This window comes from Streptomyces sp. NPDC059092 (assembly GCF_042756365.1).
GTDB lineage: Bacteria > Actinomycetota > Actinomycetes > Streptomycetales > Streptomycetaceae > Streptomyces.
Window position 1 is genome coordinate 286,852 of the sequence record NZ_JBHZEJ010000001.1, and the last position, 55,723, is coordinate 342,574.

At 70.5% G+C, this 55,723-nt stretch carries 54 protein-coding genes and 1 tRNA gene; 19 read left to right on the top strand and 36 right to left on the bottom strand.

What is annotated here, in order from left to right; translation table 11 throughout:
- Positions 1-63: 63 nt before the first annotated feature.
- The 8 genes from ACFXPL_RS01210 to clpS form a co-directional block, all read right to left on the bottom strand.
- Positions 64-822, bottom strand: a complete 759-nt coding sequence (locus ACFXPL_RS01210) for an MBL fold metallo-hydrolase (protein WP_384910457.1) — start codon at positions 820-822, stop codon at positions 64-66.
- 334 nt (positions 823-1,156) lie between these two features.
- Positions 1,157-2,107 carry a PLP-dependent cysteine synthase family protein gene (locus ACFXPL_RS01215; RefSeq protein WP_384910460.1) on the bottom strand — a complete coding sequence of 317 codons (951 nt, stop codon included), beginning with the start codon at positions 2,105-2,107 and terminating at the stop codon, positions 1,157-1,159.
- Positions 2,107-2,412, bottom strand: a complete 306-nt coding sequence (locus ACFXPL_RS01220; protein ID WP_384910463.1) for a MoaD/ThiS family protein — start codon at positions 2,410-2,412, stop codon at positions 2,107-2,109. The genes ACFXPL_RS01215 and ACFXPL_RS01220 overlap by 1 nt, the downstream gene beginning before the upstream one ends.
- Before the next feature lie 133 nt (positions 2,413-2,545).
- Complete coding sequence (locus tag ACFXPL_RS01225; protein WP_384910465.1) at positions 2,546-2,662, bottom strand: putative leader peptide; 117 nt, start codon at positions 2,660-2,662, stop codon at positions 2,546-2,548.
- Positions 2,663-2,774: 112 nt separating this feature from the next.
- Positions 2,775-3,188: a Mov34/MPN/PAD-1 family protein gene (locus ACFXPL_RS01230; RefSeq protein WP_384910468.1), complete on the bottom strand. Its 414-nt coding sequence runs from the start codon at positions 3,186-3,188 to the stop codon at positions 2,775-2,777.
- Positions 3,189-3,267: 79 nt separating this feature from the next.
- On the bottom strand, positions 3,268-4,746 hold the full coding sequence (locus tag ACFXPL_RS01235; protein ID WP_384910471.1) for an amino acid permease: 1,479 nt from the start codon (positions 4,744-4,746) through the stop codon (positions 3,268-3,270).
- A 439-nt stretch (positions 4,747-5,185) separates the two neighbouring features.
- Positions 5,186-5,791, bottom strand: a complete 606-nt coding sequence (locus tag ACFXPL_RS01240; RefSeq protein ID WP_384910474.1) for a DUF2017 domain-containing protein — start codon at positions 5,789-5,791, stop codon at positions 5,186-5,188.
- Positions 5,791-6,096 (bottom strand): ATP-dependent Clp protease adapter ClpS, encoded by a 306-nt coding sequence (clpS, locus tag ACFXPL_RS01245; protein ID WP_329826863.1) that lies wholly within the window; start codon positions 6,094-6,096, stop codon positions 5,791-5,793. The genes ACFXPL_RS01240 and clpS overlap by 1 nt, the downstream gene beginning before the upstream one ends.
- A gap of 145 nt (positions 6,097-6,241) precedes the next feature.
- Between clpS and ACFXPL_RS01250 the strand changes: the two genes are divergently transcribed.
- The gene (locus ACFXPL_RS01250; RefSeq protein ID WP_384910477.1) at positions 6,242-7,570 is read left to right on the top strand and encodes a nicotinate phosphoribosyltransferase; all 1,329 of its coding nucleotides are present in this window, start codon (positions 6,242-6,244) and stop codon (positions 7,568-7,570) included.
- A 184-nt stretch (positions 7,571-7,754) separates the two neighbouring features.
- Positions 7,755-8,348: an isochorismatase family protein gene (locus ACFXPL_RS01255; RefSeq protein ID WP_384910480.1), complete on the top strand. Its 594-nt coding sequence runs from the start codon at positions 7,755-7,757 to the stop codon at positions 8,346-8,348.
- 105 nt (positions 8,349-8,453) lie between these two features.
- Here ACFXPL_RS01255 and ACFXPL_RS01260 read toward each other — a convergent pair whose 3' ends face one another.
- Both ACFXPL_RS01260 and ACFXPL_RS01265 read right to left on the bottom strand, forming a co-directional pair.
- Complete coding sequence (locus tag ACFXPL_RS01260) at positions 8,454-8,780, bottom strand: hypothetical protein (protein ID WP_384910482.1); 327 nt, start codon at positions 8,778-8,780, stop codon at positions 8,454-8,456.
- Positions 8,781-8,904: 124 nt separating this feature from the next.
- Positions 8,905-11,328: an immune inhibitor A domain-containing protein gene (locus ACFXPL_RS01265; protein ID WP_384910485.1), complete on the bottom strand. Its 2,424-nt coding sequence runs from the start codon at positions 11,326-11,328 to the stop codon at positions 8,905-8,907.
- A gap of 453 nt (positions 11,329-11,781) precedes the next feature.
- Here ACFXPL_RS01265 and ACFXPL_RS01270 point away from each other — a divergent pair, with 453 nt between their 5' ends.
- Positions 11,782-12,078 carry a hypothetical protein gene (locus tag ACFXPL_RS01270; protein WP_384910488.1) on the top strand — a complete coding sequence of 99 codons (297 nt, stop codon included), beginning with the start codon at positions 11,782-11,784 and terminating at the stop codon, positions 12,076-12,078.
- A gap of 34 nt (positions 12,079-12,112) precedes the next feature.
- Here ACFXPL_RS01270 and ACFXPL_RS01275 read toward each other — a convergent pair whose 3' ends face one another.
- Entirely contained in the window at positions 12,113-12,925 is an 813-nt protein-coding gene (locus ACFXPL_RS01275; protein WP_384910491.1) for an RDD family protein, read from the bottom strand.
- 131 nt (positions 12,926-13,056) lie between these two features.
- Positions 13,057-14,508: an RDD family protein gene (locus ACFXPL_RS01280; RefSeq protein WP_384910494.1), complete on the bottom strand. Its 1,452-nt coding sequence runs from the start codon at positions 14,506-14,508 to the stop codon at positions 13,057-13,059.
- 518 nt (positions 14,509-15,026) lie between these two features.
- Here ACFXPL_RS01280 and ACFXPL_RS01285 point away from each other — a divergent pair.
- A complete protein-coding gene (locus tag ACFXPL_RS01285; protein ID WP_384910497.1) occupies positions 15,027-15,503 on the top strand; it encodes an SsgA family sporulation/cell division regulator in 477 nt (158 codons plus the stop codon).
- Between the two features lie 16 nt (positions 15,504-15,519).
- Here the strand turns inward: ACFXPL_RS01285 and ACFXPL_RS01290 are convergent, their stop codons facing one another.
- Together ACFXPL_RS01290 and ACFXPL_RS01295 are read right to left on the bottom strand one after the other, a co-directional pair.
- The gene (locus tag ACFXPL_RS01290; protein ID WP_384910499.1) at positions 15,520-16,296 is read right to left on the bottom strand and encodes a hypothetical protein; all 777 of its coding nucleotides are present in this window, start codon (positions 16,294-16,296) and stop codon (positions 15,520-15,522) included.
- A gap of 59 nt (positions 16,297-16,355) precedes the next feature.
- Complete coding sequence (locus tag ACFXPL_RS01295; protein ID WP_384910502.1) at positions 16,356-17,723, bottom strand: FAD-binding oxidoreductase; 1,368 nt, start codon at positions 17,721-17,723, stop codon at positions 16,356-16,358.
- Between the two features lie 97 nt (positions 17,724-17,820).
- Here ACFXPL_RS01295 and ACFXPL_RS01300 point away from each other — a divergent pair, with 97 nt between their 5' ends.
- Entirely contained in the window at positions 17,821-19,461 is a 1,641-nt protein-coding gene (locus ACFXPL_RS01300; protein ID WP_384910505.1) for a hypothetical protein, read from the top strand.
- 183 nt (positions 19,462-19,644) lie between these two features.
- On the opposite strand, the gene ACFXPL_RS01305 is transcribed toward ACFXPL_RS01300, so the two are convergent.
- From ACFXPL_RS01305 to ACFXPL_RS01320, 4 genes are all read right to left on the bottom strand, one after another.
- Positions 19,645-20,457, bottom strand: coding sequence for a protein kinase (locus ACFXPL_RS01305; protein WP_384910508.1), 813 nt, complete (start codon positions 20,455-20,457; stop codon positions 19,645-19,647).
- Between the two features lie 161 nt (positions 20,458-20,618).
- Positions 20,619-21,131 carry a hypothetical protein gene (locus tag ACFXPL_RS01310; RefSeq protein WP_384910511.1) on the bottom strand — a complete coding sequence of 171 codons (513 nt, stop codon included), beginning with the start codon at positions 21,129-21,131 and terminating at the stop codon, positions 20,619-20,621.
- A complete protein-coding gene (locus ACFXPL_RS01315; RefSeq protein ID WP_384910514.1) occupies positions 21,128-21,430 on the bottom strand; it encodes a hypothetical protein in 303 nt (100 codons plus the stop codon). The genes ACFXPL_RS01310 and ACFXPL_RS01315 overlap by 4 nt, the downstream gene beginning before the upstream one ends.
- Positions 21,427-21,696, bottom strand: coding sequence for a hypothetical protein (locus tag ACFXPL_RS01320; protein ID WP_384910517.1), 270 nt, complete (start codon positions 21,694-21,696; stop codon positions 21,427-21,429). The genes ACFXPL_RS01315 and ACFXPL_RS01320 overlap by 4 nt, the downstream gene beginning before the upstream one ends.
- Positions 21,697-21,778: 82 nt before the next feature.
- On the opposite strand from ACFXPL_RS01320, the gene ACFXPL_RS01325 reads away from it, so the two are divergent.
- Both ACFXPL_RS01325 and ACFXPL_RS01330 read left to right on the top strand, forming a co-directional pair.
- On the top strand, positions 21,779-22,630 hold the full coding sequence (locus ACFXPL_RS01325) for a Scr1 family TA system antitoxin-like transcriptional regulator (RefSeq protein WP_384910520.1): 852 nt from the start codon (positions 21,779-21,781) through the stop codon (positions 22,628-22,630).
- Positions 22,627-22,836 carry a DUF397 domain-containing protein gene (locus tag ACFXPL_RS01330; RefSeq protein ID WP_384910523.1) on the top strand — a complete coding sequence of 70 codons (210 nt, stop codon included), beginning with the start codon at positions 22,627-22,629 and terminating at the stop codon, positions 22,834-22,836. Before ACFXPL_RS01325 ends, ACFXPL_RS01330 begins: the two co-directional genes overlap by 4 nt.
- A gap of 187 nt (positions 22,837-23,023) precedes the next feature.
- Here the strand turns inward: ACFXPL_RS01330 and ACFXPL_RS01335 are convergent, their stop codons facing one another.
- The 3 genes from ACFXPL_RS01335 to tgmB form a co-directional block, all read right to left on the bottom strand.
- The gene (locus ACFXPL_RS01335) at positions 23,024-23,344 is read right to left on the bottom strand and encodes a DUF6087 family protein (RefSeq protein WP_384910526.1); all 321 of its coding nucleotides are present in this window, start codon (positions 23,342-23,344) and stop codon (positions 23,024-23,026) included.
- Positions 23,345-23,412: 68 nt separating this feature from the next.
- Positions 23,413-24,576 carry an ATP-grasp peptide maturase system methyltransferase gene (gene tgmC / locus ACFXPL_RS01340; protein WP_384910529.1) on the bottom strand — a complete coding sequence of 388 codons (1,164 nt, stop codon included), beginning with the start codon at positions 24,574-24,576 and terminating at the stop codon, positions 23,413-23,415.
- Positions 24,573-25,535, bottom strand: coding sequence for an ATP-grasp ribosomal peptide maturase (tgmB, locus tag ACFXPL_RS01345; RefSeq protein ID WP_384910532.1), 963 nt, complete (start codon positions 25,533-25,535; stop codon positions 24,573-24,575). Before tgmB ends, tgmC begins: the two co-directional genes overlap by 4 nt.
- Positions 25,536-25,673: 138 nt before the next feature.
- Between tgmB and ACFXPL_RS01350 the strand changes: the two genes are divergently transcribed.
- The 3 genes from ACFXPL_RS01350 (at position 25,674) to ACFXPL_RS01360 (ending at position 28,283) form a co-directional block, all read left to right on the top strand.
- Complete coding sequence (locus tag ACFXPL_RS01350) at positions 25,674-26,429, top strand: XRE family transcriptional regulator (RefSeq protein WP_384910535.1); 756 nt, start codon at positions 25,674-25,676, stop codon at positions 26,427-26,429.
- Positions 26,422-26,889: an NUDIX hydrolase gene (locus ACFXPL_RS01355; RefSeq protein WP_384910537.1), complete on the top strand. Its 468-nt coding sequence runs from the start codon at positions 26,422-26,424 to the stop codon at positions 26,887-26,889. Before ACFXPL_RS01350 ends, ACFXPL_RS01355 begins: the two co-directional genes overlap by 8 nt.
- 488 nt (positions 26,890-27,377) lie before the next feature.
- Complete coding sequence (locus tag ACFXPL_RS01360; protein ID WP_384910539.1) at positions 27,378-28,283, top strand: hypothetical protein; 906 nt, start codon at positions 27,378-27,380, stop codon at positions 28,281-28,283.
- Positions 28,284-28,361: 78 nt separating this feature from the next.
- Here the strand turns inward: ACFXPL_RS01360 and hppD are convergent, their stop codons facing one another.
- Entirely contained in the window at positions 28,362-29,543 is a 1,182-nt protein-coding gene (gene hppD / locus ACFXPL_RS01365) for a 4-hydroxyphenylpyruvate dioxygenase (RefSeq protein WP_384910542.1), read from the bottom strand.
- A gap of 130 nt (positions 29,544-29,673) precedes the next feature.
- Here hppD and ACFXPL_RS01370 point away from each other — a divergent pair, with 130 nt between their 5' ends.
- The 4 genes from ACFXPL_RS01370 (at position 29,674) to ACFXPL_RS01385 (ending at position 32,423) form a co-directional block, all read left to right on the top strand.
- Positions 29,674-30,144 (top strand): Lrp/AsnC family transcriptional regulator, encoded by a 471-nt coding sequence (locus ACFXPL_RS01370; RefSeq protein ID WP_384910545.1) that lies wholly within the window; start codon positions 29,674-29,676, stop codon positions 30,142-30,144.
- A gap of 78 nt (positions 30,145-30,222) precedes the next feature.
- Positions 30,223-30,822 carry an ArsR/SmtB family transcription factor gene (locus ACFXPL_RS01375; RefSeq protein WP_384910548.1) on the top strand — a complete coding sequence of 200 codons (600 nt, stop codon included), beginning with the start codon at positions 30,223-30,225 and terminating at the stop codon, positions 30,820-30,822.
- Positions 30,823-30,873: 51 nt separating this feature from the next.
- Positions 30,874-31,071: a hypothetical protein gene (locus tag ACFXPL_RS01380; RefSeq protein WP_384910552.1), complete on the top strand. Its 198-nt coding sequence runs from the start codon at positions 30,874-30,876 to the stop codon at positions 31,069-31,071.
- Positions 31,068-32,423, top strand: coding sequence for an MFS transporter (locus ACFXPL_RS01385; protein ID WP_384910555.1), 1,356 nt, complete (start codon positions 31,068-31,070; stop codon positions 32,421-32,423). The genes ACFXPL_RS01380 and ACFXPL_RS01385 overlap by 4 nt, the downstream gene beginning before the upstream one ends.
- Here ACFXPL_RS01385 and ACFXPL_RS01390 read toward each other — a convergent pair.
- From ACFXPL_RS01390 to ACFXPL_RS01415, 6 genes are all read right to left on the bottom strand, one after another.
- On the bottom strand, positions 32,377-33,189 hold the full coding sequence (locus ACFXPL_RS01390; protein WP_384910558.1) for a S16 family serine protease: 813 nt from the start codon (positions 33,187-33,189) through the stop codon (positions 32,377-32,379). The two genes, ACFXPL_RS01385 and ACFXPL_RS01390, sit on opposite strands and share 47 nt — an antisense overlap.
- Before the next feature lie 158 nt (positions 33,190-33,347).
- The gene (locus ACFXPL_RS01395) at positions 33,348-33,989 is read right to left on the bottom strand and encodes a helix-turn-helix domain-containing protein (RefSeq protein WP_384910561.1); all 642 of its coding nucleotides are present in this window, start codon (positions 33,987-33,989) and stop codon (positions 33,348-33,350) included.
- 512 nt (positions 33,990-34,501) lie between these two features.
- Positions 34,502-36,292 carry a DEAD/DEAH box helicase gene (locus tag ACFXPL_RS01400; RefSeq protein WP_384910563.1) on the bottom strand — a complete coding sequence of 597 codons (1,791 nt, stop codon included), beginning with the start codon at positions 36,290-36,292 and terminating at the stop codon, positions 34,502-34,504.
- A gap of 181 nt (positions 36,293-36,473) precedes the next feature.
- Positions 36,474-36,842 carry a type II toxin-antitoxin system death-on-curing family toxin gene (locus ACFXPL_RS01405; protein WP_384910566.1) on the bottom strand — a complete coding sequence of 123 codons (369 nt, stop codon included), beginning with the start codon at positions 36,840-36,842 and terminating at the stop codon, positions 36,474-36,476.
- Complete coding sequence (locus tag ACFXPL_RS01410; protein WP_384910569.1) at positions 36,842-37,039, bottom strand: Arc family DNA-binding protein; 198 nt, start codon at positions 37,037-37,039, stop codon at positions 36,842-36,844. Before ACFXPL_RS01410 ends, ACFXPL_RS01405 begins: the two co-directional genes overlap by 1 nt.
- Positions 37,040-37,139: 100 nt before the next feature.
- Positions 37,140-38,660 (bottom strand): MFS transporter, encoded by a 1,521-nt coding sequence (locus tag ACFXPL_RS01415; protein ID WP_384910572.1) that lies wholly within the window; start codon positions 38,658-38,660, stop codon positions 37,140-37,142.
- Between the two features lie 308 nt (positions 38,661-38,968).
- Here ACFXPL_RS01415 and ACFXPL_RS01420 point away from each other — a divergent pair.
- Positions 38,969-39,040: transfer RNA gene (locus ACFXPL_RS01420), tRNA-Cys, on the top strand.
- A 78-nt stretch (positions 39,041-39,118) separates the two neighbouring features.
- Here the strand turns inward: ACFXPL_RS01420 and ACFXPL_RS01425 are convergent.
- The gene (locus ACFXPL_RS01425; RefSeq protein WP_384910575.1) at positions 39,119-40,021 is read right to left on the bottom strand and encodes a hypothetical protein; all 903 of its coding nucleotides are present in this window, start codon (positions 40,019-40,021) and stop codon (positions 39,119-39,121) included.
- A gap of 157 nt (positions 40,022-40,178) precedes the next feature.
- Between ACFXPL_RS01425 and ACFXPL_RS01430 the strand changes: the two genes are divergently transcribed.
- The 4 genes from ACFXPL_RS01430 to ACFXPL_RS01445 all read left to right on the top strand — a co-directional run bounded on the left by ACFXPL_RS01430 (position 40,179) and on the right by ACFXPL_RS01445 (position 45,228).
- Positions 40,179-42,188 carry a cellulase family glycosylhydrolase gene (locus tag ACFXPL_RS01430; RefSeq protein WP_384910578.1) on the top strand — a complete coding sequence of 670 codons (2,010 nt, stop codon included), beginning with the start codon at positions 40,179-40,181 and terminating at the stop codon, positions 42,186-42,188.
- Between the two features lie 96 nt (positions 42,189-42,284).
- Positions 42,285-42,731 carry a hypothetical protein gene (locus ACFXPL_RS01435; protein WP_384910581.1) on the top strand — a complete coding sequence of 149 codons (447 nt, stop codon included), beginning with the start codon at positions 42,285-42,287 and terminating at the stop codon, positions 42,729-42,731.
- Positions 42,728-44,608: an alpha/beta hydrolase gene (locus tag ACFXPL_RS01440; protein ID WP_384910584.1), complete on the top strand. Its 1,881-nt coding sequence runs from the start codon at positions 42,728-42,730 to the stop codon at positions 44,606-44,608. The genes ACFXPL_RS01435 and ACFXPL_RS01440 overlap by 4 nt, the downstream gene beginning before the upstream one ends.
- Positions 44,605-45,228, top strand: coding sequence for a hypothetical protein (locus ACFXPL_RS01445; RefSeq protein ID WP_384910588.1), 624 nt, complete (start codon positions 44,605-44,607; stop codon positions 45,226-45,228). The genes ACFXPL_RS01440 and ACFXPL_RS01445 overlap by 4 nt, the downstream gene beginning before the upstream one ends.
- 31 nt (positions 45,229-45,259) lie before the next feature.
- On the opposite strand, the gene mycP is transcribed toward ACFXPL_RS01445, so the two are convergent.
- The 7 genes from mycP to ACFXPL_RS01480 all read right to left on the bottom strand — a co-directional run bounded on the left by mycP (position 45,260) and on the right by ACFXPL_RS01480 (position 55,590).
- Entirely contained in the window at positions 45,260-46,636 is a 1,377-nt protein-coding gene (gene mycP, locus ACFXPL_RS01450) for a type VII secretion-associated serine protease mycosin (protein WP_384910650.1), read from the bottom strand.
- A 29-nt stretch (positions 46,637-46,665) separates the two neighbouring features.
- A complete protein-coding gene (locus tag ACFXPL_RS01455) occupies positions 46,666-48,156 on the bottom strand; it encodes a hypothetical protein (protein ID WP_384910591.1) in 1,491 nt (496 codons plus the stop codon).
- Positions 48,157-48,230: 74 nt separating this feature from the next.
- On the bottom strand, positions 48,231-48,728 hold the full coding sequence (locus ACFXPL_RS01460) for a hypothetical protein (RefSeq protein WP_384910594.1): 498 nt from the start codon (positions 48,726-48,728) through the stop codon (positions 48,231-48,233).
- A 302-nt stretch (positions 48,729-49,030) separates the two neighbouring features.
- Entirely contained in the window at positions 49,031-51,340 is a 2,310-nt protein-coding gene (locus tag ACFXPL_RS01465; protein WP_384910597.1) for a xanthine dehydrogenase family protein molybdopterin-binding subunit, read from the bottom strand.
- Positions 51,337-52,704, bottom strand: a complete 1,368-nt coding sequence (locus ACFXPL_RS01470; RefSeq protein WP_384910600.1) for a 2Fe-2S iron-sulfur cluster-binding protein — start codon at positions 52,702-52,704, stop codon at positions 51,337-51,339. Before ACFXPL_RS01470 ends, ACFXPL_RS01465 begins: the two co-directional genes overlap by 4 nt.
- Positions 52,701-53,597 carry an FAD binding domain-containing protein gene (locus tag ACFXPL_RS01475; RefSeq protein WP_384910603.1) on the bottom strand — a complete coding sequence of 299 codons (897 nt, stop codon included), beginning with the start codon at positions 53,595-53,597 and terminating at the stop codon, positions 52,701-52,703. The genes ACFXPL_RS01470 and ACFXPL_RS01475 overlap by 4 nt, the downstream gene beginning before the upstream one ends.
- Positions 53,598-53,922: 325 nt before the next feature.
- A complete protein-coding gene (locus ACFXPL_RS01480; RefSeq protein ID WP_384910606.1) occupies positions 53,923-55,590 on the bottom strand; it encodes a beta-N-acetylhexosaminidase in 1,668 nt (555 codons plus the stop codon).
- Between the last annotated feature and the right edge of the window lie 133 nt (positions 55,591-55,723).

The window sequence follows — 55,723 nt, forward strand, 5'->3', positions numbered from 1 at the left end:
GCCGATGTCAGGACCGGCCGGGCCCACGGTCGCGTACGTACGGGTACGGCTCCGTACGCCGCGTCAGATCTCGTAGACCGCGCCGGGGACGGCCAGCTCGGCCGGGCCCGCGTACACGTCGCGCGCGTCGGCCAGGTTCCGGTCCCCGTCCGTCCACGGCGGTACGTGCGTGAGGACGAGTCTGCGGGCGCGGGCGCGGGCAGCGTGGGCGCCGGCCTCGCGGCCGTTGAGGTGCAGGCCCACGACGTCCTCCTTGCCGTAGGTGAAGGCCGCCTCGCAGAGGAAGAGGTCCGTCTCCTCCGCCAGCTCGACCAGCGGTTCGCAGACGCCGGTGTCACCGGAGTACGTGAGGGATCTGCCGCCGTGCTCGACGCGGATCGCGAAGGTGTCGACGGGGTGCGCGACCTTCTCCGTACGGACGGAGAACGGGCCGATGTCGAAGGAGCCCGAGCCCGGCTTGAGCGTGTGGAAGTCGAAGACCTCGCTCATGGACTTGTCCGTGGGGGTGTCCGCGTACGCGGTGGTGAGGCGCTGTTCGGTGCCCTCGGGCCCGTAGACGGGGATCGGGTCGCAGCGTCCGCCGTCGAAACGGTAGTAGCGTGCGACGAAGTAGGCGCACATGTCGATGCAGTGGTCGGCGTGGAGATGGCTGAGGAAGATGGCGTCGAGGTCGTAGAGACCAACATGGCGCTGCAACTCGCCCAGGGCGCCATTACCCATGTCGAGGAGCAGCCGGAAGCCGTCGGCCTCTACGAGGTAACTGGAGCAGGCCGATCCCGCGGCGGGGAACGAGCCCGAACAGCCGACGACGGTGAGCTTCATGGAGCGGGAACCTCCGTGGCGTGGACGGCGGGGCGACGGGGGTCGTGCGGTTCACCGAGCGTAAAGCGCGAAACGGCTGGTCGCTCCTCCACAGTGGTCCGTTGTGGGGGAACTCACCCAGGACGTCACTGGTTCGGATGGTCCGTGCTCGGATGGTCCGTACGGGTGGGCCCCGCTCCACGCCACGGGGCCCGTGCCGTCCCGTACTCCGTCCGTACTCCCGCCGGCCGGCCGCTCCGTACCGCTACGCCGTCACCGCGCCGGTCCACCGGCGCGCCACTCGGCCACTCCGCTGCTCCGTCACGCCGCTGCTCCGACACACACCGGCACGCCGCTACGCCCAGAGCTGGCCGTGCAGCGTCTCGATGGCCTCTTCCGTCGTCGCCGCGGTGTAGACGCCGGTCGACAGGTACTTCCAGCCGCCGTCCGCCACGACGAAGACGATGTCGGCGCTCTCCCCCGCCTTGACCGCCTTCCTGCCCACGCCGATCGCCGCGTGCAGCGCCGCGCCGGTCGAGACGCCGGCGAAGATGCCTTCCTGCTGGAGGAGTTCGCGGGTTCGGGTGACGGCGTCGGCCGAGCCGACGGAGAAGCGGGTGGTGAGGACCGACGCGTCGTACAGCTCCGGGACGAAGCCCTCGTCGAGGTTGCGCAGCCCGTAGACGAGGTCGTCGTAGCGGGGCTCCGCGGCGACGATCTGGACGCCCTTCACGTGTTCGCGCAGATAGCGGCCGACGCCCATGAGGGTGCCCGTGGTGCCGAGACCCGCCACGAAGTGGGTGACGGAGGGCAGGTCGGCCAGGATCTCCGGGCCGGTGGTGGCGTAGTGGGCGCCCGCGTTGTCGGGGTTGCCGTACTGGTAGAGCATCACCCAGGAAGGGTTCTCCGCGGCGAGTTCCTTCGCCACCCGTACGGCGGTGTTGGAGCCGCCCGCGGCGGGGGACGGGACGATCTCGGCCCCCCACATGGTGAGCAGGTCGCGCCGCTCCCGCGAGGTGTTCTCGGGCATGACGCAGACGATGCGGTAGCCCTTGAGCCTGGCCGCCATGGCGAGCGAGATGCCGGTGTTGCCGCTGGTGGGCTCCAGGATGGTGCAGCCGGGGGTGAGCCGGCCGTCCTTCTCCGCCTGCTCGACCATGTGGAGCGCGGGGCGGTCCTTGACGGAGCCGGTCGGGTTACGGTCCTCCAGTTTGGCCCAGATCCGTACGTCCTCCGAGGGGGACAGCCGGGGGAGCCGGACCAGGGGGGTGTTGCCGACCGCCGCGAGCGGGGAGTCGTACCGCATCAGACGGCGCGCGTCGCGTCGGGCGCGCCGCCGGCCACGGCCGGGAGGATGGTGACGCTGTCGCCGTCGGCGAGTTTGGTGGCGATGCCGTCCAGGAAGCGGACGTCCTCGTCGTTGAGGTAGACGTTGACGAAGCGGCGGAGCTGGTTGTCCTTGGCGGGGTCGATCAGCCGCTCCCGGATGCCGGTGTGCCGGGTGTCGAGGTCGGCGAACAGCTCGGAGAGCGTGTCGCCGGTGCCCTCGACCGCCTTGGCGCCGTCGGTGTAGGTGCGGAGGATGGTCGGGATGCGGACCTCGATGGCCATGACATGGGCTCCTGTCGGGAGACTGCGTGACGGGCGCGCGGCTCGGTCCCCCGCGCGAGGGGGGTGGTGCGGGTACGTGCGGCGTGCGGCGTGCGTGCGGGTACGGAGGACCGCGCTCCGGGCGGGGCGTCGCTCAGCCGGCGGCGCGGCCGGTACAGATGGCACTGGCGAGGCGGCACAGATCGACGTGCAGCCGCGCCACGAGCAGCGGGGTGCTCGGCGTCTTGTCGCTCACGTCGATGGAAACCATGCGCTCATCGTATCGATTCCCGTTCCGCGTCCCGGCATGCGTTCCCACTGGGTGGACGTTCGGCGTCCACCTGATGGACAGCCTGGTGGACGGAGGGCCCGGCGAGGGGCTGTCAGACGATCTCGACGGGCTCTTCCTCGACCGCCCCGTCCACGATGCGGTACGAGCGGAACTGGAAGGGGCCGGCGGCGTCGGTGTCGGCGGTGGAGACGAGTACGTAGTGGGCGCCGGGCTCGTTGGCGTAGCTGATGTCCGTACGGGACGGGTACGCCTCGGTCGCGGTGTGCGAGTGGTAGATGATCACCGGTTCCTCGTCCCGGTCGTCCATCTCGCGGTAGAGCTTGAGCAGGTCGGCGGAGTCGAACTCGTAGAAGGTGGGCGACCTGGCGGCGTTCAGCATGGGGATGAACCGCTCGCCCCGGCCGGTCCCCTCGGGCCCGGCGACGACGCCGCACGCCTCGTCGGGGTGGTCGGCTCGCGCGTGCGCCACGATCTGGTCGTGCAGGGCCTGGGTGATGGTGAGCATGAGGAAAATATAGAGGGACCGGTGCGAGCGCCCCCGGATCAGGGGCGTCGGCCGTGATCCGGGGGGCGCTCGTAGGGGGTCAGTCGGCGGCGGGCGCGTACTCCGGTTCGCCCGGGGTGGCGGAGGGCTTCGCCCGCTGCGGGGTGCGGGTCTTCACGTAGCGCCAGCCGATGGCGAGGAAGACCGCCCAGACCGCCCCCACGTAGAGGGAGATCCGCGCGTCGCTGTCGTAGGCGATCAGACAGGTGACCACGGCGAGGAAGCCGGCCGCGATCCAGCTGAAGAGGGTGCCGCCGGGTGCCGGGAAGGACGAGGCGGGCAGGCGGCCGGTCACGACGCCGCGGCGGTAGCGGATGTGGCTGATCAGGATCATCATCCAGGTCCAGATGCCGGCGGCGGTGGCGACCGAGGTCACGTAGCCGAACGCCTTCTCGGGGACGATGTAGTTGAGGATCACGCCGATGCCCATGAGGGCGACGGAGACGGCGATGCCGACGGCCGGGGTCTTGCGGGAGTTGAGCCGGCCGAAGGCGCTCGGCGCCTCGCTGTTGGCGGCGAGGCCGCGCAGCATCCGGCCGGTGGAGTACATGCCGGAGTTGCAGGAGGAGAGCGCGGCGGTCAGTACGACGAAGTTGACGATGCCCGCGGCGAGCGGGATGCCCATCTTCTCGAAGGCGTGGACGAAGGGGCTGGTGCCCGCCGAGAACTCGGTCCACTTGACGACGGAGAGGATCACGAGGAGCGCGCCGACGTAGAAGACGATGATGCGCCAGGGCAGGGTGTTGATGGCCTTGGGGAGGGTCTTCTCGGGGTTCTCGGACTCGCCGGCGGTGACGCCGACCAGTTCGACGGCGAGGTAGGCGAACATGACGCCCTGGAGGGTCATCAGGCTGGAGCCGATGCCGTTGGGGAAGACGCCGTGGTGTTCCCACAGGTTGGCCGCCGCGGCCGTCTCACCGGCGTCGGAGAAGCCGAGGGTGAGCACGCCCAGGCCGATGACGATCATGCCGATGATGGCGGTGACCTTGATCATCGAGAACCAGAACTCGACCTCGCCGAAGATCTTCACCGAGATCAGGTTCACCCCGAAGAGAACCACCAGGAAGACCAGCGCACTGACCCATTGAGGGATCTGCGGGAACCAGAAGTGGATGTAGATCGCGGCGGCGGTGAGTTCCGCCATGCCGGTGACGACCCACATCAGCCAGTACGTCCAGCCGGTGGCGAAGCCGAAGAAGGGGCCGAGGAATTCGCGGGCGTACTCCGCGAAGGAGCCCGAGACGGGCCGGTAGAGGAGCAGTTCGCCCAGCGCCCGCATGATGAAGAAGATCACGACGCCGGCGAGGGCGTACATGAGGATGATGCTGGGACCGGCCTTGGCGATGTTCGCCCCGGCGCCCATGAAGAGGCCGACGCCGATCGCGCCGCCGATGGCGATCATCTGGACCTGGCGACTGCCGAGTCCGCGCTCGTATCCCTCTTCGTCCGCGCCGCTTCCGGCGGGACCCCTGGGGGGACCGTCGCCGCCGTGCTCCTTGTCGACCTGCGCAGAGGTCATGGTCGTGCGCCCTTTCTCCATGCAGATCCGTGGACCGCTCACGGCCACGGACCAGTTCCTGATCCCCCCGGATATGGATGGAGTGCCACCGGCGTTCGGCCGGTCGGGACACCCCCGGGGGACAGGGGTGGCGTCCCCCGGGAGGTCCGGCAGATCTATCACGGGAGAACGGGCTTCCGGCGCCCGCGACTGTGTCCCAGCCCACAGGAAGAAGGGGACGAATCGCACCGCGAACCGCAAAGGAGGCCGCAGCGGTGATGTGATCGTTATGTCGATTTGAGCATCGTTTGAGCGTCTGACGGGTGCATGACGGGTGGCGTCCGGGCGACCGTGGCGTGCCGTCGGAACGCCGAGGGGAACAGCCGGCGGGAATCGGCGGGAATCGGCGGGAAGCACGACGGGAGCAGCCGACGGGGACACCACGGGAGCAGCGGGAACGTCAGGCCAGCAGGGTTTCCACGAGCGTCTCCTGGAGCGCGCCGAGCCAGAGGTACGCCATCACCATGGGCTTGCGCGGGTCGGAGTCGGGGAGCCGGTACAGCTCGCCGCCCTCGTCCTCGTCGGTGACCTCCAGGCGCGTACCGATCGTCAGCCGCAGGTCGTTGAGCGCGCCGAGCCAGTGCACGCAGTCGTCGGGCGTCAGCTTCAGTACGGCGCCGCCCTCGCCCGTGGCGGTGAGCGCGTCCAGCGTGCGGACGAGCGCCACGCCGTCCTCGCGCTTGCGGTCGCGCAGGTCGTTCTCGGTGAACCGCCGGAACTCCGAGGAGTACTCCTTCAGTTCCTCGTCCTCGTCACGGCCGTTCGCCGACGCCTCCGGGTCGCCGTACGCGTCCGGGAAGAGCCGGGCCAGCGCCGGGTCGGAGGGCGGCTCGCTGGGGCCCGGGGTGAAGAGCGCGGCGAGCGGGTCCTCGCCCTGTGCGGGTTCGTCGGCGGGGCCGATCAGCTCCAGCAACTGCACGGCCAGTGAACGCAGGATCGAGATCTCGACCTCGTCGAGCGCGACGGCGGCGCCGCCGCCCGGGATCGCCTCGAAGCGCCCGGCCATCAGGTGCGGTCCTGCGAGAGGGTCGCCCAGAGCCCGAATCCGTGCATGGCCTGCACATCGCGTTCCATCTCCTCGCGGCTCCCGCTGGAGACGACCGCGCGGCCCTTGTGGTGGACGTCGAGCATCAGTTTGTGCGCCTTGTCCTTCGAATAGCCGAAATAGGTCTGGAAGACGTACGCCACGTAACTCATGAGGTTGACCGGGTCATTGTGGACGATCGTCACCCACGGCACGTCCGGCTCAGGGACCGCGAAGGTCTCCTCGGCCGATTCTGGGCGTTCGATCTCAGTCGGAGCAACACTCACGGTTCGGGACGACCTTCTTCTCCGCAGGGGGGCGCCGGCATGCCGCGGCCTCACCCGTCCCATGCTGCCACCACGTGAGCGGTGTCGCACAAACGGCCACCGAGAAATCGTCAAAGTGACGAGTATTGCGGGGTAGCATCGTCGTATGAACACTGCGGACCTTGGGCTGCCGGTGGACATTCCGTCGACCGCGCTCTTCACCGATCAGTACGAGCTGACGATGCTCCAGGCAGCGCTGCGGGCCGGTACGGCCGACCGGCGCTCCGTCTTCGAGGTCTTCACCCGGCGGCTGCCCGAGGGCCGCAGGTACGGGGTCGTGGCGGGCACCGGACGCGTTCTGGACGCCGTGGAGAACTTCCGCTTCGACGCCGATCTGCTCGGCTTCCTGCGCGAGAACGAGGTCGTCGACGAGCCGACGCTCACCTGGCTCGCCTCGTACCGCTTCCGCGGCGACATCTGGGGGTACCCGGAGGGCGAGGTCTACTTCCCCGGCTCCCCGGTCCTGCGGGTCGAGGGCTCCTTCGCGGAGTGCGTGCTGCTGGAGACCGTGATCCTCTCGGTCCTCAACCACGACTCGGCGATCGCCGCCGCCGCCTCCCGGATGGCGACGGCCGCGGGCGGGCGCCGGCTGATCGAGATGGGCGCGCGCCGTACGCACGAGCTGGCCGCGGTGGCCGCCGCGCGCGCCGCGTACGTGGGCGGCTTCGACGCCACCTCCGACCTGGCCGCCGGGTTCCGGTACGCCATCCCGACGGTGGGCACGAGCGCGCACGCCTTCACCCTGCTGCACGACACCGAGCGCGACGCCTTCCGCGCCCAGATCGACTCGCTCGGCCGCGGTACGACGCTGCTGGTCGACACGTACGACGTGGCCGAGGCCGTACGGACCGCCGTGGAGATCGCGGGGCCCGAGCTGGGCTCCGTACGGATCGACTCGGGCGACCTGCTGCTGGTCGCGCACCGGGTACGGCAGCAGCTCGACGAGCTGGGCGCGGTCAACACCAAGATCGTGGTCACCTCGGACCTGGACGAGTACGCGATCGCCTCGCTGGCGGCGGCGCCGGTGGACGCGTACGGCGTCGGTACGCAGCTCGTCACGGGCAGCGGGCACCCCACCTGCTCCATGGTCTACAAGATCGTCGCGCGGGCCGCCTCGGCGGACCCGAAGGCCCCGCTGCGGCCGGTGGCGAAGAAGTCGCTGGGCGGGAAGACCTCGGTCGGCGGGCGCAAGTGGGCGGCGCGGCGGCCGGACGCGCAGGGGTACGCGGAGGCCGAGGTGCTCGGCACGGGTCCGGTTCCGCCCGAGCTGCTGGACCGGCAGCTCCTGGTGGAGCTGGTCAAGGGCGGCGAGATCGTGGCGCGCGAGTCGCTGGACGTGGCGCGCGAACGGCACGCGGCGGCGCGGGCGGGGCTGCCGATGTCGGCCATGCAGCTGTCCCGCGGGGAGCCGGTGATTCCGACCGAGTACGTGTGAGACGGGGTGGGGACGAGCAGGGGAAGAGGGTGGGTGTGATGGGTATGTCCCGTACTGGCGTACGACCCCTCCCGCACGGCGGCGGGAGTCCCTACGCTCACGTCCAGCCGCCCTCCCCCGGCCTCCGCACCGCTTCCCGTACCGCTCCGTCTCCTGTCCGCTCCCCCACTGAAGGACCCCCGCCATGCACCGCGCACTGATCGTCGTCGACGTACAGAACGACTTCTGCGAGGGCGGCAGCCTCGCCGTGGCCGGGGGCGCCGACGTCGCCGCCGCCATCACCGACCTGATAGGCCAGGCGACCGCCGGATACCGGCACGTGGTCGCCACCCGTGACTGCCACGTCGACCCGGGCGGCCACTTCGCGGTGGCCCCGGCCGAGCCGGACTACGTCACTTCCTGGCCGGTGCACTGCGTGGCCGGCACGGAGGGCGTGGGCTTCCACCCGAACTTCGCCCCGGCGGTCGCCTCGGGCGGGATCGGCGCGGTCTTCGACAAGGGCGCGTACGAGGCGGCGTACAGCGGCTTCGAGGGCGCCGACGAGAACGGCGTCGGGCTGGCGGACTGGCTGCGGGAGCGCGAGGTGACCGAGGTCGACGTGGTCGGTATCGCCACGGACCACTGCGTACGGGCGACGGCGCTGGACGCGGTCCGTGCGGGGTTCGTCACGCATGTGCTGCTGGACCTGACGGCGGGCGTGGCCCCGGCGACCACGGAGCGGGCCCTGGAGGAGCTGCGGGACGCGGGCGTGGTGCTGAGGGGCAAGCCGGTCGTCTGACCTCCGCGAGGGCGGGAGAGGGGCGCCGGGGGGCCTTGCGGGCCGCTGGGGGCCGTCCGTCGGGCGCCCTCCCGGACGTCGCGTGCCCGGTGCGGGCACCCCGCGTCAGTACCCCATCACCGCCGGTCTCAGCAGCGCCCGGATCGGCCGCCAGAGCTGGTCGGCCGTCCCCGGCGCGTCCGGTGTCGTACGCCAGAGCAGGCCGTCCGGGTGGTGCAGTACGGCCGTGATCTCGTCCGGTGTCGGCGGCTCCGCGTTGCCCCGCAGATAGACCGCCCGCAGCCCCAGGTTCCGCAGCCTGGTCAGGGCGCGGGCCCGGTTCGCGGCGTGCACCAGGACGCGTACGGTGCCGTCCTCGGCGGCCGGGCTGGGCAGGGTCAGTGCCACCACCACGGTGCCGTTCGGGAGCTTGCTGAAGCCTCCACTCGCCATGTCTTCATCTCCCCCGTGAGACGTCGTGTCAATAAGAGATCCGTAGGACGCACCTAAACACGAACGGCCGCCGCCCGCTAGAGGGCGACGGCCGATCATGCACTTGACCTGCGGTTACTTCCGGTTACTTGCCGGACTTGCCTACCTTGACCGTCATCGTCGAGCCGTCCAGCGGCTGGCTGATGATGCTGATCTTGGTGTTGGTGTCAGGAACCTTGACGCTTCCGCCCTTGTTCTCCTCGCTCCAGTAGGTGCCCTTGCGGTCGTCGAAGACCGGGGCGCCCAGGGACGGGGAGATCCGCGTCAGCTTGTCGGCGCGGTGGAGCGAGAGACCCGACGTCGGCCACCAGCTGAAGGTGGAGTCGTACGCCTGGATCCGGTTGCGCATCAGCGTGCCGTCCGACCACTTCAGCGGCTTGGCGTGGGCGTCGATCGGCAGGATCAGGCCCTCGCCCGGGTGCTGGCTGGTGTTGTTGTCCTTCTGCGAGGTGTCCCACAGCCAGATCAGCAGGCCGTTCTGGTACGCGAAGTGCTCGACCTTGCCGTCGTTCGGCGCCGTGAAGCCGAAGTTGTACGGGCCGACCTTCAGCGTCCTGTCGTACGAGACGTACTGGCGGTTCTCGGCGATGTAGTACTGCTCGTAGTCCTGGGTGAAGGACTCACCGATGCGCGAGAAGCCGTTCGCGGTCCAGCCCGCGTCGTCGCCCTCTGCGTTGTCGGTGAAGACCGGCGCGCCGTCGGCGGTGAGGGTGATGGCGTCGGCCGTGAAGCCCTTGCCGCTCACGCCGCCGTCCGTCTGGTAGCGGAAGCGCAGGTCGAACTTCTGGCCGGCGTAGGCGTCCAGCGGGAAGGCGAGCTTCTTCGCCGCGCCCGAGACACCGGTCAGCGCCGGCTTGTCGGCGGCGTCGCGCGGCAGGGACTTGCCGTCGGCGGTGCCGTCCAGCGGCGTCCAGTTGGCGCCGCCGTCCGTGGAGACCTCGGTGTAGAGGTAGTCGTAGTCGGCCTCGATGTCCCACCAGCCGGTCAGGTCGAGCGACGCGGCGGTCCTGCCGGTCAGATCCACCGAACGGGTGAGGGTGTTCTTGAGGTCGTCACCCATGTCGCTCCACCACTGCTTGGAGCCTTCCGCGGGCTTCACGACCGTGGTCGTCTTCTCCTTCTCGGGGAGTTCGACGACGAGCGCCTGCGGGTTCTTCGTGTTGTACGCGGAGACGCCCAGCTTGTGGGTCGAGTTGGTGGCCGCCTTGGCCTCGGCGTAGTCGAGCCAGCCGAGCTGGAGCTTGTCCCAGGCGGTCATGTCGCCGGGCAGGTCGCCGATCTCGTTCTTGCCGGTGCCCAGCCACGAGCCGGACGACATCAGCGTCCAGAAGGCGGTCGAGTTGTCGCCGCCCGCGGTGTCGTACAGGTCGGGCAGGCCCAGGTCGTGGCCGTACTCGTGGGCGAAGACCCCGAGGCCGCCGTTCTCCGGCTGCATGGTGTAGTCACCGACCCAGATGCCGGTGTCACCGACCGGCGCGCCGCCGGCCTTGTTGCCCGTGGGGCCCGTGGAACCGGCGTTGGTGCCGTACGCGTACCAGCGGTGCGCCCAGAGGGCGTCCGTGCCCTGGACGCCGCCGCCCGCGGACTCGTCCTCACCGGCGTGGACGATCTGGAAGTGGTCGACGTAGCCGTCGGGCTCGTTGAAGTCGCCGTCGTTGTCGAAGTCGTAGCGGTCCCACTGGTCGTACTGGGAGAGCTCGTCCTTGATCTGGGCGTCGGTCCTGCCCTGGGCCTTCTGGTCGGCGGTCCAGGCGGTGAGGCCGTCGCGTACCAGGTCCCAGACGTTGGCGCAGTTGGTCGAGCCGCAGTAGTTGGAGCCGTAACGGGCCTCGTTCCACGGGACCTTGACCCAGTCGGAGACCTCACCGTCGACCGAGTAGCGCCCGGAGGACGTCTTCTCGTAGTACGTCTTCAGGGAGTCCTTCGCCTTGCCCTTGGCGTCCTTGCCGGTGCCGAAGTACAGGTCCTGGAAGTGCTCCTGGCTGTAGTCGGCCTGCCAGGCGGTGGAGTTGTCCACCTTCCGGTCCGGCTCGGCTATCTCGTTGTGCAGCGGGCCACGGTCGCCGCCGTACTTGACGACGGGCGGCAGGGGGCCGTCGGCGCCGTCCGGGTCGTAGGTCGTCGTGCTGTCGACGTCGTCGCCGAACTCCACGAGGATGGTGAAGATCTTGTCGGTCTTCTCCCGGCCCAGCTCGACGTACTTCTTGTCGTCGAGCTTGACGACCTTGGAGCCGCCGCGCTTCTCCACCTTGGCGTCGCCGGATATGACCTGCTGGAGCGCGGCCTCGCGCTGCTTGGACTGCTGCTTGCTGAACGGGCCGTCCAGGTCGTGGTCGACCTGCCCCTTCTGGGGCGCCGGGTCGTGGCGCTCCACGCCTGATGGGGCGCTGGAAGCGGAGGCGGGGTGGTCCTGGGCCTGAGCCGTGGTGAAGGCCGAAGCCGTCGCAGCGGTGGCGGCCAGCGCCACGAGCACTGCGGACACTCTTCTCGCCCGTCGGTTTCTGATCACTTGGTGGTGTTCCTCCCCGGCGCACGCGATCCGCGGACCGGGAGTGGAGGATCCGCGCGCGTCTGCGCGTCATAAGTGACGACATTGGACCCGAGTTGGCGGAGAAAAGACAGACCTTGACTTGAACCCGTCAATTGCATTATGCGGCCTTCTCGTTCCACTATCCGGACGGAGGGAGTGAACCGGCCAACGGATGCATATATTCGGCCTGTTGGCGGCGGCTCGTGACTCGATGCGCCCCCCATGCACCGGCACCATGGGTCAGGTCACGCTTACAGGCCGTTCCACTCGGGCATCCACGGCCTTAGAGTCGCCAGTGAGTGCGACCGCCTTGCGACGACCTGGTCCCACTTGTCCCCTGTACGAGATACGCGAGACGCGCCCAACATCCCCAGAATCACCGAATCCCCGTAACCCCACAGATACCGACGCCCCCGAGGGACGGATTCCGCCATGCCGCGTCCTACTGCCGCACAGCTCGCCTACGGCTCCGCCACCATCGTCTGTTCCACCCTCGCCATGCTCCTGCTCTCCGGTACGAGTACGGGCATCGGCGTCGCGGTGATCGGCGTCGCCGCGCTCGGTCTGGGACTGCTGGTCGCCATGACCGTGCCGCTGCCCCGCAAGGACCGGGCCGCGCGGGCGGCCACCCCGCGCCGGGGGACCGGCACGGACACCGCGGCGCGCGCCACGACGGCGCCCGGGACGCGTACGCAGGACTCGGGCGTGGGCGCGCAGGCCCGCCGGTAACGGTCCGCCTCCGGCTCTCCGAGCGCGTCGCAGCTCACCTCGTCGCCGTCACCACGACGGTCCTGGCGGCCTTGTCGTGCAGGCCCTGCTTGTACGGCCGGCTGGCCAGGATCGTCACGATGATGATGAGCCACCAGAGGAAGAGGCAGCAGAGCAGCGCGGGCACCCAGAGCACCAGGGCGCGTGTCAGCGACGCGTTGGCCTCCGGTACGGATCCGTCGTTGAGCATCGCCACCCGCAGCTTCAGCCAGCGCTTGCCGAGGGTCTGCCCGTACTTCTTCGTCATCAGGGTGTCGTAGCCGACGTACGCGATGATCGAGATGAGCGACCAGACCCACTGGGTACCGGTGTTCACCTGGTTGGTGACCTCGTCCCAGTTGCCGGTGGTGTTCGCCGTGCGGCGCCAGCCGCCGACGAGCAGCGAGATGATCGCCAGCGGGATGAAGATGATCAGGGCGTCGATGACCCGGGCCGCGAGGCGGGTGGCGAACGGCGCGAGGGGCGGCATCCCGGCGAGCGGATCCCTGCCGCCGTGGGGGCCGCCTCCCCCGTAGGGGTCCTGCCCGTAGGGAGAGCCGCCGTACGCGCCGCCGCCGGGGGCGTTCGGGTCGTACGGCGGGGCCTTGGGCGGTCCGTGCTCGCCGCCGTAGGGAGACCCGTACGGGGAGTCCCCGGAAGGCGGCGGAGGCCCGTGGGGCGGCGGAGGCTCATGCGGCCCCTGCGGGTGCTGAGGCCCCTGGGGCTCCTGCGGTCCCTGGCCCTGTCCCGGCCCCTGGGGCTCTCGCGGCTTCTTGAGGAAGGGGTCGTCCTCGGGAGGCCCGCCGGGCGGTGGCTGATCATTGCTCATGGGGGCAGTGCACCCCGGCCCGGAGGGGCCCGCAACGGCTGGCCCGCCGTTCGGAGGAACGGCCCGCCGCTGCCTCACGCCCCGTCAGCGGGGGCGCGGGCGGGACCCCCGGCGGGCCCGGCGGCGGTCCCTCAGCGTGCCACGAAGGTGTGGGCGACCTTGTCGTGCCAGCACTGCCGCCACGGCCGGTCGATCAGGCACCACAGCACATTGGCGAGCCCCACGACGAGCACCCCGAGCACGCTGTAGACCAGCCAGCGGCGCAGCGCGGCACCGAAGGCAGGGGCCTCGTGGGTCTCGATGTCCCGTACGTCGAGCCCGCACAGCTTCTTGCCGAGCGTGCGCCCCCATTTCGCGGTGGGCAGCGCCTCGTAGAACACGCCGACGACCAGCAGGGCGACGAGGACGCCGCCGAGGTAGCCGGCCGTGGTGGTGTCGAGCAGCCAGACGGTGACGGTCTGTCCGGTCTGCCGGGCCGCTTCGACCTTGGCGTCGACATGGGCCAGGGCCCGGCTGATGAGCGGTACGGCGATGGCGCCCACGATCGCCCCGAGCACCAGGGTGTCGATCAGCCGGGCCAGGACGCGCTTGCCGAGGCCGGCGGGGCGCGAGGCGGCCTGGGCGCGCGCGATCTGGAGGAACGGGTCCTCGACGGGCGGCTTCCAGGGCACCACGGGCTGGTCGGCCCGGTCCGGCTGGGCGAGCGGGTGCACCTGCTGGGCCCAGGAGGCGGCGCCGCCGCCGCTGCCGGAGCTGATGGGCCCCCGGTCGGGCTCGGGTACAGGCGGCGGCGCGGGGGCGTAGGACTGCGGGGCCGGCTGGGCCGGTGGCTGCTGGTGGGCGGGCTGACGGGCGGGGAGCTGCGGCTTCGGCCCGGCGTCGGGTGCCCGGATCGCCGTCGCGCCCTGGTCCCCGGCGGGGGGCTCCGAGGTGGCGTCCTCGTCCTTCGCGCGCCGCGCGGCGCGCAGGGCGCGGATGGTCATGGTGGAGTCGGCCGGCGGCTTCTTGGCTTCGCGGGGCGCCGGGGCCCGGCCCGGTCCCGCGCCGCCGCGCCGCTGGGGGCGGATCGCGACCGTACCGTCGGTGAGGGGAACGTCACCTTCGGCGTCGCCGCTTCCCGTGCCGTCCCCGGTCCCGGGGCCGAGGGAGCGTACGCCGGGGAGGGCGCCTCCGGTCGGGTCGGCGGGCGGGGCGGGGGCGGGGACCCGGGGGTCCTGGCCGGTGGTGCCGGGCGCGCCTGTCGCACCCGTCGTGCCCCAGGCGATCCGGGCGTCGCGCTCCCCGCCGAAGCCGGTCTGGCGGGAGGCGTCGGCCTGCCACGCGGAGGCGGGTTCCTGCCGGGGCCGCTCGGGCGGGTCCTCGTCGAGGAAGACCGGTCCCGTCTCGTCGACGGCGGGCAGTGCGAGCGGCGTGGAAGCGGCCGGAAGCGCGGCGGGCGCGCCCTCGTCCCCCCGGGGCGCGGGCCGCGAGGTGCCGGGCACCCAGGCGGCGCCGTTCCAGTACCGGACGTATCCAGGAATGGAAGGGTCCGGGTAGAAGCCTTCCCGGGGTACGTTCCCGCCGTCACCAGGAGGAGTAGCCACTGACCCCAACTCCGTTCGTTCACACCATGATTGACCTGAAAGGGCCGCCCGGCGCCGGAACGGCGACCGGATTCGTACTCCCGCTTGTCCAGGAAGACAGTAACGAAGAACTCGGGGCCCGGAAGATGGCGCCCGGCAGAAAGAACCCCGTTCGGGCGGCGGCCCGGCCGTACTGCTGCGAAGCGTAAAGCTGCGGGGTGGGATCTGTTCGCGGACCTGCACCAATTCAGCACACCCGTTCGAACGGGAGCGTGCGGCGAAGGGGCCCAAGGGGGAAAGTGCGCGTCCCCCGTACGCGTCACCCGGACGGACCGCACGTACGAGCCGGATTCACTCCTTGGCGGTCCCCGCCCACCCACGACAGGCAGGCGTCGCCCCCTGGGTGACCGGTGCGGCGGCGGTCTCCGTCTCCTCACACAAAGTCATCACCGAAAGTCGCGTCATGAACCAAGAGGTGCCGCCTCTCTCCTGGTAAGGCCCCGCCGCCGGGCCCCTCGCCAGGAAAGGAAGTGCCCGTCATGCACTCTGTGGTCGAACGCGAGCTGGAACTGAATCTGGTGCTGTCGCCCGAGCGGAGCATCCCCGTGCCGGCCCGGCTGACGTACCGTACGGACGATCCGTACGCCGTGCACATCACCTTCCACGTCGGCTCGGACGCCCCGGTGAAGTGGACCTTCGCCCGGGAGTTGCTGGTGGAGGGGGTCTTCAGGCCGTGCGGGCACGGGGATGTCCGGATCTGGCCGACCAAGGTGGACGGGCGGCAGGTGCTGTGTGTCGCGCTGTCGTCGCCCGACGGGGACGCCCTGCTCGAAGGGTCGTCGGCGGCTCTGTCGGCGTGGGTGGAGCGGACGTTGCGGATCGTGCCGCCCGGAACGGAGGCCGGGAGGCTGGGTCTGGACGACGCGCTGAGCGCGCTGCTGGCCCCGGCGGCCACCGATGAACTGTGGCTGCGGGACCCCTGGCCGTCGGACGGGTCCGTGGACGGCGACGTGTGAGGCCGGAGGGCGCGTGTCACACGTTCAGTTCGCGGGTCTCCTCGATGAAGTCACGGACGACCGCCGCGTTCCGCACGGGCACGTCGCACCGCCCGGCGCTCGTGCGGACCCGCAGCCGGGACGGGCCGAAGACCGTCGTCGCCGCCAGCTCCGGCCAGCCGATCACGGCCGGCGCGGCGGCGGTGCCCGGCAGGCCGCCGCGCAGGGTGACGCCCTCGTCGGTGACGTCCAGGTCGCCGACGCGGACCGTGCCCTCCGTGTCCAGGGTGGCGCGCAGCCGTTCGAGCAGCCGGGGGCGTACGCCCGCCTCCAGCGCCTCGGCCAGCTTGTTCTGCCGTACGACATGCGCCAGGACGACCGGCTCCTCGCGGCCGGCGGGCCAGATCGCGGTGACAGCGGCCCGTTCGGTGATCCGCAGGCCGCCGGAGGCCAGGCCGATGTCACTGGCGCCCAGGTCGTGGCCGGTGGAGGCGATCTCCTGCCAGGCGTACGTGACCGGCTCGGCCCGAGGGCGCCCGAGCAGCACGCCGCCCTCGTACACGACGGCCATCCGCACGCCCTCGGCGGGCGGTATGCGGCGCAGGCCGGCGAAGCCCGCGTAGACGAGGCCGGCCACCACCGGCACGTACAGGAAGGGGGACTTGAGGGTCAGGTAGGCGATCACGGCGGCCATGGCCGCCGGGACGAGCAGGATCTCCATCCAGGGCAGCCTGCGGTACACACGGTGCACGGAGCGCCGGTCGCCCAGGCCCCGTCTGCCCGCCGTCGCGTCGTACTCGGTCAGCTTGCTCACACGTACTCCCGCCGCGCCCTCGGGCGGTCGCTCCCCGGTGGGGCGTCGCGCCGTCGGCCTCAGAAAAGCTTGCCCGGGTTGAGCAAGCCCAGCGGGTCGAAAGTCTGCTTGATACCCCGCTGCAACTCCAACCCCACCGGACCCAGCTCCCGCGACAGCCACTCCTTCTTCAGGGTGCCCACGCCGTGCTCACCGGTGATCGTGCCGCCCAGCTCCAGGCCGAGCCCCATGATCTCGTCGAAGGACGCGCGGGCCCGCCGGGACTCCTCGGGGTCGGCCTGGTCGAAGCAGACGACGGGATGGGTGTTGCCGTCGCCCGCATGGGCGCAGACGCCGATGGTCAGGTCGTACTTCTCCGCGATGGCGGCCGTGCCGTCGATCATCTCGGCGAGCCGCGAGCGCGGTACGCACACGTCGTCGATCATCGTGGCCGACCGGACGGCCTCCAGCGCGGGGAGGGCGAGGCGGCGGGCCTGGAGCAGCAGCTCCGACTCGGCGGCGTCCTCGGCGGGGACCACCTCGGTGGCGCCGGCCGCCGCGCACAGCTCGCCGACGGCGGCGAGGTCGGCGGCGGGGTCCTTGGTGTCGAAGGCGGCGAGGAGCAGCGCCTCGGTGGAGTCGGGGAGGCCCATGTTGGCCAGTGCGTTGACGGCGCGGACGGTCGTACGGTCCATGATTTCGAGCAGCGACGGGGTGTGTCCGCGCTCCATGATCCGGCAGACGGCGTCGCACGCGGCGGCGGCCGAGCCGAACTCGGCTGCCAGGGCGAGCTGTTGGGGCGGCTCCGGCTTGAGGGCGAGGACGGCCTTGACGACGATGCCGAGGCTGCCCTCGGAGCCGACGAAGAGACGGGTCAGGTCGTATCCGGCGACGCCCTTGGCGGTGCGGCGTCCCGTGGTGAGGAGCCGGCCGTCGGCGAGGACGACGTCGAGGCCGAGGACGTACTCTGCGGTCACGCCGTACTTGACGCAGCACAGCCCGCCGGACGCGGTGCCGATGTTCCCGCCGATGGTGCACATCTCCCAGCTCGACGGGTCGGGCGGGTAGGCGAGGCCCAGTTCGGCGACGGCGCGGGAGAGCGTGGCGTTGATGACGCCGGGCTCGACGACGGCGATCCGGTCGACGGCGTTGATCTCCAGGATCCGGTCCATCTTGGTCAGGGAGAGGACGATGCACCCGTCCGAGGCGTTCGCGGCGCCCGAGAGCCCCGTACGGGCCCCCTGCGGTACGACGGGGACGCGGAGCGCGGTCGCCGTGCGCATGACGTGCTGGACCTGTTCGACGGTGCGCGGCAGTACGACGACGGCGGGCGTTCCGGCCGGGCAGAAGCTGGCCATGTCGTGGGCGTAGGAGATCGTGATGTCGGGATCGGTGATCAGGGCGTCGGCGGGAAGGCCGGTCCGGAGCCGTACGAGGAGATCGTCCATGATCCCAGGCTCGCACCCGGGGCCATCGGTGTGAACCCGTGGGCGATCCACAACTCAAGACAGTGTGTGCTCTTCATATTGACGCACAGTAATCATCATGAACGCCATGAAGACGGAGCAGGTCAGACAGGTCAGAAGGGCAGCGCTGGCGGCCGGAGTCGGTGCGGCGCTGGTCGGGGGCGTCCTGCTGTTCGTACCCGACCGGGGAGAAGGATCGCGGACACCGACCCCGCAGGAGCGGGCCCTCGCGGCGGTGAGCGCGGGCGCGCCGGCGTCGCTGCCGGACCTCGACGCGCTCATCCAGGACCGCGAGAAGTGGCTGCGGACCCACCCGGAGGACAGCACGGCGTGGGCGGTGCTGGGCGCGGCCTACGTGGAACGCGGCGAGCGGCGCGGGGACTCGGCGTACTACTCGAAGGCCGACGAGGCGCTCCGGCGCTCGCTGAAGGGGCCGCCGGTGGGGGCCGCCGGTCCTGAGGACCACGGGGCACGCGCCGCCGAGGACGCGGACGGCGACGGCGGTACGGACAGCGGTACGGACGACGGGGACGACGGCAAGCAGGGCGGGCTGGGCGCGCCCGCCCGCACCCAGGCGCTGGCCGGCCTCGCCTCGCTCGCCAACGCCCGCCACGATTTCACCACCGCCAAGAAGTGGGGCGAGACGCTCCGCGCCCGCCAGCCCAAGGCGTGGACCGCGTACCCGGTGCTGATCGACGCGTACACCGGTCTGGGCGACTACAAGGCGGCGGGCAAGGCGCTCGACAAACTGAAGGAGCTGCGCCCCGGCACCCCCGCCGTACTGGAGCGCGCGGTGTCCGTCTACCGCGACCGGGGGTGGCGCGAGGACGCGGAGGCGAAGGCCGACGAGGCCGCGGCGCACGCCGGCTCGCCCACCGCGAAGGCGGAGGCGCTGTACGCGCTGGGCGAGCTGGCCTGGGAACGCGGCGAGCCGACCGAGGCGATGGGCCACTACGACGCGGCGCTCGCGACGGCACGGGACCACCCCGCCTCGCTGGCCGGCCGGGCGCGCGCGCTGGCCGCGCTGAGCAGGACGGACGAGGCGTACCGCGACTACCAGGCGGCGCTCGCGAAGCTGCCGCGCCCGGAGTACGCGCTGGAGCTGGGCGAGCTGTACGACGCGAACGGCCTGGACGGCGACGCCCACACCCAGTACGCGACGCTGCGCGCCCGGGCCGCGCGGGCGCAGGGGCACGGCGTGAACGAGGAGCTGGTCCTCGCCCGCTTCGAGGCCGACCACGGCTCCCCGACGGCGGCGGTGGCGCGGCTGCGCGCCGAGTGGGCGCGCCACCACCGCTCCATGGAGGTCGCGGACGCGCTCGGCTGGGCGCTGTACCGGGCGGGCCACGGCCAGGAGGCGCTGAAGTACGCGAAGAAGGCGACGGAGCAGGGGCGGCGCAGCGCGCTGTTCCTCTACCACCGGGGCGAGATCGAACGCTCCCTGGAGCTGTACGGTCCGGCCCGCCGCCACGTAGGGGAGGCGCTGCGCGTCAACCCGTACTTCTCGCCGCTGCTGGCGCCGCGGGCGCTGGCCGCGCTGGAATCCCTCGGCGAGCCCGAGGAGGGCGGCCCGCGGGACGTGGAGGGCGAGGGGTCGACGCCGCAGCCGGCCGAGGTCGCACGGCCGACGAAGCCGGCGGCGCAGCCGGCCGGGACGCCGCCGGCGACACCGCCGCTGACGCGGCCGGTGCCTCCTCCGGCGACGCCGTCGCCCTCCTGAGGGGCGTGCGTCAGCGGCGTACGCGGCACACGTACGGAAGCGGGGCCGGTAGGAGGAGACCGGCCCCGCTCCCGTGTGTGCGCCGCCTGGTCCTGGGGTCGCTGCCGGCCAGGCAGGACGCGGCCCCGGTACTCAGCGGAGTACCGGGGCTGTCCATCTGCGAGGACTGCCCGGACCGTGTGCTCACCGCTCCGCCTTGAGGATGCCCCGGTGGTCCACCCATGCCTGGGCCGCTTCGGCCACGGCCGCGCGCCATGCCTCATCAGGACGCCGGTCGGCAATGGCTCGAAGCATGCGCAGATCGGCCGCGGCGAATACATCGATCGCCTTCGGATCTGCCTTCGCCCATGCCGTGCACCCGGCGGCCCAGGACTCGGCGGACTCGGGGCTGTGGCCGGCGGAGATCAGTTGCACGACGAAACAGGCCGGGTCGATGAAGGCCGGGCCGCGCGTGGGCCATGACCAATCGATGATCCACGACCCAGCACCACCTGTCGTCAGGTTGGACGGATTGATGTCGGTGTGCAGCAGGGCATCACCACGGAGGAACGCCAACTCCTCTTCGCTGCCCACGTAGGCGTCCCACCGGTCTTCCGCCCAATCCCGCGCGACGTCGGGCAGTTCCAGAGCCGCCGCCCGATTGAGGAGATCCACGGCGAGGGGGAGATCCGGCGAGCCCGGCTCGAAGTCGAGGCCATTCTCCTCGATGGCCTCGAAGCCGAGGATGATCCACCCGGCGTCGTCTCCGCCGACGCTCCACAGCAGTCGGGGCGAAAGAGGCTGTACGGAGGGGTTGATCGCCCGTTCCCGGAGGATGGAGTCCTTCCGTCCCCCGGGATTGTTGAACATTGCCTTGACGAAGAACCGCCCCTTCTCGCTGTCGATGACCGGGGAGAAATCGGACCCGAATCCCCGGGCCGGAACGCGAACGTGGGTGACTTCGCCGGTGTACGGCAGGAGCAGATGCCTGAAGTGGCCGTCGGGCAAGTCATCCACGTCGGGTCTCCTCGGTTACGTCACATGGTGTCCATTTCTGCCCCGGAAGCCTTCGTCAACGTGTGAAGGGCTCCGCCAGCAGCCATCCGGCCACCGCGTAGGCGGCGAGCGTGGAGCTGATGACGAGAGCGGTCCGTACCGCTCGCACGGCTCGTACGGCATCATCGCGGCGCATGTCGTTGCCGGGCCCGTCGCCGGAACGGGAACGGGAGCCGGAGGCTGAACCGGTCGAACCACCGGGGCTTGCGGTGTCTCCGGCGGCCGGGGCGTGGCGCGTGGCGCGGTAGTACGTACGCCGGTACGGGCACGGGGACGGGCAGCGCTCTGAGGGTGTACCGGCCGCTGTGGTCGGCGGTGTCGAGAGTGAACTCCGCGCCCGCGAGGAGCCGGTCCCGGGCCGCTTTCTGCGCCTGGGGGGTGTGGCACCAGGACCGGAGTGCGGTGGGTACGTCCGGATCAGGGGCCCGTAAGGGGACGAGCGCGCCCGGCGGAATCCACTCGGCACCCGGGTCGGGATCGAGGCCGTCGGCGATACGCCGGGCCTGACGGCGGAGGATGGACAGGGCAGTGTCCGGCGGCACCGCCTGCCGGGCGGCGAGGACGACGCGTACCCACGCACCGTTGACCGGCCCCTCGCAGACCACGGTCACGTTGTAGAACCGTGCCGCGCTCACGCTCGCCGCCTGGCGGGGGGCCGCTGCTGCCGGTGGAGTTTCGCGAGGGCGGCGAGTTGGGTCCGTTCCCGCTCGGTCGCCGGGCGGGCCGCGATCAGCGCGGCCTGCCAGGTGTGCCCGGAGGGGCGGACGAGACAGACCGCCGATCCGGCGAAGGAGCGGATGACACCCGGCATTTCCGCCCGCCGGTCGAACACCGCCACACCGACCCGCAGATCGGGCAGACCGGACTCCGGGGCGGAACGTTCGGGCAGGCGTCGCGGTGGGTGGCGCGGCGGAACGCGCGGTTCGGGGGTCATCCGGCGTCACCGGCCCGGCGGTGCGGGTGCGCCGCGATCTGGCCCGCGCAGTGGGCCGCGCTGGCCTCCCCGATCCCGCGACGGGCGTTCTCCCGACGCCTGTCCCACCAGTCGCACAGGTCGCAACCAGGCACCGGGGCCAGGTCAATGATGGGGTTGATCAAGGCCGGCGGAACTCCCGATCGGCCCGGATCGCGCGTCAACTTGCCGCTCATCGGATCGGGTTGGGGTTCCTTACCGCTGACAGAACCGATGTCGCCGAACACGAGACCATTCCTCTCCGTAGCCAAACAGCTACCAGGGGTGGTCAGGCTGACCTAGAATCAGCAGGGCTTCAACGTTCGGGAGATGGGGAGAACATTGGTAAACCGTAAGGATTTGAACCCCGAGGCAAGCCCGGAAGCGGCGTACGGGGCGCGACTACGCAGCGCACGCGAGGCGCACGGGTGGAAACAAGACGACCTCGGCGCACGGATGGGATATTCCGGACGGCATATTTCGGGGGTTGAAACGTGCCACAAACCGCCAACCCGCAGGTTTTCGATCGCCGCTGACGCCGCACTCGGGATCGAGGAGACAGCAGACACCTTCGAACGCGAATGGCGCGAGATCCAGCACGGCGTGCTGCTGCAAGGATTCCCGGAGTACGTGGGGTACGAGGGGCGGGCGGTGGAGATCCGGCTCTACAACATCGGGATCATTCCTGGCCTGTTGCAGACACGCGAGTTCGCGCAGGTGCTGGCGGACAGCGCCGTTCGGCGGGGTGTCATCACGACTGAGCAAGCAGATGAACGTGTGGCCGTTCTGATGGGACGTCAACACGCTTTGGTGCGACCCCGGCCACCCATGGTGTCTGTGACCATGGACGAAAGTTGCATCCGCCGAATCGTCGGCAGTCGAGATGTCATGGATGCCCAGCTTCAAAAACTGGTCGAGTTCGCCGAACTGCCGAACGCGATGCTTCAGATCATCCCTTTCGACATAGGGACGCTTCGTCCGTTCAACTTGCCTGTAAACCTGCTGACGCTATCTGACCGGTCGGTCGTCGCCTACGCCGAGTCTCAGATTCGAGGGCATCTGGAGCGCGAGGCCACGTCAGTACTCCCCCTGTTGACCGCCTACCATCAACTACAGACCGAAGCCCTGTCGCACATAGCTTCCGTGGCCATGATCAACGAGATTCGAGAGGGAACCCCGTGACGACCGAGACCTCGCGTTGGATCAAGTCCTCGTACAGCGACAACGGCGGCGACTGCATCGAGTGGGCCCCGCACGTTGCGTCCGCCACAGGCACCGTCCCCGTCCGTGACTCAAAGGACCCGAGCGGTCCCGTCCTGGACTTCCCCGTCCGCTCGTTCGCTTCCTTCGTGGCGGGCGTCAAGGCCGGCGAGTTCGGCACTGTCTGATCACTCGGCACAGCGCGTACCGGCTCACCGGGCCCAGTCACCCTCCCTCGGAGTGGCGGGGCCCGGCTCGTCTTTCGGCCGGCGTGCCGGTGCTGAGGGCGGCGACCACGCTCAGGCGAGCACGCGCGGCCAGGTTGTCCAGGAGGTGGCGCCGGGCGGCGATGCGCAGCAGGGGAGCGGCTGAGAGTCAGCGCCGCTCGGGTCCGGATGCTTGAGGCTTTCGGTGTCGGCCGGTGCCTGGGCCGAGGGGCCTGGGGGCCGGGCCCGGCTCCCGCGCCGGAGTCTCGATCTTCGAGTCGGGGTACTGGATGCGCTTCGCCTCCGCGAGGTTGGCCGCGAAGCCGTGCGCCTCCCACGCGTGCCCGTTCCACCGCTGGATCAGGCGAGGCGCCTCGGGTTTCACGTGCCCGGCCTGCGGGCCGTCGCCGGGGACCAGCGGGACGGCGCGGAGCCGTCCGATCCTGGCGTCACGGCGGTCCGCCCACTCGGACAGCGGTTCATCGTCCATTCCGCTTCCCTATGACTCGACGGCTGCTCATCCGCGAGGATAGCGCCTCGACGAAGGCCCTCCTCGGCTCAGTCGAGGCGGTGCTCCCAGGTCAGGTCAGGCGCCCCTTCGATCCAATAGTGGTGCGACGCCTGAGTGATGCGGAGGTGAACGGAGTCGATCTCGGGGTTTCCTGCTGCCTCCCAGGCGACGAGCGCCTCCTCGATCCGGTCCCACAGAGGCACAGGGCCACCCTGCCGAACCGTCCACCTGCCGTCATGGGCGATGAACTCGGCGAAGGACTCCCGGTCGGGGTCGAAGAGGTAGAGCAGGGGCGTTCCGTCGCTTCGGGCGGCACGGACGAGATGTGTGCCGGGCGCGGCGAGCTGGGCGAGGAAGGCCGGCATCCAGTCGTCCAGGAGGGTCGGCGGCGCCTTCGTTTCCCTCTCGCTGTCCGCGTAGGCGGTGCGGGCCGACAGGTCGCCAGCTACCGGCACGACAGCCTGGGAACGTGCCTGCATGAACGAGGAGCGACCGATGATCCGCCCTTCCGCGTTGCCGTTGTCGTCCACGGTGACCTTGGCCAGGGCGGTCCCGTACGGCCAGGAGCCCACGGTGCTCAGGATGACGCCGCCGGGCTTGGTCTGGCGGACCCAGATGTGCGGGATGCGCCGGACGGCACAGGCGGCGATCACCCGATCGTACGGAGCGCGCCGCGGGTGCCCCAGGAGGCCGTCGCCGTTGGCAGTCCACGCCGAGAATCCGAGCGTTTCCAGCGCCGCATCCGCGCGCTCGGCCACCTCCGGGTCAACCTCGACCGTGGCCACGTTGTCCGCGCCGAGGTAGTGACACATGAGAGCGGAGGAGTATCCGGTGCCGGTGCCGATCTCCAGCACCCGGTGGCCGGACTCCAGGCCGAGGCTCTCGATCATGCTGATCACGGTGGCCGGCGTAGTTGAAGAGGACGTGGGCACCCCAGCAACCGGCTCGCCCGCCTGGTCGGCGGTCAGGTGGCCGTCGAGCTGGGTCGTGAGGGTGTCGTAGCTGTACGCGATCTTGAGCCACTCGGCGGCGTTGGTGCCGGTCGCCGTGACGGGCCTCCAGGTGCCGCCCTCGTCGAGGAACACCCCAGGGTGGAGGAACATCTCGCGCGGCACGGCTTCGACGGCTGCACGCAGCCAGGGCGACGTGAGGACGCCGTTCTGGTCCAGCAGCTCGGCGAGGCGGCGACGCTCGGGGCCGGAGTCGGTCATCGGCTTTCTCCTTGTGAGAGCAGGTCGGCGAATGCGGCGGACATCGGGAGGCCGGTCTCCGTCTCCAGCCACCCCCACTGGCCGTTCGGGTTCAACTCCAACCACCAGTAGTTGCCCTCCCGGTCCACCGCGAGATCGAAGCTCCCCGATACCAGACCGAGGAACTCCAGGTAGCGGTGCAGCGCCTTGTTCACCCGGTCGGGGAGGTGCTCGACGCTGTAGGTGAGCGCGCTGTAGTCCTTGCGCCAGTCCAGCAGATCGGACTCGATCCGTACGGAGAACGTGTGCCGGCCGACCACAAGGGCACGGATGTCGGCGACTTTGTCAACGCAGGCCTGGAACAGGTGCGGGGTGACGCGCATGCTCTCGTCGATCTCCTCGGCGGACACGGGGTCGGCCCAACCGGTGACCGGTACTCCATCTCGCGTGTACGGAGTCCAACGCAGCGTCTTGAAGAGCACGTCGCCCCGGACGCTGGTGATGAAGTCGCGTGCCTCGTCAGGGTCGTTGGTGACCAGGGTCGCGGGGACGGCGAGGCCGAGCCGCTGGGCAAGGGCGAGCTGTGCGGGCTTGTAGTCGGCGGCGGCGATCCGCTGGGGATGGTTCACCCACAACGGGCAATCCATTGCGTAGAGGAGGCCGCCGAGCCCGAAGCGGACTTGTGCGGCCGCGAACCGGGCGTCATCCGATTCGAGGTGCGAGAAGGAGGGCCATTCGGGACGGCGCCAGTACACGGATCGGACGCGGGTCAGGTCGGCGGTCCTCGACGGGGTGCGCACCCGCCCAGCCATGGAGGCCGGGCGGGTGCCGAACCGAGCCGAGACCGTCAGACCGGCGCCGATGTCCGCAGGGTTGAACCGGACCACGGGTACGCTTCGCCGGTTCAGTTCGGTGATCACCATGTCGGCGGTCGGATCATCCGCCTCGGTGGCCACCAGGACCGGCTTCTCCTCGGTCATGTCCTCAGTCCTGCTCGGAGTCCTGGTCGCCCACCAAGACTTCCGCCCCCGGTGGTGCGTTTCTACGCCGTTTGACGAACGTTAGGAACGAAGCAGAGCTACCGTCTGAAACGTTCCTAACGTCCCAAGGGGGTGGCCGTGAACGAAGCGCTTCGCCGCGCCATGCTTCATGCTCGAATTAGTGATCGACAGTTGGCCGAGAGGTGCGGTGTCGACATCAAGACAGTTGGACGGTGGATCACTGAGACGGGAAGGATTCCCAGGGCCCGGCATAGGTGGGCTGCCTGCGAAGTACTCGGCGAGGAGGAGGCAGCACTCTGGCCCGCAGCCGCCGCAAAGGCAATAAAGGTCGGTCCGGACCGTGAGATTGTTTCCGCATACCCATATCGGTCCGGCTGCCCGGCGTCGCTATGGCGCTCACTGATCGCTGGCGCCGAGGGAGAAATAACCTTCGCGGGTTACACGAATTACTTCCTATGGCTCGAACAAGCCCAACTCGGCGCCTCACTAAAGCGCAAGGCAGCCCAAGGGTGCCGAGTACGTTTCCTGTTAGGTGACCCTGAAGGCGAACTTACGCGATTGCGCGAGAAAGATGAAGGCGTGACGCTCACCCTGTCCACTCGCATCCGTGTAACACTTGCCGAGTTGGAGAAGATCAAGGGGCAGCAGGGCATTGATGCGAGATATAGCGGAGGTAACGCCTACTTGTCTGTCTTCCGCTTCGATGACGACATGATCGTCACGCCTTTGCTGACTCACAACGTGGGGCATGACGCCCCTACGCTACATCTGCGCCGCTATCAGGATGACGGCATATTCGATCGCTTCGTCTCTCACGTTGAGGAATTGTGGAACCGGGGCACTGCGGTATGGGGGGATAGTCATCATGGGTAGGCGTGACTACGAGAACGATCCGAACGCTCCGACTGCCAACAGCCTGGTCCCGGCCGCATCAGTCGTTGTCGTTGACGATACCGGGCGCGTGCTACTCCAACGGCGAGTCGATAACGAAATGTGGGCGCTTCCCGGAGGAGCCATGAACATCGGAGAGTCTTTGCCGGACTGTGCAGTCAGAGAGACGCGCGAAGAAACCGGAATCAATATTGAGGTCATCGACATCGTAGGCACGTACACCAACCCCCATCACGTATTCGCCTATGACGATGGTGAAGTGAGGCAAGAATTCTCTGTCTGCTTCCTGGGGCGTCCCACATCTGGGAAACTAGCCGCTTCGGAGGAATCCACGGACGTTCGTTGGTTCAAGCCCGAAGACGTAGATTCCCTTCCCATGGTCTCCAGCATCCGTAAACGCCTGAATGACTGGCGATTTGGTCACATGCCAGCAGCGCGATAGCTGGTTGCGAATCGCACTGGGATTCCCCAGGAAAAGGGAAGCCCCCCGACGACCACTCAGCGCGGGCAGCCATCGGGGGCCGTCCGCGCGGCGGAGCCAGCCTCCATGGTGCCGCGTAGCCTCTCCGCGACAAACCTGGGGGCTTGAGCTTCGGACTTCGGACTTCGGGGCAAGCCGGCGTGAGGCGCTGCGCTGGGAGATGGAGGGTGGTGGGGCGGCCCGGGGCTTGAGCTTCGGGGGTCGAGTCCTGCTTGTGAGGAGTGGTTGGTTCTTGTTCCCACCCACCCTCCCTGCCCCGGATGTTGACTTTTCGCGACCGGGTTGCCACGCAGGGTGAGATCCGTCTACCGTGCCCCTGAACGAAAGCGGCCTCCGCCCGGTGTTAGCGCACCTGACGGAGACCTCACCAGCTAGATCAAGAGGCGATCTTTGTGGCTGCTCCGCAGTTTAGTGTTGCGCCGCCGCGCGTGCACTCCCCTTCCTGTTCGATGGCCAGTGCCGGGTACGGCAAGCGTTCGGTTGCCGGTCAACCGGGCCCCTCCGCCGATGACTTCGCGCTGCTGCCCGGGCGTGAGGCGGCCATCGCCGGGTTCATCGACCGGCTGCCCGACGGGGCCGATATCTCGGTGAAAGCCCTGGCCAAGGTGATGGAGTACGGGCAGTGCGCCTTACGGACGGCTCTGAACTTCCTTGAGCGGGCCGGACGTCTCCTCCGGCGACGTGAGTTCCTGGTGGGAACGGGCGGCGGGCGTTGGGTCACCCGTACGTGGTTCTCGCGCGCCGCCCGGAGTGGTGACGCCTGGGGTGGTGACGCCTCGGGTGCGGGGGTCGATGCGGGCGCGTCGGCCACAGGGGCGGCGACCGTCGCGGCACCGGACCAAGCCCGGACTCACACACCCGCCCCGGTCGCGGCGCCCGGTGCGCGGGTGGGGCGGTCGCGGGGGTATCTCGTGCTCGCCTCCGTCGGGCGGCGGTGTCCCGCGCTGTCGTTGTCCGCCGCCGACTGCGCGGCGCTGGAGCCGCTGGCCGCCGAGTGGTTCGTACGCGGGGCCGGTGAGGAGGAGGTGCTGCGCGCCCTCACCGACGGGCTGCCCGTACCCGTACACCACGCGGCCGGGCTCGTACGCTCCCGGCTCACCGCCAAGCTGCCGCCCGAGCCGGCGGATATGCCAGTGGTGCCGAATCGGGTGGCACCGGCCGTGGTGGAGTGTGGCACTTGTCGGGCGCCGGGGCAGCCGGAGGCATTTGTCGACGGGGAGTGCGGCACCTGCCGGGGTGGGGGCATGCCCGTACGCCATCCCGCCGCGCTGCCACCGGACCGGGTCCGGGCCCTCGCCGCCGAGGCACGGAGCGCCGCCGCCCACGGGAAGCGCGCCACGGCCCGGCACGGCTGAGCGGGGCCCGGCCGGGAGGACCGGGCCCCGCTCAGCCGCGTACGGCGGGCGGGGACGCGGGTCCCCCCTCCCCCGCCGTCAGAGGTTGCCGCGCTTCTCCTGCTCGCGCTCGATCGCCTGGAAGAGCGCCTTGAAGTTGCCCTTCCCGAAGCCCATCGAGCCGTGCCGCTCGATCATCTCGAAGAAGACGGTCGGCCGGTCCTGGACCGGCTTGGTGAAGATCTGGAGCAGATAGCCGTCCTCGTCGCGGTCGACCAGGATCTTCAGCTCGCGCAGGGTGTCGACGGGCACCCGGGTCTCCCCGGCCCACTCGCCGAGGGTGTCGTAGTACGAGTCCGGGGTGTCCAGGAACTGCACACCGGCGGCCCGCATCGTCCGTACCGAGGCGACGATGTCGTTGGTGGCGAGCGCGATGTGCTGAACGCCGGCCCCGCCGTAGAACTCCAGGTACTCGTCGATCTGCGACTTCTTCTTCGCGATCGCGGGCTCGTTGATCGGGAACTTGACCTTCAGGGTGCCGTCGGCGACGACCTTCGACATCAGCGCCGAGTACTCGGTGGCGATGTCGTCCCCCACGAACTCCTTCATGTTCGTGAAGCCCATGACCGTGTTGTAGAAGCTCACCCACTCGTTCATCCTGCCGAGTTCGACATTGCCCACGCAGTGGTCGACGGCCTGGAAGGTGCGCTTGGCGGGGGGCTCGACGATCGGGTCGGCAGCGCCGAAGCCGGGCAGGTACGGGCCCTCGTAACCGGAGCGGTCGACCAGGGTGTGCCGGGTCTTGCCGTACGTGGCGATCGCGGCCAGGACGACGGTGCCGTGTTCGTCCTTGATCTCGTACGGCTCCTGGACGCCGTGGGCGCCGTGCTCGGTGGCGTAGGCGTACGCGGCGCGCGCGTCCGGGACCTCGATGGCGAGGTCCACGACGCCGTCGCCGTGCTCGGCCACATGGGCGGCGAGGAAGCGGCCCCACTCCGTGGCCGGCTTGATGACGGACGTGAACACGAAGCGGGCGGAACCGTTGGTCAGGACGTAACTCGCGGTCTCACGGCTGCCGTTCTCCGGGCCCGCGTAGGCGACGAGCTTCATGCCGAAGGCCGTGGAGTAGTAGTGCGCGGCCTGCTTGGCGTTGCCGACGGCGAAGACGACCGCGTCCATTCCCCTGACCGGGAAGGGATCGGCCTCGCGCGCGGTGCCGGGCGCCGGGTCGGGGGTGGTGCCGGGGGTGCCGAGAGTGCTGTGCGTCGAGGTGTCAGCCATGAGGTCAGCGTCACCCCGTTCCACAAGGTGCGCAACAGTTCGCGTTTTCCCTGGGCATTCTGTACAGCGAATCGCCAGAATGACGGGCCGATCCGCACAGGATGACCATGCTGGAAGAGGGAGAAGGACCGTGGGTATCGACGGGCTCGACGGCAGGCTGATCGTGCTTCTCGCGCAGGAGCCCAGGATCGGGGTGCTGGAGGCGTCGCGCCGGCTCGGCGTGGCGCGCGGGACCGTACAGGCGCGGCTCGACCGGCTCCAGTCGAACGGGGTCATCCGGGGGTTCGGCCCGGCCGTCGACCCGGCGGCGCTCGGCTACCCCGTCACGGCCTTCGCCACGCTGGAGATCAAGCAGGGGCAGGGCACGGACGTACGGGCCCACCTGGCGGGCGTCCCCGAGGTGCTGGAACTGCACACCACGACCGGCGAGGGGGACATGCTCTGCCGCCTGGTCGCCCGCTCGAACGCCGATCTCCAGCGGGTGATCGACCGGGTGGTCGGCTTCGACGGGATCGTCCGGGCCGCCACGGCGATCGTCATGGAGAACCCGGTGCCGCTGCGGATCATCCCGCTGGTGGAACAGGCGGCGCGGGACGACTGAGGAAGCGGGATCAAGCCGCAAAGACTTCGTTGCAAAGAACCTGTTGCAACGGAGTCTTTGCATGGTTACGGTGACACCATGCCCGAGCCCGAAGAGAAGAAGCCGCAGGAGCATCGCGAGCGCACCCTGGACGCCCGCTCGCTCCGTGGTCTGGCCCATCCGCTGCGCATCCGACTGCTGGGCACCCTCGGCCACGACGGCCCCGCCACCGCCTCCCAACTCGCCGCCCGGCTGGGCGAGTCCAGTGGCGCCACCAGCTACCACCTGCGCCAGCTCGCCGCGCACGGCTTCGTCGAGGACGACCCGACGCGCGGCAAGGGCCGCGAGCGGTGGTGGAGGGCCGCCCAGGAGGGGACACGGTTCACCGCGGACCTGCACGCGAACACCGACCCGGAGGTACGCGGCGCCGCGAATCTGTTCCTGCACGAGGTGGCCACCATCCACACCCAGGAACTCGCCACCTGGCTGGGCACCTCGGGCGACTGGCCGCTGGAGTGGTCGCAGGCCGCGGACATGAGCGACTTCACCCTGCGCCTGACGCCGCAGCAGCTCACCGAGATGAACAAGGAAATACACGCGGTCGCCGAGCGCTACCGCGTGACGGGGGCCGCCGCCGAGGATGCCCCGCAGGTCCGCATCCATCTGCACTCCTTCCCGCGCCGCAGCTCGGCGGACTGAAGCGGGCCGGAACAGAACGGCCGGCAGAAGCAGACTTCAGGGGGATCCACCATGCACGCCGACATCCATCTCACACTGCACGCCCTGCGCGCCACCGAACTGCACCGGGAGGCGGCCGAGTTCCGGGAAACCGCCGGGCACCGCCGGCCCCGTACGGACCTCCGTACCCGACTGGGCTGGTCGCTGGTCGAGTTGGGGCTGCGCCTCGTCAACCGCCCTGTGGCGCGCCCGAGAACGCACCTCGCATGAGCGGGCCCGGGAACGCTCGCGACAAGCGCCCCCGCGACCGGTGGCCCTTCGCCGCCACGCTCGCCGCCAACACCGTTTCCATAGCGGGGAGTTCACTGACCCTCATCGGGGTGCCCTGGTTCGTCCTCCAGACGACCGGCAGTGCGGCCGACGCCGGGATCGTCGCCTTCTGCGCGACGCTGCCGGTCGTCGTCTCCGCGATCATCGGCGGGCCGGTCATCGACCGGCTCGGGCGGCGGCGGGTCTCCGTCGTCTCCGACCTGGTCTGCGGTCTCGCCGTGGCCGCGATCCCGCTGCTGCACTACGCGGGCGCGCTGGAGTTCTGGATGCTGTGCGCGCTCATGGCCGTCAGCGGCCTCGTCCACACCCCGGGGCTCACCGCCCGCTACGTCCTGCTGCCGGACCTCGCCGAGCGCGCCGGGACGACCCTGCCGCGCGCCGCGAGCCTGTACGACGCGGCCTCGCGCGGCGCACGCATGATCGGCGCCGCGCTGGCCGGCGTACTGATCGCCGTGATGGGCGCGGAGGCGGTGCTGCTGCTGGACGCCGTGACCTTCGCCGGGTCGGCGGCGCTGATCGCCACCGGGCTGCGGGGAGTCCCCTCGGCGGAGCCGCAGCGCCTCGCCCCGGTCTCGCTCACCACGTACCGCACCGAACTCCGCGAGGGATACGCCTTCCTGGCCCGTACACGGCTGCTGATGGGCATCACGCTGATGGTGATGATCACCAACGGCCTTGACCAGGGCTGGAGTTCGGTCCTGCTGCCGGTCCACGCCCGCGACGAGCTGGGCGGATCGGCCGATCTCGGGCTGGTCACCGCCGTGTTCGGCGGCTCCGCGCTGCTGGGCGCCCTGTTGTACGGGGCGTACGGGGAGCGCTTCCCGCGCAGGGCCGTCTTCGCGGGCGCCTTTCTGCTCTGCGGGGCACCGCGGTTCGTGGTGGCGGCACTGACGGACGGGACCGTACCGCTGGCGGTGACCATGGCGGCCGGCGGTTTCGCGGCGGGTGTGCTCAACCCGATCCTCACCACCGTGATCTACGAGCGGGTGCCGGACGCGCTGCGCAGCCGGGTGTCCAGTGTGACCACGGCGGGGGTCGAGCTGACGATGCCGCTCGGCGGCCTGGCCGCGGGCCTCCTGGTCGAGCGCGCGGGCCTGGGCCACGCGCTGCTGGCCGTCGGCGGGGTCTATCTGCTGGCGACGCTGAGTCCGCTGGTCTTCCCGGCCTGGCGGTCCATGGAACGCCCGTCCAAGCCGACAGCCGAACGTCCCGGCTCCGACCCGGGCCCCGCGCCCGCCACGGATGTCAGCAGCTCGGGACCTGGTCCTTCCGCCCCTGCTCCAGCGCCGTGAGCGAGGACACCGCGCCCTTCAGTGTCGCGACCGGCACCAGCAGCATCCCCTTCGGCAGCTCGGCCTGAGCGTCCGCGCACTCCGCCTCCGGTACGAGGAAGACGGTCGCCCCGTCGCGCCCCGCCGCCTGGGTCTTCAGGGCCACCCCGCCGACCGGGCCGACCTTGCCGCCGTCGGTGATCGTCCCCGTACCCGCGATGGTGCGGCCACCGGTCAGGTCGCCGCCCGCGCCGTCGCCGTCGAGCTTGTCGACGATGCCGAGCGCGAAGAGCAGTCCGGCGCTGGGCCCGCCGACGTCGGCGAGGTGGAGGCTGACGTCGATCTTCGCCGGGTCCTTGCCGAGCAGGCCGAGGGCGGCCGTCGTCGCGGAGTCCTGCGACTCGACCATGTCCTGGGTGTTGTGCTTCTGGACCTGCTGGTCGGACTTGCCCGAGGGGTAGACGGCCTCGCGCGGCAGCACGGCCCGGTCCGCGCGGAACCAGCCCTCGGCCACATCGCCGAAGTCGACGTCGGTGGACGGCCCCGTCGCCTCGATCGTCGTCATCCGCAACTGCCCCTCGGTCTTCCGGGTGGGCGCGCCGCTGATCGTGATGACCGGCCGGTCCTTGTTCGTGCCGAGGACGTCCGCGGTCATCCCGGGCTGCGCCACGGCGTACGGCAGGGGCGCGACGCCGACGACGACGAAGAGCGCGACGATCGGGACGGCGCACACGACGAGGATGCTGGGGCGCGAGAGGCGAGAGAACCGCGGGAGGCGAGAGAACACGATGTCAATGTATCTGCCGCGCGCCGTCACCCGTCCGCCAGCGCTGGGCCTTCGCCGGTGCGGGGCCTTCGCCGGCGCTGGGCCTTCGCCGGCACGGGGCGCCCACCACCGAGGGGGGCGCCCGCCGGCACACGGCGTCCGTCAGCGCAGGGCGTCCGTCAGCGCAGGGCGTCCGCCACCTCGCGGGCCGCGTCGACGACGCGCGGACCGACCCGTTCCGGTACGGCGTCCGCGAGCATCACCACGCCCACGCTCCCCTCGATCCCGGTCACCCCGACCAGCGCCGCCGCCGCCCCGCTCGCGCCCGCCTCCAACTCGCCGCTGGTGAGGGTGCAGCGCGGCTCGGTGAGGACGCCCTGCCGGGCGGCGAGGATCGCCTTGCCGGCCGCGCCCCGGTCCAGCGGATGACGGAATCCGGCCCGGTAGGCCACGTGGTAGTCGGTCCAGGTCGGCTCCACGACGGCGACGGCCAGCGCCTCCGCCCCGTCGACGAGCGTCAGGTGCGCGGTCGCGCCGATGTCCTCGGCGAGCGCCCGCAGCGCGGGCAGCGCGGCCTCCCGTACCAGCGGATGCACCTGCCGGCCCAGGCGCAGCACGCCGAGGCCGACCCTGGCCCGGCCGCCGAGGTCACGGCGTACGAGCGTGTGCTGTTCGAGCGTGGCGAGCAACCGGTAGACGACGGTCCGGTTGACGCCGAGTTTGGTGGACAGCTCGGTGACGGTCAGCCCGTGGTCGGTGTCGGCGAGCAGCTTGAGGACGCGCAGTCCCCGGTCGAGCGTCTGGGAGGTCTCCGCGGTCACGACGCCCTCTCCTTCGGTGTGAGTTCGGAGCGAGTTCGGATGAGGTCTCCCCTGGTCGAGCGAGGCCGAGACCTTGGGGAAGAGTGACGACGGCGCTCTCCCCGCCCTGGAGCTTCTGCCGCGCCGGGTCCCGTTCCGGCGCCGCGCGGAGAGGCCACCGGCGGGCCATGGCACCACCGGCTGCGCTACGCGGCGGAGTTGCCACGGAGCGTTCACATTGCGGGGACAGTAACCATTCGGTACCGCTGAGCGGAAGCCCTCGTCCAGAATCCGGGCATGAGAGGCGAGTCAAACCGCGTTAACGGTAAATGTCCGACCGAACAGTGACGTTACGTGCCCACATACGACCCGTACGGTGACGACCGAGGGCCCCGGAGAGCAGTCATGGCCGCCACCCCGGGTCCGGGCGGCGGCCACGCTGTACATCAACCGTTACAACCGTCACGGCGTCTCGCTCATACCTCTACGACGTCCACACCTCACGCCGGTTCACGCCGGCTCACACCGACCGCTCAGCGCATCCGGGTGGCCCACTCCCCCACCTTCGAGATGCGCTCCCTGAGCTGCCCCGCCGTGGCCTCCGCGCTCGGCGGCCCGCCGCACACCCGGCGCAGCTCCGTGTGGATCGCCCCGTGCGGCTTGCCGCTCTGGTGGACGTACGCGCCGACCATCGTGTTGAGCTTCTTGCGCAGCTCCAGCAGCTCCTTGTGGGAGACGACGGGGCGCCGCTCGGCCGGCAGCTCCAGCAGGTCGGCCTCGGTGTCCGGCTTCTTGCGGCTGTGCGCGATCTGCCGGGCCTGCCGCTTCTGGAGCAGCAACTGCACCTGGTCGGGTTCGAGGAGCCCCGGAATGCCGAGGTAGTCCCGCTCCTCCTCGCTGCCCGGGTGCGCCTGCATGCCGAATTCGGCGCCGTCGTACAGCACCCGGTCGAAGACGGCGTCGGACTCCAGCGCCTCGAAGGGCAGCATGTCCTGCTCGCCGGTGTCCTCGTCCTGCTCGCGCTCCGCCTCCGCCATCTCCTTCTCGGACTCGGCGTAGGGGTCCTCCTCCCCCTCCTTCTTCGGCTTGTCGAGGACGTGGTCGCGCTCGACCTCCATCTCGTTGGCGATGCCGAGGAGGGTGGGGATGGTGGGCAGGAAGACGGACGCGGTCTCGCCGCGCCGCCGGGACCGTACGAAACGGCCCACGGCCTGCGCGAAGAACAGCGGGGTCGAGATGGTCGTCGCGTACACGCCGACGGCGAGGCGCGGCACGTCGACCCCCTCCGACACCATGCGGACGGCGACCATCCACCGCTCCTCGCTCGCCGCGAACTCGTCGATCCGCTTCGACGCGCCGACGTCGTCGGAGAGGACGAGCGTCGCCTTCGTCCCGGTGATCTCGCGGATGAGTTTGGCGTACGCGCGCGCCGCCTCCTGATCGCTCGCGATCACCAGTCCGCCGGCGTCCGGGATGCCCTTGCGCACCTCGGTGAGGCGCTGGTCGGCGGCGCGCAGGACGCTGGGCATCCAGTCGCCGCGCGGGTCGAGCGCGGTGCGCCACGCCTGGGAGATCGCGTCCTTGGTCATGGGCTCGCCGAGGCGCGCGGCGATCTCGTCGCCGGCCTTGGTGCGCCAGCGCATGTTGCCGCTGTAGCTGAGGAATATCACCGGCCGGACGACGCCGTCGCGGAGCGCGTTCCCGTATCCGTACGTGTAGTCGGCGGCGGAGCGGCGGATGCCGTCGTTGCCCTCCTCGTACGCGACGAAGGGGATCGGGTTGGTGTCGGACCTGAACGGCGTCCCGGTCAGCGCGAGGCGCCGGGTCGCGGGCTCGAACGCCTCCAGGCACGCCTCGCCCCAGGACTTGGAGTCGCCCGCGTGGTGGATCTCGTCGAGGATGACGAGGGTCTTGCGCTGCTCGCACCGGTTGCGGTGCAGCATCGGCCTGACCCCGACGCCCGCGTACGTGATGGCGACGCCGTCGTACTCCTTGCTCACCGGTCCCGCGCTGTACTCGGGGTCGAGCTTGATCCCCACCCGCGCGGCGGCCTCGGCCCACTGCTTCTTCAGGTGCTCGGTGGGCGCGACGACGGTGATCTGCTGCACGACGTGGTGGTGCAGCAGCCAGGAGGCGAGCGTCAGCGCGAAGGTCGTCTTGCCGGCGCCAGGGGTCGCGACGGCGAGGTAGTCACGGGGCTGCTCCTCTAGGTATCGGCCGAGGGCACCTTCCTGCCAGGCACGCAGCTTGTTGGCGGTGCCCCAGGGCGCGCGGCCGGGGAAGGCGGGCGAGAGGTGGTGGGAGGAGGAGGCGGTAGTAGTCACGGTCTCCGGTTCGGACGCTCGGACGTGGGGTTACGTGGGGGCTCGGCCGGACGCGTGAACGCCGGCGGGAACAGGGGCTTACGTACGACAACCGGGCCACCCTACCGGCGGGGTGACCCGGTTCTCGTACGAACGAGGCCGCGGACGGGCAGGTGCGACGGGCGCCACATCCGTGGATCCGTCACCGCGCGAAACGCGACAGCACCTCCGCGATCTTCGGCATCTCCAGATCACCCTGGCACACGCTCAACACAAACCGTTCCGCCTCGTCCACGTCGAAATCAGGACTCAGTGGATGCCCGTTCAGATGCAGGAAAACCCATGTGGCGTACCAGGCAATGCGCTTGTTGCCGTCCACGAGCGCATGATTTCGCGCCAGGGACTCCATCAGAGCCGCTGCCTTCTGCCACACGTCCGGATACGCGTCCTGGCCGAACACGCTCGCCTGCGGGCGACCCAGCGCCGAGTCGAGCAGCCCGTAGTCACGCACCTCGTCAGCACCGAGACGCTTGGCGAGTGCGAGCAACTCGGGAAGTGTCAGGTACTGCATCAGGCGAGCCTCCGGTTGAGCTCCTCACTCGCCGCCAGCACATGGTCCGCCGCCTCGTTGAAAAGGCGCGAACGCTCGTTTATGGCGGTGATGACCGCCTCGTGGGCGAACGACTGCATGCTGCGGCCCTCCGCCTCGGCGCGCTCGCGCAGTGCATTCAGCTCTTCGTCGGTGAACCTCAGATTCAGACCAGCCATGGCCGCATGGTACCGCGTGGTACCACGCGGCGCCGAGTTTTCGGTCCTCACCCGGCGGCACCAGCTCAGCGCACATCTACGCGGACCCGGCGGCACCAGTTCAGCGCACAGCTACGCGGACCCGCGTCGCCACCCACACCCCCACCAGCGCCACCACCGCCATCGGCAGGAACACCGCCGCGAACGCCGCCGGGTGCGACGCCGTGGCCGTCACGTCCGACGCGGCGTGGCCCGCCGCGCCCACCGCGCCGCCGCCCAGCGCCGCGAAGGCCGCGCCGCCCGCCGCCAGCAGCAGGACGTTCGAGAGGCCGTCGGAGATCTGGAGGGCCGCCGAGTTCGCACCCGCCTCCTCCGGCGCCGAGAGCTGGAGCAGCAGCACGCTCGTGGAGGCGATCACCGCGCCCATGCCCAGACAGCCGAAGGCCCAGGCGACCGCCACCACCCAGACCGGCACCGCTTCGATCAGCACGCTCGGCGCGACCGCGATGGCCAGCGCCACCAGCACCATGCCGCCCGCCATCAGCCGCCCCCGGTACGGCTCCATGCGCGGCCGGGACTGTACGTACGAGCCGAGCGCCCAGGTCGCGCCGCCGACCGCGAGCGAGAGCCCGGCCATCGTGGGCGACAGGCCGCGCTGCGTGACCAGCATGAGCGGTACGAAGCTCTCCGCCGCGATGAACGCCCCCGAGGCGACCCCGCGCAGCAGCACCACGGACGGCAGCCCGCGCGCCGCCCGCCAGGTCCCGCCCGGCAGCAGTACGAGGACGGCGGGCACGAGGAACGCCAGGCCCGCCACCGCCGGCAGGAGCGAGAGGACGCGCAGGTCCTGGCCCGCGTACTGGAGGAGCGCCGCACCCAGCGAGATCCCGAGGGCGAGCCGGATCCTGCGCCGGTCGAAGACGGCCGGCGGCCCCGACGGGTCCGCGGGCCCCGACGCCATCCGCCGGATCGCGGGCACCGCGAAGACCAGCGGCGGTACGACGAGAACGGGGATCCCGACGAAGACCCAGCGCCAGCCGAGGTGCTCGGTGACGGTCCCGGCGGCGAGCGGCCCGACGACGGACGGAACCACCCAGCTCGCGGCCAGCGCGGCCATCATCGCGGGCCGCAGCCGCTGCGAGTAGGCGCGGCTGATGACCACGTACAGCGCGACGATGACCAGCCCGCCACCGAGCCCCTGCACCGCCCGCCCCAGGACGAACAGCCACATGGAGCCGGCCGCGCCGGAGAGCAGCAGCCCGGCGGCGAAGGCGCCGACACCGGTGACGAGCGGCGCGAGCGGCCCGTCACGGTCGGACCACTGGCCGGAGAGCACCATGGCGAAGAGGCTGGTCGTGAAGTACGCGGAGAAGGCGAAGGCGTACAGCGACACGCCGTCCAGCTCACGCGCGGCGACCGGCATCGCCGTACCGACCGCGGTCGCCTCGAAGGCGATCAGCAGCACGACGGAGACGATGGCGATGCTGAGCGCCCGGTGTTCCGGCCCGAGCACACCGCCGCGCCACCCGGAGACGGGTGCGGGGACGGTGGCGGGGACGGCCGGAGGTGTGGCGCTGGGACCGGGTATCCCGGAGGGGGCAGCGGGGGCGACGTCGGCGTCGCCTGGTTCCAGTGCGGTCATTGCTTCAGAGTAAGGGGCGTATCGCAGGTTGGGCCCTGTCGCTGGATGGATCTTCGCCGGGCCCTTGGTCGTACGACTTCGCGCGGTGCGTCCGTACGTCACCGTGCATCTGTGCGTCCGCCGCGTCCGTGCGTCCGCGCGTCCGCGCGTCCGTGAACGGAGTGTGGCAGTCGCGTTGCACACCGGCGGAAAGCCTTGAGCGCCGCCGTCCGCCCTCGTACGGTCATGGACAGAAGGACGACGCAGGACGAAGTACGACCGAGCGCGACCAAGCATGACGAGACACGAAGAAATACAGCGAAGTGCACGGCCGTGTGCCCGAGTGGTTCAGGGGCTCGACTGCAACTCGAGTTACGTGGGTTCGATTCCCGCCACGGCCTCGGTTTCCGTACGCGTACGGGCCGCCCCGAGAACACCGGGGCGGCCCGTAACTCCGTCACCCCCTTCGCCAGGGGCGGCTACGGGGCGTCCGCGTAACGCTCGAAGCTCTCGGTGCCGGTGCCACCGGACGTCCACTCCACGCTGAGCGCGCCGTCGCCGAAGGTGAAGTCACCACCGCGGTCCTCCGACTCCACCGGCTCGCCGTCCCGGGAGCAGAGCAGCGCGAAGCGGTACTTCTTGCCCGGCTCCTTCACCGTGCGCAGGCCTCTGCACTCCAGACTGCCCTTGACGTACACCATCGTGATCTTGCTGTCCTTCTTGATGGTCTCGATGTCCTCGCCCTTGAGGACACCCAGGATCCCGCCGCCCGAGGAGGACCGCCACATCGCCTCCATGCCGGTGCCGGTGGGCCCGGCGTCGGAGGGCTCCGGGTCAGAGGGTTCAGGGTCGGACGGTTCGGGGGCGGCGGACTCCTCCGTCGCGCCGCTCGACGCGACGTCGGACGGGCCGACGCTCGCGGCGACGTCCTTGCCGTCACTCCCGCCCTCATCCCCGCCCCCGCTGGCCGCCAGCCAGACGCCGCCCCCGGCGAGCAGCACGACGGCGGCCACCGCACCGGCCAGCAGGACGGTTCCGCGCCGGCCGCCGGGACGCTGCGGGGGCTGGGGCGAGTGGGGTTGCTGGGGTATGTACGGCGGTGGGGCCCCCTGATAGCCCTGGTGCCCCGGGTTCCCCTGGAGCCCCTGCTGTCCTTGTTGTCCTTGCTGTCCTTGCTGTCCTTGCTGCCCTTGATAGCCGCCGTAGGCGGGCGGGGCCGGCTGTGCGTACGGGTTGCCCTCGACGGGAACCCCCTGCGGGGGCGCCTGCGGCTGAGGGGGAAGCGAGTACGGCCCCGGACGGTCCGGCTGCGCCGACCGGCCCGGCTGGTCCTGCGGAGCCCCTGAACCGTCGGGAGCAGGTGGGTACGGCGGCTGGCTCATCGGTCTCCCTCGCTGACGTACGGCATGATTGCAGGAGCAACGCCGGTCGGATCAGCATATGTTGACCGCCCGCCCCACCCACTCGCGCGCTCACCCCCGACGGCATCCGCAACGGAACTCTTGACTACCCGTCAGTAGCTGCTCCACTGTTGTGTCCATGACGACACCCGGGGCGGGACCCCGCACGGCACGTCGCACCACACGTCACAGCGCCACACGTCGTACGGCCCACAGGCCGACTCGAAGGCCGGCCCGCAGGTGCGCCCTGCTCGGCGCCGTGCTGGCGCTGCTGACGGGGGTCGCACTCGGCGGCCCGGGGACCGCCGCGGCGGAGAGCACCCGGGCCGCGCTGTGGTTCGACGACCGGGCGGCCACCGAGGTCTCCGTCAACGGCGCCCGGTTCACCGACGGCCACGGCCGCGAGGTCGTCCTGCGCGGGTTCAACGTCTCCGGCGAGACCAAACTGGACGAGAACGGCGGCCTGCCCTTCGCCGACGTGGCGGACGCCCGTAAATCCGCCGTGGCCCTGCGCTCGCTGACCGGAGGGAACGCCGTACGGTTCCTGCTCTCCTGGGCCCACGCCGAACCGGAGCCGGGCAGGATCGACACCGCCTACCTGCGCGGAGCCACCGAGCAGATCAGGGCACTCCTCGACGCCGGACTGCGGGTGTTCCCCGACTTCCACCAGGATCTTCACTCCCGGTACCTCTTCGACAAGGACAGCTGGTACACGGGCGACGGCGCGCCCCGATGGGCCATCGAGGCGGGCGGGTACCCGCGCGAGTCGTGCGGCATCTGCGTCCTGTGGGGCCAGAACATCACCCAGAACCAGGCGGTCAAGAGCGCGACCAGGGACTTCTGGAGCAACCGCGTCCTCGGCATTCCCGTCCGAACCGCGTTCCTCGACACCGCGCAGAAGACGATGACGTACCTCGCGCAGAACCTCGACGCGGACGAGTTCGCGGGCATCGTCGGCTTCGACCCGTACAACGAGCCGTTCGCGGGCGAGTACGCGGCCGGCCAGAGCAGCCGCGCCTGGGAACGGGACGTGCTCTGGCCGTTCTACGAGAAGTTCCGCTCCCGCATGGACGCGGCGGGCTGGCGCGACAAGCCGGTCTTCGTGGAGCCCAACATGTTCTGGAACGCCAACCTGGACTTCGCGCGCCACGAGGGCGGCCTCCTCGACGCGGGCACCGTCGGCGCGCGCTACGTCTTCAACACGCACTTCTACGACCAGAAGGCCATCTCCGGGGTCTTCATGTGGGGCAAGGCCAACGACGGCCAGTACTCCGGCGACTTCACGACCGTCCGGGACCGCTCGGCGGCGCTGGGCACCACCGGGATCGTCAGCGAGTTCGGCCACCCGCTGAACGGCATGACCGCCGACAAGGCACCCACCGTCAACAAGGCGCTGTACCAGGCGCTCGACTCCCGGCTGCCGGGGGCGGCCTGGTGGACGGGGGCCGCCCGCTCGGGGCCCGTGCTCTCGGGCACGCAGTGGCAGTGGGACCTCTACAGCGGGCGCCACCGCGAGGCGATGAACGGCAACCCCGACAAGATCCTCACCCAGGGCGACGCGTGGAACGACGAGGACATGTCCGCCGTCGGACTCGACACCTCGGGCCAGGCCGTACTGCGCCAGGACGCCCGGCTGCTGGACCGGCTCTACCCGGGCGCGGTGGCAGGCCGTACGGTCGCGTTCACGTACGAGGACCGCTCCCGCGACAGCGGCACGGCCCTGACCTGGAACCGGATCCCCGACACCCTGCCCAGCACCGCCCGCCTGGTGGGCACCGGGCGGTACGGAATCCTGGTCTGGCGCTCCGAGGGCGCGACCCGCGCCCCGACCCAGCTCCACCTGCCGAACGGTTTCACCCCCGCCACCACCACGGTCGTCTCCGACCTGGGCACGGCCACCGGCCTGCCCGCCTACACCGCCCAGGGCCAGACCGCCGACCACCCCCTGGCATCCGCCACGGAACCCGGCACCACCAGCGCCCAGCGCCTCCTGCTGACGGCCCCACCCGCGAAGGACACCGCGGGCACCCTCCACTACGCCCTGGTCGCGGAAGGCCCGACCACCCCGGAACTGCGGGCCGCGGCCCAGCGCGAACTGACGGCGTGGGCGGCGTCCGCCGCGTTCCCGGGGCTCCCGGCGGCCCCGTAAACCGTCACGCCCACAGCCCGTGTGCATCCGCATACGCAACGCATCCGATACCTTGATCCGGAGATCAGGACACGGGGGAAACGGGGGGACGCAGGCGTGACAACCAGCTCGCACTCGGACGAGTGGCAGCGGCTGTTCGACATGGCAGGCCGTGGTGGTGACGGCTCGACCGAAGCACGGATGTCGCTGGCCTCGGCCCCGACGGGAAACGCCGGTGGAGAGCCGGACCTGCGTCACAGCGACGGCCCGTGGACCAAAGCCGCCCGGGTCGCCGAGGAGTTGCACACCAGCATCACCACCGCGAAGAGCCGGCTAACCGCCGCGCATGGGAGTGCCGCCGCCGGCACCGAGGGGCTGGCAAGCATGGCCACCCTCAGCTCGGTGCTCACCTCGTGGGAGGAGCGGCTGAAGGCCGTCCAGGACGAGTGCGGTTCCCTCGCCCCGAAGTTGCGGCTGGTCGCTGACGGCCAGGGGGAACGCAACGCGGAGGTGAAGTCCTCCTTCGCCGGATTGGACAGGCCGACCGGAGGACAGGCGAAGTGACCGCTGTGCTGACATGGCAGCAGTTGCGCGACCTGAAGTACTCGGAACTCCAAGATGCGGCCGACGGCTGGGGCGTGGTGAGCAACCGGGCCGATGCCGCACGTGACCGGGTGAGCAACGAGATGACCAATCGGCTCGCGACGTCGCAGAAGGGCGAGGCGGCGAGCGCGGCGCTGAGACGGCTGAAGCAACTCGACCGGAACTTCGAGTATCTCTACACCGAGTGCGGCCTGATCCGTACGACACTGAACAGCCTGGCGTTCGAACTGAGCGACTCACAGACATACTTGAGGGGAGCCTTGGAGGAGGCGGTCAACCTCAAGTTCACCGTGCACCCGGACGGTTCGGTGAGTTACCCGGCCGGCGGCGAGAACATCATCGACGGCACCCGGCTTCCGGGTGGCAGCGCGACAGGCACATACGCCCCTTCGCTGGGCGCCTCTTCCGGGGCCCCGCCACTGGCTCCGCCCAACCCGAACCACGCCAAGGCCCAGGACATCGCCAACCGCATCCTCAAAGCGGTCAACGAGGCCCGGGAGACCGACAGACGCTTCAGCGAGACCCTGGCCAAACTCAAAGCGGCTCCCGGCCTCACGGTCGACACGAAGACCTGGACGGACGCCGCGGCGGACGCGGCAGCCGTCCGCGACGTGGCTGACGACTACCTGAAGGACAACATCCCGCAGGACAAATCCCCTGCGGAGTGCAGGGCATGGTGGGTCGGTCTCACACAGGAACAGCGGGAGGAGTACCGGGCTGTCTACCCCGATGTGATCGGCAACCTGGACGGAATCCCGGCGGAGACCCGAGACGCGGCCAACCGCGACAGCCTCCGATTACTGATCGGCAAGTTGGAGGGTCAGAACAGCGAGAAGGCGCAGACGCAACTGGACGGCCTGAAGTCGATCGACGCACAGCTCCGGGCGGACCCTGCGGAAGGTGTCCCCCCGATGTACCTGCTGGGCATCGGCGACCAGGGAAACGGCCGCGCGATCGTGTCCTTCGGTAACCCGGACACTGCGAGGAACGTCTCCGCGTACGTTCCGGGGCTGGGCACGGCGCTGGACGAGAGCTTCGCGAAAAACGATGTGAAGCGAGCGCGAGACACGGCTGTCGGCGCGGCAGCGTATGACGAGTCGAGCGCCGCGATCGTCTGGCTCGGCTACGACGCGCCCCAGCTCCCCGCCGAAAAGTTGACCGACAACGCGGACGTGATGTTCGAGCACAATGCCAGTGCCGGGGCGGATACGTACAACACATTCATGGCGGGCATCTCGGCGACCAACCAGAACGCCGACCCACATGTCACCGCGATCGGCCACTCGTACGGTTCCTTCACCGTGGGGCAGGCGGCACAGCAGAGCGGGGGCATCCCGGGCGCCGATGACATCGTGCTCCTCGGCAGCCCCGGCACCGGCGCGGACTCTGCCAAGGGCCTCGGCGTCGGCCAAGGCCATGTATATGTCGGCGCCGCGGACAACGACCCGGTGACCATGATGCCGAGCAGGGACGAGTCGAGCGCCCTCGGAGCCGGCGTGGCCGGCGGTGGCTCGGCCGGACTGGTGCTGGGGCTCGGCATGGGTGGCCCCGCAGGAGGCCTGGTCGGTGCTGCGGCAGGCAGCGTGGTGGGCGGCATCGCGGGCTTCAGATCCTCGGAGGACGAGAGCCAGATCTGGTTCGGCACCGACCCGGCACACGCGGACTTCGGTGCGACGCGTTTCAAGGTGGACGAGGGAGCACGCCCGTTCGTCGACGGGCAGGGCGCGACGCCGGCCCACTCGAACTACTTCAATCCGGAGAAGGACCCGGAGTCTGCCGACAACATCGCGAAAATTGTCGCGGGCCGGGATGGTCTCACGCTTCAGGAGCACCGATGACGAAGACACTGCGCTGCTCGCTGGCCGCAGCACTGGTGATGGTGGTGGCCGGCTGCGGCATCCCGGGAACCTCTTGGGGTGAGAAGGAGGAAAAACACGTGGTGAGCAAGATGAGTCTGCAAGAGGCAGCCGAGAAAGCTGACACAATCATGTTGGAAACCATCTCTTCGGTACAACCGCCTCTGAATTGGGTACATTACGCGCCCACTGAAAGCGGGTGTGGCGATTACACCATCGACGGCAAGACAACCGGGGCGGCAACTCGGCGTGCCGCCGTGATGACCGTCGTGTCAGAGGAGCGACGAGGCAACCTGCTCGGCGTACTGGAGCGGCTGTGGAAGAAGCAGGGATACGAAATCACCAGCACGAACCCCGCGAAGGAGACGCCTGCCATTTTCGCTCGGACACCGGAAGACTTCCGGATGAGCGTCAAGGTTGGCGCCAAGGGCCAGGTCTTCTTCTCCCTGGCAACTCCGTGCTTCATTGAGTCAGAAGTCGCCCCACCCAAGACCAAAGCCAATGGAACTCCCTTTGAAGGGCCGAAGGTCCCTTCCCCCTCCGTGCACTCCGACTTCTGGTCCGCGAGCACGCCTGCCCCCTCCACGCCTCCGGCCCTCTGAGGAGGCAACCAGCCTCAGTGTGAGGCCAGCCTCAAAGGCCGGGCCCTGGAGGCGCGTTACGGGGATCGCCCTGCACCTGCCCCTGCCCGGGCTGCGGCGGTGCGTAGGCCGGCGGGTACGGCGGCTGTTGTTGCGGGTACGGCGCGTAGGCCGGGGCAGGCGCCGCCGAGGCCGCTGCCGCACGACGACGGGACCGGACGACCGCTACGGCTACCGCACCGCCCAGAAGCACGGCAGCGCCCACGCCCACTCCGATCCAGAGACCGGTGTTACCGCCTCCGTCCGACGCGGCGGCGGGCTCCTTGGCGTCTTCCTTGTCGTCAGCGGCGCTGCCTGCCGCCTCGGAGGCCTCGGCCGCAGGAGAGGGCGACTTGGACCCAGCGGCCAGGAGATCCGGCAGGGGGTACTCGTCCGCCGGGCCCAGGTCACCGGGAGTGTTGATCGCTCGAAGCGGCCGGATGGCACCGTAGCCGACGTAGTCGTTGCGCTTGTTGCCGCTCGTCGGACCACCGGCCGTGTTGAGCATGGCGCGAAGAAGCTGGTTGTTGGTCCACTCAGGGTGCTTGGACCAGATCAACGCGGCGGAGGCGGAGGCAATGGCGGTCGCATCGCTGGTGCCAGTCGATTTGCAGAGACCCGTCGCTCCTGCGCAAGCGTGCACGATGTCCTTGCCGGGGGCGGCGAAGTCCACGGCAGGGCCCCACTGAGACTGCTCGGTCTTCTTGAGATCCTTGCCCACAGCGCCCACTCCGAGGACCCCAGGAGTAGCGGCAGGGTACGACAACGAGGAGTCACCGTCGTTACCTGTAGCGGCGAAGACCAAGGATCCCTTATCGAGGGCGTACTTGACTGCATCCGTCATCCGTTGGGAACCCTCACGCGTCGCCATCGAAATGTTGATGACTTTCGCTCCTGAATCAGCTGCATAGCGAATTGCAGTCGATACGGAGGTGTTAAATTGTTTGACGTTCAAGTCCCGGTTGGCATCCCATCCCACGTTAGGCATCCGAATGGGGAGGATCTTAGCTCCCGGAGCCATTCCGAATGCCCCGTCCCCTCCTCCACTCTTCCCCGTGCCGGCAATAATCGCAGAAATGCCAGTGCCATGACCTTTGTAGTCGGAGTGCTCATCGCCAGACTCTCCTGAAGCGAGGTCCGTGCCGTTGATGACCTGCCCGAGAAGGTCGGGGTTGGTGTCATCAACCCCCGTGTCGATGACCGCAACCGTCACCCCCTTGCCTGTGCTCACCTTCCAGATGTTCTCGGCGCCCAACGTATCGAGGTGCCACTGCTGCGATCGGATGGAATCCGCTTGCGCAGGCGCAGTGGCTGCTCCCGCCAGCAATATTCCCAGAGCGGCGGCGATCGCCGTCCTGCTTCGAATCCTTGAACGGCTGCCGATACGCATCTGCTTTCCCACACCGCTTCCCTGCGACATCAGTCGATAACCGGCGGGACAATGCGTCGCCCACCCTGCTGCCAGGTTTCCTCGTCCTCGACGAGGTAGTCCGGACGATTTCCCTGGGCGTCGTCACGACGACGTGCCGCGCCATTGGCACGCGGCCCAACAGCTCCACCACGTGCTGCTTGACCGGCTTGTCTGCCTTCACCGTTCGCTCCGCGTACAAGGCCTGAGCCTCCCGGAGTGAAGGGGCGCCCAGCACTGGTGCCGGGCTGCTGTGGACGGCCGCCGACGATACCGCCGGTCTCACCACCGAGCCGACGTCCCGCAGCCATTCCGCCTTGGCCAGAGCCCACACCACCCATGCCACCGCCCGCGCCGTTGGCCATCGGGGGGCGCCCGTGAACACCTTCGCCACCGATGACCGTGCCCCGAGGGATGCCTCCCGTGGGCCGGCCCGAGTTGGGCGGGACGGCTCGGCCGCCGAGGATGCCACGGTCCTGCGGCGGGCGCACGACGGAGCCACCGGCGGGCCCGGTCTGCCCAGGCAGCAGCGGAGTGCGTACTCCCGCGCCAGGTCTCCCTGGGCCGAGCTGCCCGGTATTCGTGGAGGGCTTTCCGCCGAACGCGGGCGGAATCATCCCCAGGCTAGGAGTAACACCGCTCTCAGGCCTGCTCCCTCCCACCGGGGTACTCGGCGCTACTGAAGAGGGTGCGAGTGTCGACGGAGGCGTATCCAAACCGGCCACCTCCATGCTGGTGGGCTGCTCCGGTCTCGTCAGATCAGCGGGAGGCAATACCGAGCCGCCTCGGAACTGTGGTGCGGATGCCTCGCCGCCACCACTTACCCGGCCCGACTGGGAAGAGTCAGAACCCCCAGGCACTGCCGAACCTGTATTGCTTCCGGTGCGCGCGACTTGACTGCTGTCGTACCTCACATCGCTGTCCGGCACGAACGCCCCCGGCGGCGGCTGAAACGTAGGCGCCTCCAGCTTCGTCATCTGCGTCTGGGCCTGCTGGTACGACTGCGACAGCTTTCTCATCTGGTCGGCGGCTTCCAGGCGGCTCTTCTCCGCCCCCGCCTCAAGCGTCTCCAGAGACTTGCCCGCCACCAGCCCCGCGTCCGGGTCGTTGCGATGCGCGTTCGCCGCCGCGAGGTTGGCCTTGGCGCCCGGGACGTCGCGGGGGATGGAGCTCTGCGCGACCGCGATCGCGTCGGACGCCCGGGAGAGCCACTTCGAGGCTTCGTCGCTGTACTCGGCCAGCCGGTACGTCGAGCTGGCCAAACTCGCCCCCCAGCTTTCGAAGGCGTCCTTGCCCTTCCCCTCCCATTCCACCCGTTGCGGACGGAACTGGAACTGCTGGGCGATATCACGGATTTCGAAGGCCGCGGCCGACAGCCGGTCGGCCGCCGCCTGTACCGTCCCGCTGTTCGCCTTGTCCAGCCACGCGAGCATCTGCTCGTGGGACATGGCCTCGAAGGACGTCGAACCGCCGCCCCCGTTGTATTCGCCGTACTCCGCCATCCCGATGTCCTACCTGTTCCCCGTAGTCCCCGTAATCCCCGTGGTCCCGCCCGACCTCGCCGAAGCGCAGGCCGTTACTGAGCTACGACACCGGCGGTGTCGCCCGGCTGCTCCTTGTTCTGATCCTGGCCCTGGTCCTGGTCCTGGCTCTTGTTCTGCTGCGCCGCCGGGTCGAGCTCCGGGTTGTAGTGCTTCTTCATGTTCTTCTGGATCGCGAGCATGCGCGTCCGGATGTCGTCGTCCTCGCCCTCGTAGCCGTGCTTGGAGGAGACCACCGCGATCCCCATGCCCTCCAGCGAGTCCGCCAGGAGCTGCGAGAGGTCCTTCAGTTGGTCGATGACCGAGGTGTACGCCGCCGACAGGCCGTTCGCTTCCGCCCAGGCGCCGCCGTCCCCGCCGAAGTGGCTCCGTCCCACCGGCTCCTGGCCCACCTTGTCCGGGGCGGCCTGTGAGTCGTTCAGGTTGGTGATCAGCTTGTCGACGCGCTTCTTGAAGTCCATCATCGACTCGGCGTCGTAGAGCATGGAGGCCATCGCCGGATGGACCGAGCGCAGCATGCTTTCGTCGCTCATCCGCGTTCACCGGCCCCCGCGCCCGGTCCCCCGGGCCCACCGTTGTCCACGATCAGGACGTCCGTGATCAGCACGGATGCCTCCCCCCTTTGCCAACATCTGACTCTTGAGCTTAGCCAGTGGTGCCGACACCGCGCACTCCAAGGTCGCGACTGCAACGGGAATCACGTCAACATCGGGCAGGTAAAACCCTGTTGACCAGGTCGTATCCCGGGAGCCTTTACACATGGGACGAGCACATCCATGAGGAGACGTCCTGCCCGCGCGGGTCGCCCGCGCGGGTCGCCCGCGCAGGTCGGCCCCTACCCGCCCGGCGCCGCCGCCACCGCCGCCTGGGGGCGGATCGGGAGGCGGCTGATCGGGCGGCCCGTAGCCGCGCGTACCGCTGCCGCCACCGCCGCCGGGGAGGTGACCACCGGGGCCGCGCTGGCGGGTTTGGCGCCGAAGGGGGCCACCACGTCGCGTTCCTCGACCAGGCGGACGATGCGGATGTCCGGGGCGTCCAGGGAGGTCGGGAGTGCGTAGCCGGTGAGGTCGGGGCGGCGGATCAGGCCTCGGGTGGTGCGGAGGTTCTCCGTGAGGGCCGTGCCGATGCCCTGGGTGATGCCCGCCTCGATGCGGGTGGCGAGCTGCGCCGGGTTGAGGACGCGGCCGACGTCCTGCGCCACGGCCATCTCCACGACGCGGATCGAGCCGAGTTCGATGTCGACGTCCACGACGGCGCGGATCGCGCAGAAGGCCATGCCGACGAAGGCGTCGCCCTGGCCCGCGTCGTCGAGGGGTTCGGTGGGGTGGGGGCGGCACTGGGCCGTGGCCCAGAGTTCCTTGCCGTCCAAGGCCTCCGTGACGGTCGTGGAGAGCACGCCGTCGTACGAGGTGATCTTGCCGTCGGTGATCTGGAGCAGTTCGGTGGACATCCCGAACTTGTGGGCCAGCGGCTGGAGGAGCTGCGTACGGACCATCTTCGCCGCGCGTTCGACCGCGCCGCCCGAGACCCAGGTGTGCCGGCCGTGGGCCGCCGGGCCCGCCGGGGGCTGGTCCGTGTCGACCGGGGCGACCTGGACCTCCTCGATGCCGAGGGTCTCCTGGACGATCTGCCGGGCGAGTGTGGTGAAGCCCTGGCCGGTCTCGACGGCGGCGCAGATGACGGTGGCGATGCCGTCGTGGACCTTCACGGTCGCCGTGGAGACCTCGTCGGCGCCCTCGGCGCCGAGCATGTGGACCATGCCCAGCGCGTAGCCGACGCCGCGCCGTACCGCGCCCGGCTCGCCCGCGCCCTCGGGGCCGCCGGGGAGCAGCCAGGCGGCTTCCGGGGTGTCCTTGGGAAGGGCGGGCAGGGGGTAGTCCCGTACGGCGGTGAGGAGTTCCGCGACCGGGGCCGGGCAGGTCACCGTCTGGCCGGTGGGGAGGATGTCGCCGGTGGCGAGGACGTTACGGAGGCGCAGTTCGGCTGGTTCGAGGCCGAGTTTGGCGGCGAGCTTGTCCATCTGGCCCTCGTACGCGGCGCAGACCTGCATGGCGCCTTCACCGCGGACGTGGCCGGAGGGCGGGTTGTTGGTGCGTACGGCCCAGCCCTCGATGAAGGCGTGCGGGACGACGTACGGGCCGCAGGCGAAGGCGACGGCCGCGGCGAGGGATTCGGAGGAGGCGTCGGCGTACGCGCCCGCGTCCAGCAGGATCTGGGCCTCGACCTTGACGAGGCGGCCCTCTCCGTCCGCGTGGTGGCGGTAGCGCAGCAGGGTGGGGTGGCGGTGGGCGTGGCCGAGGAAGGACTCCTCGCGGGTGGCGGCGAGTTTGACGGGGCAGCCGGTGCGCAGGGCGAGCAGTCCCAGCGGGATCTGGAAGCCGGGGTCCTCGCGGTCGCCGGTGGCGCCGGGGACGCCGGTGACGACGACCTTGACCTGTTCGGGGTCGAGTCCGAAGCAGGCGGCGGCCAGGTCGCGGTCGGTGTGCGGGTCGGTGGACGCGGTGTAGATCTCGACGCCGCCGTCCGGTCTGGGTACGGCGAGGCCGGCCTCGGCGCCGATGGGGGCGGGGTCCTGGCGGCCGATGCGGTAGAGCCCTTCGACGATGACCTCGCCGGCCATGTCGGGGTCGCCGTAGCGCAGCGGGATGTGGCGGATGAGATTGCCGTCGGGGTGCAGCGGTTCGGCGGCGAACGCCTTCTCGGGGTCGGTGACCGGTTCGAGCACTTCGTACTCGACGGCGATGGCCGCGGCGGCGAGCCGGGCCGTGTCGGGATGGTCGGCGGCGACGGCGGCGATGGCCTCGCCGTGGTGGCGTACGACGTCGGAGGCGAAGACGGGGCGGTCGACGACGCTCCTGCCGTAGGCGGAGTCGCCGGGGATGTCGGTGTGCGTGACGACGGCGCGTACGCCGGGCATGTCGGCGGCGGCGGCCGTGTCGACGGAGACGATGCGGGCGTGCGGGTGCGGCGAGCGCAGGATGGCCGCCCACAGCAGGCCCTCGGCCCACAGGTCGGCGGCGTACGGGAACGTGCCCTCGGTCTTCGCGCGCGCCTCGGCGGGCGCGAGTGAGGCTCCGAGGCCGTGCGCGGGCGGCTCCTGGTGGGGACCGTCGAGGACGGTCCCGGTGGCCGCGTCGTTGCTCACGCCATGCCTCCGTCGGGCGAGTGCGGGTGCGGGTTCGGGTGCGTGTGCGGGTCACCGGCGGCGCCGGTTCCCGGGGGTGCCTGGTGCGGGACGCGCGCTTCCTCGGAGGCGGCGGCCGCGGCTTCCGCGCTCGCCCTGCGTTCGGCGACGACCTCGCCGACCGCGTCGAGGACGCCGCGGTAGCCGGAGCAGCGGCAGAGGTTGCCGCAGAGCGCCTGGCGGGTCTCCAGCTCCGTGGGGGCGTGGTTGCCCTCCAGGAGGTCGTGGACGGTCATGGCCATGCCGGGGACGCAGAAGCCGCACTGGACGGCCCCGCACGCCGCCAGGGCCCGCTGGACGTCGGAGGGTTCGCCGTCGACGGCCAGCCCCTCGACCGTACGGACCTCGGATCCGGCGGCGGTCGCCGCGGGGACGAGGCAGGAGGCGACGAGCCGGCCGTCGACCTGGACGTTGCAGGCGCCGCACTCGCCCTGGGAGCAGCCGTCCTTGGCGCCCGCGAGGCCGAGGCGTTCGCGCAGCACGTACAGCAGCGACTCGCCGATCCAGGCGTCGGTGACGGGGCGGTCGGCGCCGTTGACGCGCAGGACGTAGGAGCCGGAGGGGTGTTCGGCGCTGTCGTTGCTGTGGGTGAGCGGGGCGAAGTCGTGGTCGGAGGAGTGGTCCGGCACGTGGTCGGAGGAGTGGCCGGGCGCGTGCTCCGGCTCGGGGGCCGCTTCCGGTACGAGGGCGGTCCCGGCCTCCGGGGCGGGCCCTGGGTCGGAGGGGGCCTCGGCCTGTTCCGGCGCCCAGGGTGCGGCGGCGCCGCCGGGGAGGGGCGCGGGCGGGGCCTCGCCGGCCCACTGGGAGGCCAGTACGGACGTACTGAACTCGCCCGATTCGTCGGGGAGGTCGCCCCCGGCGACCGGGATGGTCCACTGGCCGGTGGGTTCGGCGGGGGCGTCGGCGGACGGTGTGCCCGCGTCCTGGACGACATCGCTGAAGTTCCAGTGGCTCGTGCCCTGCGGCTCGTAACCGCCGGGCCCGTAGCCGCCGTGTCCGTACCCGGCCTGGCCGTAGTCGCCGCTCTGGCCGTACGCGGCGTCCTGGGCGCCTGCCACGGGCTGGGCGGCCCAGCCGCCGGGCAGGGCGGGATCGGGCCGTGACGGGTCGCCTGGGGCCTGTGGCTCGATGCTGGGCGGTACGTAGCCGTGCCCCGGCGCGGCCAGCGGCGCGTCCAGGGTGTCCTCGGGCGGCAGTTGGACGAAGGCGGTCGCCTCGGCGTCGTAGTCGCCGCCCTGCGGGACCGGCTGCCAGCCGCCCTGGTTCACGGCGTCCTGGCCGGGGCCGGCACCCTGGCCGGATCCGGAATGGTCGTTGGTGGTCACGACAGCGCCCTCCCCAGTGCTCGTCGGGCCAGCGCGGCGACGGTGCGCCGCAGATGCAGTACGGCGGCGGACGGCGCGGGCGCCTCCCCCCCGTCGACGGGCGGCGGCGGGTCCGGGATGCACGCGGCGGCGACGTACTCGCCGAAGGCGGCGAGCGCTTCCTGCGCGAGCCCCCGCGCGCCGTCCCAGTCGATCAGCGAGGCGATCCAGCGCTCCGCTTCGAGCGGGCGCAGCGGCATCGGGGCGATCGCGCCGACCGCGCAGCGCACGCCGCGCCGCGCCGGGTCGAGGACGACGGCGACGGACGCGGTGGCGCGGCCGGGGCCGGTGCGTCCCGTCGCCTTGAGGAAGACCTGCGGGGCGTGCAGCAGCGGTACGCGGACGAAGCCGATGAGTTCGGCGGGGGCGAGCATCTCGCGTCCGGCCAGGAGGTGGGAGACGGGGATCTCGCGGCGTGCGGCGCCGGGTCCCGCGACCACCAGGTCGGCTTCGAGCGCGGCGAGGACGGGCAGCGCGTCGCCGGTCGGGGCGGCGGTGGCGATGTTGCCGCCGAGCGTGCCGGCGTTACGGATCTGGGGTGGCCCGGCGGCGCGCGCGGACGCGGCGAGCGCGGGGATGAGGGCCGCGAAGTCGGGCCTGCCCATGCGCGCGTGGGTGAGGCCGGCGCCGAGCAGCGCGTGGCCGTCCTGGTAGTGCCAGCCGCGCAGTTCACTGATCCGGCCGAGGCCGACCAGTCCGGCGGGCCTCAACTGGCCCTTGTTGACGGCCGCCATCAGGTCGGTGCCACCTGCGACGGGCACGGCGGCAGGCATCTCGGTGAGCGCCGCAACGGCCTCGTCGAGCGAGGCCGGCAGCGTCACGAACTGCGCCGTCTGCGGTGCGTGCGTGGTCAACCCCACTGCCCCTTTCCGGTGTCCCGGTGTCCCGCCTGTGTTGCCGTACCGTACGTGCTCACAGGCCGGACGTGGCAACTCTGGCACATCTTCCGGGCCGGGCGACGCGAGGGTCCACGAAGCACGCATCCGTCCCCGACCAGGGGGAAGGTCCGCTTTCACCCCTCTTCGCCGTCACATGCTGAATGCCACTCTTCGGCGGTCGTTGTATGACTTATCCGCCTGGGGTGACACGGAGTGGGGCGCGCCTTCTCGTGGGTCGGACCGGACCGGATCCGCTCCGGTCCGATTCGGCTCCGACCCACTCCGACCCACTCCGACCCGCTCAGATCTGTGGGGGCGCTCCCTTGAGCGGCCGTCCCGCGACACCGGGGCGGCGCTGCCAGGGCAACGGGCCGCCGGGCGGCCGGTAGGCGACCCCGAGTGCGTCGAGGCGCCGGTAGTGCTCCGTCATCCGCTGTTCGAAGTCGGCGAAATCACGTTCCCCGGGGGCGGGCAGGGCCGACCAGGCGACCTCGGCGAAGGCGGCGAGGCGCGGGAAGACCTGGTAGTCGACGCGGGAACGGTCCTGCATCACCTCGGTCCAGACGTTGGCCTGGGTGCCGAGGACGTGGGCGGCCTCCTCCTCGGTGAGCCGCGGGGGCACGGGCTCGAAGCGGTAGACGTCCTCCAGGGTGCGGACGTAGCCGATGGGCATCGGCTCGTCGTCGCCCGGCGCCTGACGGTGGTCCAGGTAGACGTGCTGCTCCGGGCACATGACGACGTCGTGACCGGCCCGCGCGGCGGCGATCCCGCCCGCGTAGCCGCGCCAGGACGAGACGGCGGCGCCCGGCGCGAGGCCGCCCTCCAGGATCTCGTCCCAGCCGATCAGGCGCCGCCCGCGCGCGGCGAGCCAGCGGTCGAAGTGGCGGATGAACCAGGACTGGAGTTCGTCCTCGCCCGCCAGGCCGAGTTCACGGATCCTGGCCTGGGCCGCCGGGGAGCGCTTCCACTGGTCCTTGGGGCACTCGTCGCCGCCGACGTGGATGAACGGCGAGGTGTCGGGCGGGAAAAGGTCGAGTATCTCCGTGAAGACGTCCTCGTAGAACCGGAGGGTGTTGTCGGTGGGGGCGAGTACGTTGTCGTTGACACCCCAGGTGTCCCAGACGGTGAGGGAGGTCGTGTCGATGACATCGGTGTTGCCGAGTTCCGGGTACGCGGCGATGGCGGCCTGTGAATGGCCCGGGATCTCGATCTCGGGGACGACGGAGATATGGAGAGCGGCGGCGTACGCGACGATTTCGCGGATGTCGTCCTGCGTGTAGTAGCCGCCGTGCGGTCTCTCGTCCCACAGGTCGGACGCGCGGTGGCCCCATTTGGTGCGGGCCCGCCAGGCGCCCACCTCGGTCAGTCGCGGACGGCTCTTGATCTCGACGCGCCAGCCCTGGTCGTCGGTGAGATGGAAGTGGAAGACGTTGAGCTTGTGGGCGGCGAGCAGATCCAGCCACCGCAGGATGTCGTCCTTGGGGGTGAAGTGGCGTGAGACGTCGAGCATCATCCCCCGCCACGCGAAACGGGGCGCGTCCTCGATGACCGTCAGGGGTACGGACCAGTGGCGCCCGGTGCCGAGGGGCGCCGCGCGGAAGGCGTCGGGGCCGAGGAGCTGACGGAGTGTCTGGGCGGCCCAGAAGACCCCGGCCGCGCTGCCGCCGTCGATCCGTACGGCCTCGGTGCCGACGGTGATCCGGTAGCCCTCGGGGCCCCGTTCGCGCGCGAGGTCCTCGCTGATCCCGAGGACGATCAGGTTGTCGCCGGGGCCCGCCCCGGCATCCTGACCCACCCCGGCGTCGGGGAGCAGGGGCAGTCCGGTGGCGGCGCCCACGGTGGTACGGAGCCAGTGCGCGACGCCCTCCGTACCGGGCCCGGCCGCGACGGCGGTCTCCTCGTCGAGCGGGAACGCCTCCGCGGCGCGCGGCGCGGGCCAGGAGCGCAGGGGGTCGGGGATCAGGTCCATGGGGTCGCTCCTCGGCGCCGGGTTCCGGTGGCCGGTGCCGCGACCGGCACCGGGTCCCGGACATGCCGGCCCGGGACCGCTTGCCTACCCGGGATCGGGAGTTCCCAGACCGGGGCCGGAGACACGGTCCACG

Coding starts and splice junctions, on each gene's coding strand:
- ACFXPL_RS01240 (WP_384910474.1), bottom strand. CDS start 5,791: ATGGCCGGGCGCTTCGAGGCGATCCCGGGCGGCGGCGCCGCCGTCGCG.
- ACFXPL_RS01295 (WP_384910502.1), bottom strand. CDS start 17,723: ATGGACGATCTCCTCGTACGGCTCCGGACCGGCCTTCCCGCCGACGCC.
- ACFXPL_RS01315 (WP_384910514.1), bottom strand. CDS start 21,430: ATGACCCCCGAACCGCGCGTTCCGCCGCGCCACCCACCGCGACGCCTG.
- ACFXPL_RS01380 (WP_384910552.1), top strand. CDS start 30,874: ATGCACGCCGACATCCATCTCACACTGCACGCCCTGCGCGCCACCGAA.
- ACFXPL_RS01215 (WP_384910460.1), bottom strand. CDS start 2,107: ATGCGGTACGACTCCCCGCTCGCGGCGGTCGGCAACACCCCCCTGGTC.
- ACFXPL_RS01445 (WP_384910588.1), top strand. CDS start 44,605: ATGACGAAGACACTGCGCTGCTCGCTGGCCGCAGCACTGGTGATGGTG.
- ACFXPL_RS01385 (WP_384910555.1), top strand. CDS start 31,068: ATGAGCGGGCCCGGGAACGCTCGCGACAAGCGCCCCCGCGACCGGTGG.
- mycP (WP_384910650.1), bottom strand. CDS start 46,636: ATGCGTATCGGCAGCCGTTCAAGGATTCGAAGCAGGACGGCGATCGCC.
- tgmC (WP_384910529.1), bottom strand. CDS start 24,576: ATGACCGACTCCGGCCCCGAGCGTCGCCGCCTCGCCGAGCTGCTGGAC.
- ACFXPL_RS01405 (WP_384910566.1), bottom strand. CDS start 36,842: ATGCAGTACCTGACACTTCCCGAGTTGCTCGCACTCGCCAAGCGTCTC.
- ACFXPL_RS01300 (WP_384910505.1), top strand. CDS start 17,821: ATGAACGCCATGAAGACGGAGCAGGTCAGACAGGTCAGAAGGGCAGCG.
- ACFXPL_RS01460 (WP_384910594.1), bottom strand. CDS start 48,728: ATGAGCGACGAAAGCATGCTGCGCTCGGTCCATCCGGCGATGGCCTCC.
- tgmB (WP_384910532.1), bottom strand. CDS start 25,535: ATGACCGAGGAGAAGCCGGTCCTGGTGGCCACCGAGGCGGATGATCCG.
- ACFXPL_RS01210 (WP_384910457.1), bottom strand. CDS start 822: ATGAAGCTCACCGTCGTCGGCTGTTCGGGCTCGTTCCCCGCCGCGGGA.
- hppD (WP_384910542.1), bottom strand. CDS start 29,543: ATGGCTGACACCTCGACGCACAGCACTCTCGGCACCCCCGGCACCACC.
- ACFXPL_RS01455 (WP_384910591.1), bottom strand. CDS start 48,156: ATGGCGGAGTACGGCGAATACAACGGGGGCGGCGGTTCGACGTCCTTC.
- ACFXPL_RS01325 (WP_384910520.1), top strand. CDS start 21,779: ATGGGGAGAACATTGGTAAACCGTAAGGATTTGAACCCCGAGGCAAGC.
- ACFXPL_RS01410 (WP_384910569.1), bottom strand. CDS start 37,039: ATGGCTGGTCTGAATCTGAGGTTCACCGACGAAGAGCTGAATGCACTG.
- ACFXPL_RS01235 (WP_384910471.1), bottom strand. CDS start 4,746: ATGACCTCTGCGCAGGTCGACAAGGAGCACGGCGGCGACGGTCCCCCC.
- ACFXPL_RS01230 (WP_384910468.1), bottom strand. CDS start 3,188: ATGCTCACCATCACCCAGGCCCTGCACGACCAGATCGTGGCGCACGCG.
- ACFXPL_RS01220 (WP_384910463.1), bottom strand. CDS start 2,412: ATGGCCATCGAGGTCCGCATCCCGACCATCCTCCGCACCTACACCGAC.
- ACFXPL_RS01355 (WP_384910537.1), top strand. CDS start 26,422: ATGGGTAGGCGTGACTACGAGAACGATCCGAACGCTCCGACTGCCAAC.
- ACFXPL_RS01225 (WP_384910465.1), bottom strand. CDS start 2,662: ATGGTTTCCATCGACGTGAGCGACAAGACGCCGAGCACCCCGCTGCTC.
- ACFXPL_RS01360 (WP_384910539.1), top strand. CDS start 27,378: ATGGCCAGTGCCGGGTACGGCAAGCGTTCGGTTGCCGGTCAACCGGGC.
- ACFXPL_RS01480 (WP_384910606.1), bottom strand. CDS start 55,590: ATGGACCTGATCCCCGACCCCCTGCGCTCCTGGCCCGCGCCGCGCGCC.
- ACFXPL_RS01425 (WP_384910575.1), bottom strand. CDS start 40,021: ATGAGCCAGCCGCCGTACCCACCTGCTCCCGACGGTTCAGGGGCTCCG.
- ACFXPL_RS01285 (WP_384910497.1), top strand. CDS start 15,027: ATGCACTCTGTGGTCGAACGCGAGCTGGAACTGAATCTGGTGCTGTCG.
- ACFXPL_RS01335 (WP_384910526.1), bottom strand. CDS start 23,344: ATGGACGATGAACCGCTGTCCGAGTGGGCGGACCGCCGTGACGCCAGG.
- ACFXPL_RS01270 (WP_384910488.1), top strand. CDS start 11,782: ATGCCGCGTCCTACTGCCGCACAGCTCGCCTACGGCTCCGCCACCATC.
- ACFXPL_RS01250 (WP_384910477.1), top strand. CDS start 6,242: ATGAACACTGCGGACCTTGGGCTGCCGGTGGACATTCCGTCGACCGCG.
- ACFXPL_RS01260 (WP_384910482.1), bottom strand. CDS start 8,780: ATGGCGAGTGGAGGCTTCAGCAAGCTCCCGAACGGCACCGTGGTGGTG.
- ACFXPL_RS01255 (WP_384910480.1), top strand. CDS start 7,755: ATGCACCGCGCACTGATCGTCGTCGACGTACAGAACGACTTCTGCGAG.
- ACFXPL_RS01275 (WP_384910491.1), bottom strand. CDS start 12,925: ATGAGCAATGATCAGCCACCGCCCGGCGGGCCTCCCGAGGACGACCCC.
- ACFXPL_RS01415 (WP_384910572.1), bottom strand. CDS start 38,660: ATGACCGCACTGGAACCAGGCGACGCCGACGTCGCCCCCGCTGCCCCC.
- ACFXPL_RS01375 (WP_384910548.1), top strand. CDS start 30,223: ATGCCCGAGCCCGAAGAGAAGAAGCCGCAGGAGCATCGCGAGCGCACC.
- ACFXPL_RS01430 (WP_384910578.1), top strand. CDS start 40,179: ATGACGACACCCGGGGCGGGACCCCGCACGGCACGTCGCACCACACGT.